The organism is Yoonia sp. 67-2 (assembly GCF_035117555.1).
Taxonomy (GTDB): domain Bacteria; phylum Pseudomonadota; class Alphaproteobacteria; order Rhodobacterales; family Rhodobacteraceae; genus Yoonia.
Genome location: NZ_JAYKPK010000009.1, coordinates 115,344 through 170,455, shown reverse-complemented (window position 1 = coordinate 170,455; position 55,112 = coordinate 115,344). Strand labels below are relative to the sequence as shown.

60 protein-coding genes and 1 tRNA gene (2 of these 61 cut by a window edge) are annotated in these 55,112 nt (G+C 60.9%); 36 read left to right on the top strand and 25 right to left on the bottom strand.

Annotated elements, in window-relative coordinates; genetic code table 11:
* From VOY09_RS14890 to VOY09_RS14870, 5 genes are all read right to left on the bottom strand, one after another.
* Positions 1-266: the start of a tyrosine-type recombinase/integrase gene (locus VOY09_RS14890; RefSeq protein ID WP_322894596.1), read on the bottom strand. 1,084 nt of this gene lie to the left of the window's left edge; 266 of the gene's 1,350 nt are visible here — the first part of the coding sequence; its start codon is at positions 264-266; the stop codon falls past the left edge of the window.
* Positions 267-350: 84 nt separating this feature from the next.
* Positions 351-427, bottom strand: a tRNA-Arg gene (locus VOY09_RS14885).
* 61 nt (positions 428-488) lie between these two features.
* Complete coding sequence (locus tag VOY09_RS14880) at positions 489-1,889, bottom strand: HAMP domain-containing sensor histidine kinase (RefSeq protein ID WP_322894597.1); 1,401 nt, start codon at positions 1,887-1,889, stop codon at positions 489-491.
* Between the two features lie 15 nt (positions 1,890-1,904).
* Positions 1,905-3,323, bottom strand: coding sequence for a dihydrolipoyl dehydrogenase family protein (locus VOY09_RS14875; protein ID WP_322894598.1), 1,419 nt, complete (start codon positions 3,321-3,323; stop codon positions 1,905-1,907).
* Positions 3,324-3,326: 3 nt separating this feature from the next.
* Positions 3,327-4,049, bottom strand: coding sequence for a TVP38/TMEM64 family protein (locus VOY09_RS14870; RefSeq protein WP_322894599.1), 723 nt, complete (start codon positions 4,047-4,049; stop codon positions 3,327-3,329).
* A gap of 231 nt (positions 4,050-4,280) precedes the next feature.
* Between VOY09_RS14870 and rpmH the strand changes: the two genes are divergently transcribed.
* From rpmH to yidD, 3 genes are read left to right on the top strand one after another with little or no spacing between them, the layout of a single operon-like run.
* On the top strand, positions 4,281-4,415 hold the full coding sequence (rpmH, locus tag VOY09_RS14865) for a 50S ribosomal protein L34 (RefSeq protein ID WP_007204042.1): 135 nt from the start codon (positions 4,281-4,283) through the stop codon (positions 4,413-4,415).
* A gap of 23 nt (positions 4,416-4,438) precedes the next feature.
* On the top strand, positions 4,439-4,822 hold the full coding sequence (rnpA, locus tag VOY09_RS14860; protein ID WP_322894600.1) for a ribonuclease P protein component: 384 nt from the start codon (positions 4,439-4,441) through the stop codon (positions 4,820-4,822).
* Complete coding sequence (gene yidD / locus VOY09_RS14855; RefSeq protein ID WP_322894601.1) at positions 4,819-5,040, top strand: membrane protein insertion efficiency factor YidD; 222 nt, start codon at positions 4,819-4,821, stop codon at positions 5,038-5,040. The genes rnpA and yidD overlap by 4 nt, the downstream gene beginning before the upstream one ends.
* Here yidD and VOY09_RS14850 read toward each other — a convergent pair.
* Positions 5,037-5,579, bottom strand: a complete 543-nt coding sequence (locus tag VOY09_RS14850; protein ID WP_416236752.1) for a DUF3833 domain-containing protein — start codon at positions 5,577-5,579, stop codon at positions 5,037-5,039. The genes yidD and VOY09_RS14850 overlap by 4 nt on opposite strands.
* Before the next feature lie 84 nt (positions 5,580-5,663).
* Between VOY09_RS14850 and ttcA the strand changes: the two genes are divergently transcribed.
* The 4 genes from ttcA (at position 5,664) to VOY09_RS14830 (ending at position 9,371) form a co-directional block, all read left to right on the top strand.
* Positions 5,664-6,527: a tRNA 2-thiocytidine(32) synthetase TtcA gene (gene ttcA / locus VOY09_RS14845; protein ID WP_322894716.1), complete on the top strand. Its 864-nt coding sequence runs from the start codon at positions 5,664-5,666 to the stop codon at positions 6,525-6,527.
* Between the two features lie 125 nt (positions 6,528-6,652).
* A complete protein-coding gene (locus VOY09_RS14840) occupies positions 6,653-7,561 on the top strand; it encodes an ROK family protein (RefSeq protein WP_322894602.1) in 909 nt (302 codons plus the stop codon).
* Positions 7,554-8,690: an N-acetylglucosamine-6-phosphate deacetylase gene (locus VOY09_RS14835; RefSeq protein ID WP_322894603.1), complete on the top strand. Its 1,137-nt coding sequence runs from the start codon at positions 7,554-7,556 to the stop codon at positions 8,688-8,690. Before VOY09_RS14840 ends, VOY09_RS14835 begins: the two co-directional genes overlap by 8 nt.
* A 72-nt stretch (positions 8,691-8,762) precedes the next feature.
* Positions 8,763-9,371, top strand: coding sequence for an outer membrane lipoprotein carrier protein LolA (locus tag VOY09_RS14830; RefSeq protein ID WP_322894604.1), 609 nt, complete (start codon positions 8,763-8,765; stop codon positions 9,369-9,371).
* 73 nt (positions 9,372-9,444) lie between these two features.
* On the opposite strand, the gene VOY09_RS14825 is transcribed toward VOY09_RS14830, so the two are convergent.
* On the bottom strand, positions 9,445-10,062 hold the full coding sequence (locus tag VOY09_RS14825; RefSeq protein WP_323811289.1) for a hypothetical protein: 618 nt from the start codon (positions 10,060-10,062) through the stop codon (positions 9,445-9,447).
* Between the two features lie 18 nt (positions 10,063-10,080).
* Positions 10,081-10,668: a transglycosylase SLT domain-containing protein gene (locus VOY09_RS14820; RefSeq protein WP_322894606.1), complete on the bottom strand. Its 588-nt coding sequence runs from the start codon at positions 10,666-10,668 to the stop codon at positions 10,081-10,083.
* 204 nt (positions 10,669-10,872) lie between these two features.
* Here VOY09_RS14820 and hspQ point away from each other — a divergent pair, with 204 nt between their 5' ends.
* Both hspQ and yaaA read left to right on the top strand, forming a co-directional pair.
* On the top strand, positions 10,873-11,199 hold the full coding sequence (gene hspQ, locus VOY09_RS14815; RefSeq protein WP_322894607.1) for a heat shock protein HspQ: 327 nt from the start codon (positions 10,873-10,875) through the stop codon (positions 11,197-11,199).
* A 67-nt stretch (positions 11,200-11,266) separates the two neighbouring features.
* The gene (gene yaaA / locus VOY09_RS14810; RefSeq protein ID WP_322894608.1) at positions 11,267-12,037 is read left to right on the top strand and encodes a peroxide stress protein YaaA; all 771 of its coding nucleotides are present in this window, start codon (positions 11,267-11,269) and stop codon (positions 12,035-12,037) included.
* A 128-nt stretch (positions 12,038-12,165) separates the two neighbouring features.
* Here the strand turns inward: yaaA and VOY09_RS14805 are convergent, their stop codons facing one another.
* Positions 12,166-13,341 (bottom strand): acetyl-CoA C-acyltransferase family protein, encoded by a 1,176-nt coding sequence (locus VOY09_RS14805; RefSeq protein WP_322894609.1) that lies wholly within the window; start codon positions 13,339-13,341, stop codon positions 12,166-12,168.
* Positions 13,342-13,470: 129 nt separating this feature from the next.
* Here VOY09_RS14805 and VOY09_RS14800 point away from each other — a divergent pair, with 129 nt between their 5' ends.
* The 5 genes from VOY09_RS14800 to selD are packed head-to-tail and all read left to right on the top strand — an operon-like array spanning position 13,471 to position 20,194.
* Positions 13,471-14,130, top strand: a complete 660-nt coding sequence (locus VOY09_RS14800; protein ID WP_322894610.1) for an ABC transporter ATP-binding protein — start codon at positions 13,471-13,473, stop codon at positions 14,128-14,130.
* Positions 14,127-16,508 (top strand): FtsX-like permease family protein, encoded by a 2,382-nt coding sequence (locus tag VOY09_RS14795; protein WP_322894611.1) that lies wholly within the window; start codon positions 14,127-14,129, stop codon positions 16,506-16,508. Before VOY09_RS14800 ends, VOY09_RS14795 begins: the two co-directional genes overlap by 4 nt.
* A complete protein-coding gene (locus VOY09_RS14790) occupies positions 16,498-17,523 on the top strand; it encodes a lipocalin-like domain-containing protein (RefSeq protein WP_322894612.1) in 1,026 nt (341 codons plus the stop codon). The genes VOY09_RS14795 and VOY09_RS14790 overlap by 11 nt, the downstream gene beginning before the upstream one ends.
* A complete protein-coding gene (locus tag VOY09_RS14785) occupies positions 17,516-18,073 on the top strand; it encodes a pyridoxamine 5'-phosphate oxidase family protein (RefSeq protein ID WP_322894613.1) in 558 nt (185 codons plus the stop codon). The genes VOY09_RS14790 and VOY09_RS14785 overlap by 8 nt, the downstream gene beginning before the upstream one ends.
* A gap of 24 nt (positions 18,074-18,097) precedes the next feature.
* A complete protein-coding gene (gene selD / locus VOY09_RS14780) occupies positions 18,098-20,194 on the top strand; it encodes a selenide, water dikinase SelD (protein ID WP_322894614.1) in 2,097 nt (698 codons plus the stop codon).
* Here the strand turns inward: selD and mnmH are convergent.
* From mnmH to VOY09_RS14765, 3 genes are all read right to left on the bottom strand, one after another.
* On the bottom strand, positions 20,181-21,221 hold the full coding sequence (gene mnmH / locus VOY09_RS14775) for a tRNA 2-selenouridine(34) synthase MnmH (protein ID WP_322894615.1): 1,041 nt from the start codon (positions 21,219-21,221) through the stop codon (positions 20,181-20,183). The genes selD and mnmH overlap by 14 nt on opposite strands.
* 70 nt (positions 21,222-21,291) lie before the next feature.
* Complete coding sequence (gene serA, locus VOY09_RS14770) at positions 21,292-22,884, bottom strand: phosphoglycerate dehydrogenase (protein ID WP_322894616.1); 1,593 nt, start codon at positions 22,882-22,884, stop codon at positions 21,292-21,294.
* A gap of 51 nt (positions 22,885-22,935) precedes the next feature.
* Entirely contained in the window at positions 22,936-24,075 is a 1,140-nt protein-coding gene (locus VOY09_RS14765; protein ID WP_322894617.1) for a phosphoserine transaminase, read from the bottom strand.
* 175 nt (positions 24,076-24,250) lie between these two features.
* On the opposite strand from VOY09_RS14765, the gene serB reads away from it, so the two are divergent.
* Both serB and VOY09_RS14755 read left to right on the top strand, forming a co-directional pair.
* Complete coding sequence (gene serB, locus VOY09_RS14760) at positions 24,251-25,126, top strand: phosphoserine phosphatase SerB (RefSeq protein ID WP_322894717.1); 876 nt, start codon at positions 24,251-24,253, stop codon at positions 25,124-25,126.
* 39 nt (positions 25,127-25,165) lie between these two features.
* The gene (locus tag VOY09_RS14755) at positions 25,166-26,287 is read left to right on the top strand and encodes a trans-sulfuration enzyme family protein (RefSeq protein WP_322894618.1); all 1,122 of its coding nucleotides are present in this window, start codon (positions 25,166-25,168) and stop codon (positions 26,285-26,287) included.
* Here the strand turns inward: VOY09_RS14755 and VOY09_RS14750 are convergent.
* Together VOY09_RS14750 and VOY09_RS14745 are read right to left on the bottom strand one after the other, a co-directional pair.
* Entirely contained in the window at positions 26,284-26,658 is a 375-nt protein-coding gene (locus VOY09_RS14750; protein ID WP_322894619.1) for a rhodanese-like domain-containing protein, read from the bottom strand. The two genes, VOY09_RS14755 and VOY09_RS14750, sit on opposite strands and share 4 nt — an antisense overlap.
* A 105-nt stretch (positions 26,659-26,763) precedes the next feature.
* Positions 26,764-27,450 (bottom strand): response regulator transcription factor, encoded by a 687-nt coding sequence (locus tag VOY09_RS14745; protein WP_322894620.1) that lies wholly within the window; start codon positions 27,448-27,450, stop codon positions 26,764-26,766.
* Positions 27,451-27,603: 153 nt separating this feature from the next.
* Here VOY09_RS14745 and ribA point away from each other — a divergent pair, with 153 nt between their 5' ends.
* The 4 genes from ribA to VOY09_RS14725 are packed head-to-tail and all read left to right on the top strand — an operon-like array spanning position 27,604 to position 30,826.
* Positions 27,604-28,683, top strand: coding sequence for a GTP cyclohydrolase II (gene ribA / locus VOY09_RS14740; RefSeq protein ID WP_322894621.1), 1,080 nt, complete (start codon positions 27,604-27,606; stop codon positions 28,681-28,683).
* A 47-nt stretch (positions 28,684-28,730) separates the two neighbouring features.
* Entirely contained in the window at positions 28,731-29,777 is a 1,047-nt protein-coding gene (locus VOY09_RS14735; protein ID WP_322894622.1) for a glycosyltransferase family 2 protein, read from the top strand.
* Positions 29,774-30,268, top strand: coding sequence for a L,D-transpeptidase family protein (locus tag VOY09_RS14730; protein WP_322894623.1), 495 nt, complete (start codon positions 29,774-29,776; stop codon positions 30,266-30,268). The genes VOY09_RS14735 and VOY09_RS14730 overlap by 4 nt, the downstream gene beginning before the upstream one ends.
* Positions 30,269-30,319: 51 nt before the next feature.
* A complete protein-coding gene (locus tag VOY09_RS14725) occupies positions 30,320-30,826 on the top strand; it encodes an RNA pyrophosphohydrolase (protein ID WP_322894624.1) in 507 nt (168 codons plus the stop codon).
* Between the two features lie 78 nt (positions 30,827-30,904).
* On the opposite strand, the gene rnr is transcribed toward VOY09_RS14725, so the two are convergent.
* From rnr to VOY09_RS14705, 4 genes are all read right to left on the bottom strand, one after another.
* Positions 30,905-33,160: a ribonuclease R gene (gene rnr, locus VOY09_RS14720; protein WP_322894625.1), complete on the bottom strand. Its 2,256-nt coding sequence runs from the start codon at positions 33,158-33,160 to the stop codon at positions 30,905-30,907.
* Positions 33,161-33,228: 68 nt separating this feature from the next.
* Positions 33,229-34,368 (bottom strand): succinyl-diaminopimelate desuccinylase, encoded by a 1,140-nt coding sequence (dapE, locus tag VOY09_RS14715; RefSeq protein ID WP_322894626.1) that lies wholly within the window; start codon positions 34,366-34,368, stop codon positions 33,229-33,231.
* Positions 34,361-34,654 (bottom strand): DUF1244 domain-containing protein, encoded by a 294-nt coding sequence (locus VOY09_RS14710; protein ID WP_322894627.1) that lies wholly within the window; start codon positions 34,652-34,654, stop codon positions 34,361-34,363. Before VOY09_RS14710 ends, dapE begins: the two co-directional genes overlap by 8 nt.
* 13 nt (positions 34,655-34,667) lie before the next feature.
* Positions 34,668-35,405, bottom strand: a complete 738-nt coding sequence (locus VOY09_RS14705) for an N-formylglutamate amidohydrolase (RefSeq protein WP_322894718.1) — start codon at positions 35,403-35,405, stop codon at positions 34,668-34,670.
* A 104-nt stretch (positions 35,406-35,509) separates the two neighbouring features.
* On the opposite strand from VOY09_RS14705, the gene pyk reads away from it, so the two are divergent.
* The 8 genes from pyk (at position 35,510) to VOY09_RS14665 (ending at position 40,861) form a co-directional block, all read left to right on the top strand.
* On the top strand, positions 35,510-36,955 hold the full coding sequence (gene pyk / locus VOY09_RS14700; RefSeq protein ID WP_322894628.1) for a pyruvate kinase: 1,446 nt from the start codon (positions 35,510-35,512) through the stop codon (positions 36,953-36,955).
* Between the two features lie 18 nt (positions 36,956-36,973).
* A complete protein-coding gene (locus VOY09_RS14695; RefSeq protein ID WP_322894629.1) occupies positions 36,974-37,198 on the top strand; it encodes a hypothetical protein in 225 nt (74 codons plus the stop codon).
* A gap of 109 nt (positions 37,199-37,307) precedes the next feature.
* A complete protein-coding gene (gene rpmI, locus VOY09_RS14690) occupies positions 37,308-37,508 on the top strand; it encodes a 50S ribosomal protein L35 (protein ID WP_322894630.1) in 201 nt (66 codons plus the stop codon).
* A 15-nt stretch (positions 37,509-37,523) separates the two neighbouring features.
* Positions 37,524-37,886: a 50S ribosomal protein L20 gene (gene rplT, locus VOY09_RS14685; RefSeq protein WP_322891993.1), complete on the top strand. Its 363-nt coding sequence runs from the start codon at positions 37,524-37,526 to the stop codon at positions 37,884-37,886.
* A 51-nt stretch (positions 37,887-37,937) separates the two neighbouring features.
* Positions 37,938-38,282, top strand: coding sequence for a hypothetical protein (locus VOY09_RS14680; RefSeq protein WP_322894631.1), 345 nt, complete (start codon positions 37,938-37,940; stop codon positions 38,280-38,282).
* 96 nt (positions 38,283-38,378) lie between these two features.
* A complete protein-coding gene (pheS, locus tag VOY09_RS14675) occupies positions 38,379-39,452 on the top strand; it encodes a phenylalanine--tRNA ligase subunit alpha (protein WP_322894632.1) in 1,074 nt (357 codons plus the stop codon).
* Between the two features lie 2 nt (positions 39,453-39,454).
* The gene (locus VOY09_RS14670; protein WP_322894633.1) at positions 39,455-39,907 is read left to right on the top strand and encodes a hypothetical protein; all 453 of its coding nucleotides are present in this window, start codon (positions 39,455-39,457) and stop codon (positions 39,905-39,907) included.
* A 525-nt stretch (positions 39,908-40,432) separates the two neighbouring features.
* On the top strand, positions 40,433-40,861 hold the full coding sequence (locus VOY09_RS14665) for an ASCH domain-containing protein (protein WP_322894634.1): 429 nt from the start codon (positions 40,433-40,435) through the stop codon (positions 40,859-40,861).
* 58 nt (positions 40,862-40,919) lie between these two features.
* Here VOY09_RS14665 and VOY09_RS14660 read toward each other — a convergent pair whose 3' ends face one another.
* Positions 40,920-42,884 carry a bifunctional 2',3'-cyclic-nucleotide 2'-phosphodiesterase/3'-nucleotidase gene (locus VOY09_RS14660; protein WP_322894635.1) on the bottom strand — a complete coding sequence of 655 codons (1,965 nt, stop codon included), beginning with the start codon at positions 42,882-42,884 and terminating at the stop codon, positions 40,920-40,922.
* A 168-nt stretch (positions 42,885-43,052) separates the two neighbouring features.
* Between VOY09_RS14660 and pheT the strand changes: the two genes are divergently transcribed.
* From pheT to VOY09_RS14635, 5 genes are all read left to right on the top strand, one after another.
* Positions 43,053-45,449 (top strand): phenylalanine--tRNA ligase subunit beta, encoded by a 2,397-nt coding sequence (gene pheT, locus VOY09_RS14655; protein ID WP_322894636.1) that lies wholly within the window; start codon positions 43,053-43,055, stop codon positions 45,447-45,449.
* A gap of 56 nt (positions 45,450-45,505) precedes the next feature.
* The gene (locus tag VOY09_RS14650; RefSeq protein WP_322894637.1) at positions 45,506-46,138 is read left to right on the top strand and encodes a class I SAM-dependent methyltransferase; all 633 of its coding nucleotides are present in this window, start codon (positions 45,506-45,508) and stop codon (positions 46,136-46,138) included.
* A gap of 34 nt (positions 46,139-46,172) precedes the next feature.
* Positions 46,173-46,622 (top strand): YtoQ family protein, encoded by a 450-nt coding sequence (locus VOY09_RS14645; RefSeq protein ID WP_322894638.1) that lies wholly within the window; start codon positions 46,173-46,175, stop codon positions 46,620-46,622.
* A gap of 193 nt (positions 46,623-46,815) precedes the next feature.
* Complete coding sequence (gene mscL / locus VOY09_RS14640) at positions 46,816-47,244, top strand: large-conductance mechanosensitive channel protein MscL (protein ID WP_322894639.1); 429 nt, start codon at positions 46,816-46,818, stop codon at positions 47,242-47,244.
* A 37-nt stretch (positions 47,245-47,281) separates the two neighbouring features.
* Positions 47,282-47,818, top strand: coding sequence for a cyclic nucleotide-binding/CBS domain-containing protein (locus VOY09_RS14635; protein ID WP_322894640.1), 537 nt, complete (start codon positions 47,282-47,284; stop codon positions 47,816-47,818).
* Here VOY09_RS14635 and VOY09_RS14630 read toward each other — a convergent pair.
* Entirely contained in the window at positions 47,783-49,015 is a 1,233-nt protein-coding gene (locus VOY09_RS14630; RefSeq protein ID WP_322894641.1) for a Coenzyme F420 hydrogenase/dehydrogenase, beta subunit C-terminal domain, read from the bottom strand. The genes VOY09_RS14635 and VOY09_RS14630 overlap by 36 nt on opposite strands.
* Positions 49,016-49,144: 129 nt before the next feature.
* On the opposite strand from VOY09_RS14630, the gene VOY09_RS14625 reads away from it, so the two are divergent.
* Positions 49,145-50,167: an aspartate-semialdehyde dehydrogenase gene (locus tag VOY09_RS14625; RefSeq protein WP_322894642.1), complete on the top strand. Its 1,023-nt coding sequence runs from the start codon at positions 49,145-49,147 to the stop codon at positions 50,165-50,167.
* A gap of 34 nt (positions 50,168-50,201) precedes the next feature.
* Here the strand turns inward: VOY09_RS14625 and VOY09_RS14620 are convergent, their stop codons facing one another.
* Both VOY09_RS14620 and VOY09_RS14615 read right to left on the bottom strand, forming a co-directional pair.
* Entirely contained in the window at positions 50,202-50,588 is a 387-nt protein-coding gene (locus VOY09_RS14620) for a type II toxin-antitoxin system death-on-curing family toxin (RefSeq protein ID WP_322894643.1), read from the bottom strand.
* Positions 50,585-50,809 (bottom strand): transcriptional regulator/antitoxin MazE, encoded by a 225-nt coding sequence (locus VOY09_RS14615; RefSeq protein ID WP_322894644.1) that lies wholly within the window; start codon positions 50,807-50,809, stop codon positions 50,585-50,587. The genes VOY09_RS14620 and VOY09_RS14615 overlap by 4 nt, the downstream gene beginning before the upstream one ends.
* Positions 50,810-50,961: 152 nt before the next feature.
* Between VOY09_RS14615 and VOY09_RS14610 the strand changes: the two genes are divergently transcribed.
* Positions 50,962-52,617 (top strand): DUF4139 domain-containing protein, encoded by a 1,656-nt coding sequence (locus tag VOY09_RS14610; protein ID WP_322894645.1) that lies wholly within the window; start codon positions 50,962-50,964, stop codon positions 52,615-52,617.
* Here the strand turns inward: VOY09_RS14610 and VOY09_RS14605 are convergent.
* Both VOY09_RS14605 and VOY09_RS14600 read right to left on the bottom strand, forming a co-directional pair.
* Positions 52,614-53,156 (bottom strand): GFA family protein, encoded by a 543-nt coding sequence (locus VOY09_RS14605; protein WP_322894646.1) that lies wholly within the window; start codon positions 53,154-53,156, stop codon positions 52,614-52,616. The genes VOY09_RS14610 and VOY09_RS14605 overlap by 4 nt on opposite strands.
* A 61-nt stretch (positions 53,157-53,217) precedes the next feature.
* On the bottom strand, positions 53,218-53,670 hold the full coding sequence (locus tag VOY09_RS14600; RefSeq protein WP_322894647.1) for an Lrp/AsnC family transcriptional regulator: 453 nt from the start codon (positions 53,668-53,670) through the stop codon (positions 53,218-53,220).
* Positions 53,671-53,786: 116 nt separating this feature from the next.
* On the opposite strand from VOY09_RS14600, the gene VOY09_RS14595 reads away from it, so the two are divergent.
* The gene (locus tag VOY09_RS14595; protein ID WP_322894648.1) at positions 53,787-54,773 is read left to right on the top strand and encodes a nucleoside recognition domain-containing protein; all 987 of its coding nucleotides are present in this window, start codon (positions 53,787-53,789) and stop codon (positions 54,771-54,773) included.
* A gap of 28 nt (positions 54,774-54,801) precedes the next feature.
* Here the strand turns inward: VOY09_RS14595 and VOY09_RS14590 are convergent, their stop codons facing one another.
* Positions 54,802-55,112, bottom strand: partial view of a homocysteine S-methyltransferase family protein gene (locus VOY09_RS14590; protein ID WP_322894649.1) — the 3' end only. The gene runs 562 nt beyond the window's last position; only the last 311 of its 873 coding nucleotides appear in the window; its start codon lies beyond the right edge, outside the window — the gene reads right to left on this strand; the stop codon is at positions 54,802-54,804.

Here is a 55,112-nt window from a genome sequence, read left to right as displayed (position 1 = left end):
TCTGCATCATAGCCGGAGCCGTCCCTATGGGCTCTCCAGAGGGCATCAAGCCTCCTTGTCTGGCCATCAGCCAACTTGGCGGCTGTGTTCTTGTCTGACGTTTTCAGGCTGAAATAGAGCTGACCTTGAGGCTTCTTGGTCGCCGGGTGACGATGAAGATGCTGCACGTCATCCGGTACTCTACGGCGATAGTACCATCGGTTCTTCTTGAGTTCGATGTACTTGCACATCACACGGAAGGCCCCTGCTTCAATCAATATTACCACGGATGTGTAACCTCTTGTGTTACCTACGGCAACGCCAAGACACTACCTAACCCATTGATAATTAACGATAAGATGGGGTTTTAGTGGCGGACTGGGGAGGATTCGAACCCCCGACCCCTTGATTCGTAGTCAAGTACTCTATCCAACTGAGCTACCAATCCGCGTGTCGGTGCGTTTAGACTCAGTGGCCGGGTGATGCAAGGGGCAAAACGGATTTCTTGGCTATTGCGCCGCTTCCGCCAGTGCCAGATCGGCTTTCGGCAGTTGGATCACAAAGGTGGTGCCTTTGTCGCTGGTCTCCAGCAGTTCCAGCCGCCCGCCGTGGCCGCGGATCAGGTCGGCGGCGATCACCAGGCCCAGACCGGCGCCGCCCTTGCGCACACCGCCCTGGAACGGCTGGAACAGATGTTCCTGCGCCTTATGCGGCATGCCCGGGCCGGTATCGCTGACGGTCAGGCGCCAGACCAGTTCGTCTTCATCAGCGCGCAGCCCGATTTCGCCAGGCTCACCTGTCGCCATGATCGCCTGACGCGCGTTGCGCACAAGGTTGAAGATCACGCGGTATAATTGTTCGCCATCAGCGCGCAGAGTCAGCGTGGCGGGAATATCTTCGGCGAAAGACAAAGGGTAATCGCCGGCGGCCAGTCTTTCGCTGTCGATCACATCCTCGACGATGCGCGCAAGGTTCACGCGCGCCAAGGCCGGGGCAGGTTCATCGACCCGGCCAAAGGCCAGCGTGGTTTCGCATAGATTGACCGCACGGGTGATGGAATTGACCAGTTTCGGCGCCATGCGTTGCACCAAAGGATCATCCGAGCCGCCGATCCGGTCGGTGAATAATTGCGCCGAGGTGAGGATATTGCGCAAATCATGGCTGACCTTGGCGACAGCCCCGCCCAGCTGCGCCAACCGCTCTTTCTGCCGCAAAGCGCCGGTCAGCTGGGTCTGCATCATCTGCAGCGCCACTTCGGCGTCACGCAATTCGCGGACCTTGGCGACCGGTGTGATGATCTGGCGCGCATCTTCCGGCGCTTTGGCGTAATTTTGCATATGCCCGACGACGCCTTTGATCGGGCGCACCAGCAGAATCTGAACCGCGAAAAACAGCAGGCTGGCGGTCATGATCGAAATGAAGGCAGACAAGATCAGGATGTTGCGGCCAAATTCGCGCATGGCACTCTGCAACGGGCGTTCGTCCATCGTGACTTCGATCAGCAGCCCGCCGTCGCGCACCGGATTGCCGATGATGCGGATGATCCGGTCCTCGGTTTGCAAAAGCGCGCGCAGCGCATCCGCGATCAGGACTAGGCCGGACGGGTCGCGCATATCATAGGTTGCGCTGATTGTCTTGGTCACGGGCGAGGACAGGGCAAGCTGCCTGACCTCATCACGGCGCAGGACGACGTTATAGACTTCGGCGTTGCGCAGCAATTCAGCCTCTAATTCGGGGCTGATCATCCCATCGGTTTCGGTCGCGAGCGAAGCGATCTGCGCGCGTTCAAGCCGGGCGAGCAGATAATCTTCGCGAAATCGCGCGACGGAGGGCACAAAAATGAAAATCTCGGCGATCATCACGAAGACGATCGTGAGGATCAGAAATCGCCCTGAAAGAGAATTGATCATTCCGCCTCGCAAAGGTCATGGCAGATACCGCTGCACCAGACCGACAACCCGCTTTACAATGGGGTTTTCAAAAAGTCTTGGGCTAAAATAAGCACCTGCAGCCCGTTTGTTAACCTCTCCTACGGTCGGATAGGGCAAAACTGTCGTGGCAATGGCAGACATTTTCATGCCATTGGCGATGGCCATGGCCCAGATCCCGATCAGCTCGCCGGCCATCGGGCCAGCGATGGACGCGCCGACAGGGCGGCCTTTGACCACCATGACCTTGATCAGCCCCTTGGTTTTGCGTTCGGCGATCAGCCGGTCATTGTGGTGGAAATCGGCGCGGACGACCTCGAGCTTTGGCCCGTATTTCTTTTTCGCCTGTGCCTCGGTCAGGCCGACCTGCGCCAGTTCAGGGTCGGTATAGGTGGCCCAAGGGATATGGTCAGTGCGTTGTTTTGACGGCAGGCCAAGGACCAGCGACCGGATCAGCACGCTGGCGTGATAGCCCGCCAGATGGGTGAATTGCAGCCCACCAGCGACATCACCGGCGGCATAGACCCGCCGGTTGGTGATAGACCGCAGATTGGGGCCGACCTTCAGCCCTTTGCTGTTGTAAGCGATGCCGCCGTCCTCAAGGCCCAGCTTGTCGACATTCACCTTGCGCCCGACCGCGATCAGCAGGTGTGATCCGGTCACGGCACCTTTCGGCGTCTGGACCGTGATCTGGTCGCCCTCGGCACTGACATTCTCGGCCTGTGCATCCTCGATGATCGTCACACCTTCATCGCGCAGTGTATGCAGCACGATACCGGCAGTTTCGGGATCATCTTTGCCAAGCGCCTTGGCACCTTCAATGACTGTTACCGTGCAGCCGAGCCGCCGATGCGCCTGCGCCATTTCCATCCCAATCGGGCCGCCGCCGATGATGATCAGATGATCCGGCTTTTCACGCAGGTCGAACAAAGTTTCATTGGTGTAATAAGTGACATCCGCCAGACCGGGGATCGGCGGCACCAAGGGGCCGGACCCTGTCGCGACGACAAAGCGGCGCGCGGTGATGACATTGTCACCGGCCTGCACCTCGGTTTTGGAAATGAACCGGGCGAAGTCCTGAATGACCTGCACACCCAGCCCTTCAAACCGCTCGACACTATCGACCGGCGCAATGGTGGCGATGACATCGGCGATATGGTCCTTGGTGGCGGCGTAATCGACCTGCGGCTGGGCCGCGGCGATCCCCAAAGGCGCGCCATGCCCCATCGCATAGGCCTGTTTGGCCGAGGCGATCAGCGCCTTGGACGGCACACAGCCATAATTCAGGCAATCGCCGCCCATCTTATGGCCTTCGATCAGCACCACCTTGGCGCCCATCTGCACCGCCCCTGCCGCGACCGACAGCCCGGCAGAGCCTGCACCGATGATACAGATATCCGTCTTGATCCGGTTCATGATCTAAAGACCTTTCTTGCCCCGCAGGGCTTTGATGAGGATCGGCAGTGCGGCCAAGGCGCACAGACCCAAGATAGGCAGCAGGATGGCCGGTTCAAAGATGATGCCAAGATTGGGCGTCTCGCCACGGGCAAAAACCTCGCCCAAGCCAGCACCGACCGAAGTATAGACCACACCGCCCGGAATGATCCCCAGAAAGGTGGTGATCGCAAATCGGACCAGCGGCACCCCGACCAAGGCAGGCACCAGATTGGCGACAAAGAACGGCACGGCGGGGACCAGCCTGATCAGGAACAGCATTTCCCATTGATTGGCGTCGATCCCGTCCTTGATCCGTTTGACCATCCCGTCAGAGGCTTCCATTTTCGCGGCCAGCTTTTCCCCCAGCCCCCAGCGGGCCGCCTGAAAGATGATGACCGCGCCCAAAGTCGCACCAATCACGTTGAACAGCGCACCGGGGAAGGTCGCGAATAAAAAACCCCCGGTCAGCGTGGCAATCGTGGCACCGGGCAGGGAAAAGGCGACGATCACGATGTAGGCGGCGATAAAGCCCAGCACGCTCAGCAGATAATTTTCATCGCGAAAGGCCAGCAAAGCCTCGCGGTTGTCGGCCAGCGCCTGAAAGGTCAGATAGTCGCGCAGGTAAAATGCGCCAGCCAGCGCGACGATCAGAATCACGATCAGCGGCAGCTTGCGCAGCAGGGGGTTTTCGGCTTGATCAGACATGAAAAACTTTCGGTCATCGGCAGTTGCGGTCTTGATGCCTGCATTGTGCCATACGCGATAGCCGTATCACGCCGCATTGATGTGCCGTGTCGGGATGTTTCAGCCGCCCGGCTTAGAAATCTTGGGCCAACCGCGTTGACAGGGCGTCATGCCCCCTCTAAGGAGCAGGTCTGAAATGTAGTACGGCCTCGAATCCTGTTCAGGGTTTGGCCTTCAACCGGAGGACACGCGATGAAGCGTACGTTCCAACCATCCAACCGGGTTCGCAAGAACCGCCACGGCTTTCGCGCACGCATGGCCACCAAAGCTGGTCGCAAGATCCTGAATGCACGCCGCGCCAAAGGCCGTGCAAAGCTGAGCGCGTAAGCGCCGCTTTCGACTTGAGCGTTTTGAAACCGCCGGTTGCGCCTAAGACAGGGCTTCCGGCGGTTTCCGTTTGTCTGCAGGTCCTGACCAAACGCGCCGATTTTGTCCGCGCCTCCAACGCTTTGCGGCAAGGCACGCCGGGCATTCACCTGCAAGCGCGCAAACGCGCGGAAGGTGAGGCCGATGGCCTGCGCGTCGGTTTCACCTGTTCCAAGAAAGTCGGCAATGCGGTGGCCCGCAACCGCGCCAAACGCCGCCTGCGCGAGGTCGCGCGGCTGGTCCTGCCGGAACACGGGCGCGACGGCTGGGATTACGTGCTGGTCGGACGGCATGGGATCACCGCAACTTTACCCTTTGACACGCTGGTCGCCGATCTGCGCCGCGCCTTGCGCAAGGTGCATACATGACACCGCTGGCCTATGTTCTGGCCTTGCCAGTCCGCGCCTACCGGCTGATCTTTTCACCTTGGGTCGGGTTCAATTGCCGCTATCACCCGACCTGTTCGGCCTATGCGCTGGAATCGCTGGAAAAACATGGCGCGATCAAGGGCGGTTATCTGACGATCCGTCGCATCCTGCGCTGCCATCCCTGGGGCGGCAGCGGCATTGATAACGTGCCGGATTAATTCAGCTTTTCGAATGAAATCGTCACCGTGCCGATATCGAACCCGAAACGTTTGACATAGGCGAGGTTGAGCAAACGATCCTCTGTCAGCAGCCACATCCAGTCGTCAAACGTGACGCGCAAAGTCTCTGCCGTGCCATCGGCTGACGGGATCGGCAGATCAATCTCATATTGCCAGTTGAACCGATTGTCCTGTTCGCGCCCGGTCGCTGTGCCGATCACGCCCGGCGCTGTGCCTTCCCAAGTATCCGGGCCGGTCTTGACCAAGGTCCAGATCCGCTGTTCGGTGGACCCGTCCTCATACACGAAATCCTCCACCAGCCGCAGACGTTCGCCATCCCAATCACCGGCGATGTTTACCACAAAACTGCGCCGCACGGTGCCAAGGATATCCTGAAACTGGCCATAGGCGACGAAATCACCGTCAAAGAATTCCTCTAGATTCAGCTGCCTGTCGCTCAGCGCCGGATCATCGAAGGATGGTTTGCCGGTGCAGGCAGCAAGAAACAGCAGGGCGACAAAGGCAATCAGGCGCATCATATTCTCCGGGTTTTCATTGATACGCTTTGCGCGGCTGTTCGGATGCCTCTAGGCAGACAGGCGATCCTCTGGCATATCCCGCGCATGTTAGATGAATCCGAAATCCACAAGCTGTTCGAAGGCGCGCCCAGCACGACGGAGTTCAAAAAGCTCCGCAAACGGATCGTGCGCCAGACGCGCGAGGCGATAGACCAATACGCCATGATCGACCGGCGCAGCGACGGCACCACGCCCAAATGGCTGGTCTGCTTGTCGGGTGGCAAGGACAGCTATACCCTTCTCGCCGTGCTCCATGAATTGAAATGGCGCGGCCTGCTGCCGGTCGATCTGCTGGCCTGCAATCTCGATCAGGGACAGCCGGGCTTTCCCGCGACAGTCCTGCCGGAATTTCTCGAACGCATGGGCGTGCCGCACCGGATCGAATATCAGGACACCTATTCCATCGTCATGGACAAGGTGCCGGCAGGGCGCACCTTCTGCGCTTTGTGTTCGCGGCTACGGCGCGGCAATCTTTACCGTGTCGCGCGCGAAGAAGGCTGTTCCGCCGTCGTGCTGGGCCATCACCGCGATGATATCCTTGAGACGTTCTTTATGAACCTGTTTCATGGTGGCCGCCTTGCGACCATGCCGCCGAAACTGGTGAACGAAGAAGGCGATCTGTTCCTCTACCGTCCGCTGGCCTATGTGGCCGAGGTGGATTGTGAAAAATTCGCACAAGCGATGCAATATCCGATCATCCCCTGCGATCTGTGCGGGTCGCAGGACGGTTTGCAGCGTCAGCAGGTCAAGCAGATCCTTGATGGCTGGGAGAAAAACAGCCCCGGTCGCAGGCAAGTGATGTTCCGCGCGCTGATGAATGCGCGGCCCTCACATCTGCTCGACCCCAAGCTGTTTGATTTTGCGGCCCTTGCGACGGGCCTGCCGAGCACCGATCCACCGCAGATCTGACGGTCCTGCCGCAAGAAACTGAACCGCAACCTGCCCGCAAGCTCTGCTTGATGCCGACCCGCCTTTGCGGCATCACTCTTCGCTATGAGACGCCTCTGTCATCCCTCCTGTTTCCGCACTGCGCAATGATCGCGCTGGGCATTGATCTGGGCGGCACCAAAATCGAAGCGCAGGTCTTTGATGCGGATTGGGCGCTGGTCGAACGGCGGCGCGTCGGCACGCCGGACAGCTATCCGGCGCTCTGCGCGGCATTGCAGGACCTTGCCCTTTGGGCCGATCAGATCGCGGGCCAGCCCCTGCCAATCGGCATCGGTGCCGCAGGTGCGGTCAATCCGCGTGACGGGCTTGTCCTGGCGGCCAATCTTGCCGCGACTGGTCAGCCTTTGCCATCGGATCTGAGCGTCGCGCTGGACCGCCCTGTCACCTATCTCAATGACAGCCGCGCGCTGGCCTTGTCCGAGGCGGTCTTTGGCGCAGGCCGCAGTTATGACAGCGTCTTCGCGCTGGTGCTGGGCACCGGTGTCGGCGGCGGTTTCGTGCAGTCTGGTATGTTGCAGGGCGGGGTGAGCGGCACCGGCGGTGAAGTCGGCCATATCGCCGCTCCCGCGCATCTGGTGCAGCGGCACGGGCTGCCGGTGCTGGATTGCCCCTGCGGCAGGCAGGGATGTATCGAGACGCTGATCAGCGGGGCAGGGCTGGCACGGATTGCCACGATGATGACCGGCAGGGCTCTGACCGCCCCTCAGATCATCGCGGCGCGCGGCACAGACCGCCGGATGCAGGCCGTCTGGCGGGTCTGGTGCGCGCTGACTGCTGACCTGATCCAGACATTGACGCTGACGCTCGATCCCGCCTGCATCGTTCTGGGCGGCGGGATGTCGGATATTCCCGACCTTGCCAGTGATCTGACGATTGCCGTCGCGCAGGCACAGTTTCAGGGTTTCGCCAGCCCGGTGATCCTGCGCGCGGCAGGCGGCGCGGAAAGTGGCGCACGTGGTGCCGCCTATGCGGCCTGGCAGGTGGCGCATGGATGATGGCTGGATCATCCCTGCGCAGGTCTTTGACGCCGGGCGCCTGCATCAGGACAAGGCGCTTTGCGTCATGGCTGGGCAGGTCACGGCGATCTGTGATCTGGCCGATGTGCCGCAGGATCAGCCGCGCCGGAACGTGCCGGGGGTCCTGAGCCCCGGCTTTGTTGATCTGCAGGTCAATGGCGGCGGCGGGGTGCTGTTCAACCATGCGCCCGATCTGGCGGGGATCAAGGCGATCATCGCAGCGCATCGCCGGTTCGGCACGGTGGCACTGATGCCGACCGTGATCACCGACACGCCTGCGGTGCTGGGCCGCGCTGCACAGGCCGTCCTCGCTTCGCGTGATCTGCCCGGTTTCGCGGGGCTGCATATCGAAGGCCCGCATATCGCGCTATCACGCCGGGGGACCCATGCAGAGGCCTATATCCGCCCGCTGGATGACGCCACGATGCAGATCATCCGCGACCTGCGCCGCGCCGATGTCGCCATCATGATCACCCTCGCGCCAGAAATCGTCAGCCCCGGTCAGATCACTGCCCTGACCGCAATGGGTGTGATCGTCTCCTTGGGGCATTCCGATGCAACGGCGGATCAGGCACGGACTGGCTTTGCCGCAGGCGCGCGGTCGGTGACCCATCTGTTCAACGCCATGTCGCAGATGCAGGGCCGCGCGCCGGGGCTGGTGGGGGCTGCGATCAGCAGTGACGCCTATGTCGGGATCATCTGCGATGGCGTGCATGTGGCGGATGCGATGGTGGCGCTGGCCTGTCGGGCGCGCCCTGTCGCCGGGCGGATGATGCTGGTCTCCGATGCGATGCCCACGGTCGGCGGGCCGGATCACTTCGACCTTTACGGCCAGACGATCCGTCTGCAAAACGGGCGGCTGATCAATGCCGAGGGCAATCTGGCAGGCGCGCATTGCACCATGCTGTCCGGCCTGCAGCGGCTGGCAGGCCCGGTCGGGCTGCCCTTGGAACAGGCGCTGCAGATGGTCATCACCGCCCCGGCAGACCTGCTCGGGGCTGCCCATCTGGGCTCTGTCACCGGGCGCGCGCTGTCCGATCTGATCTGGCTGGACGCAGACCTGATGTTGCAGCCGTTATCGGGAAACATCCGGCATGATATCGCTTAGCGCAGGACCACCTGCTGTTGTGGCCGAGATCAACAGGGTGCAAAAGCCCTTCAAGCTACAGAGGTATTGCCTATGAAAACGCGCATCATCACCCTTCTTATGACCTTCGCCCTGTCGGTCTTTGCTGTCGGCGCCTCGGCGCAGCAGCTGACCCTGCCGCAGATTTCCGATTATCTGAACCAATTGCAGACGGCACAGGGGGGATTTACCCAGATCAACGGCGACGGCACCTTGTCGACCGGTCAAATCTACATCAAACGCCCCGGCCGGATCCGGTTTGAATATAACCCGCCCGAGGAATCGCTGGTCATGGCCAGCGGCGGGCAGGTCGCGATCTTTGATCCCCGCTCCAACGCCGGGCCGGACCGCTATCCGCTGAATCAGACACCGCTGAACATCATTCTGCAACGCAATGTGGACCTGAGCGCGGCACGCATGGTCACCGGCACAACATCTGACGGTACGACCACGACGGTCACCGCACAGGACCCCGATAATCCGCAATATGGCAATATTCAGCTGGTCTTTACCGCCAACCCGGTCGAGTTGCGGCAATGGATCATCACCGATGACATGGGCAGTCAGACCACGCTGGTTCTGAACGATCTGCAGGCCGGCGGCGATATCGGCGACATCATGTTCAACATCAATGCCGAGATGCGCCGGCGTGGATTCGAATAAACCGGCCAGTCACACGAAAAAGGGCGCCCTGCGGGGGCGCCCTTTTTCTGTCAGGGTTGCGTAGGCCGCCCGATCAATCATCTTCCCCGCACAGATAGACCGCGCCGCCGATCACCACGACACTCGCTGCCGCACCTGCCAGCATGACAGGCGCACCGACAGCTGCGCCAGCCGATGACAGCAACCCGGTGATCGTGCTCGACGTGCCCGACAGCACCATCGCGCCCGAGCTATGGGTCACAGCAGACACGGTCGATGACAAGCGGCTGGTCACGGTGGCATCTTCCACCTCATTGCCCAGCCCGACCAGATTCATCGCCTGATCGCGCGTGGTGTTCACCACCCGACACGTGCGCGACGGTTCCACGCATCGACCGTAAGCATCGCGCCGCCCTTGGGCAGGCATGGAATGGCTGCGGGTCGCCGAATCGTAGTTGGAACAGAACACCTGCCGTTCTTCCTGCGTCAGCTCTGGCGTCAGATAGGCCACCACAACGGCACCGGGGCAGGTGCCACGGCTGAAGATCCGTTCCCGGAAGGACGAATAATAGGGCTCAGAATCGTCATAGAATATCTCGTAGGGCTCGCCCTCGATATTGGTCGTGCAACTGACCGTTTCTGCCATCGCCGGTGCGGCCAATGTCAGTCCGAAAAGACCAGCTGCAATCAGCTTACCATAGACCATCGTCATGTTTCCTATACGATCAGATTACCGTCTGCGGCAGGCCCGCAGCTGCGCATCATACATGACCGCGCGCGACGCGACCGCATCCGCGACACGGATCAGCCAGGCCTTGGACCGCCATGTGCCGCGCAGATAACCCTGCCGTCCATCGTGGTAGGCCAGATATTGATTGCGCGTATCATTCAGCGGCACGCCGGTTTCTGCCACGGTCTTGGTCATGTACCAGCCCATGAAATCGGTGGCGTGATTGATGTTATCGCGCCGCGAACGACTGCCGCCGCCCTGTTGCTGATATTCCCGCCAGGTGCCGTCCAGCGCCTGCGAATAGCCCAGCGCCGATGACTGGCGGCCAATCGGGATCACCCCCAGCGCATAGGTATGCGGTGGCCGGATATCCCCGATGAATTTGCTTTCCTGATACATCATCGCCATCATCGTCGGCACCGGAACGCCGTATTTACGCTCTGCCGCCTGAAAGGCGCGATAATAATGCGGTCTTTCGCTCGCAATGCTGCAAGCGTCGTTTAGATTGCGCGGCGCCGAGAAGTTCCCACTGCCGCCGCAGCTGCCAAGGAACACCAAGAGTGCCAGTGCGCGGAGATATCTGCTCATGCCCGTCGCCATATATTGTTTTTTTACACCATAGCGTGAAAACACCCGGCTGAAAATGCCTAAGGCTGGATGATCTGATCACAAACAGCGGGGTTATGCCGAAAAGCGCGGTGACAGACCGCGCTGGCCGCGCGAGATGATCACGCGTCAGGCGTGGACTTCCCCCCGGAAAACTCCATATAATGCTTTGAAAGGTGTCGGAATATGCTCAAAAAGCACGCGAAATACCATTTGGGACAGGTTGTCCGCCATCGCAAACACCCGTTTCGCGGGGTGGTCTTCGACGTGGATGCCATTTTTGACAATACTGACGAATGGTACAATGCCATCCCAGAGGATAGCCGCCCGATCAAGGATCAGCCCTATTACCACCTGCTGGCCGAGAATGAGCAAAGCTTTTATGTGGCCTATGTCTCTGAACAGAATCTGGTGCCCGATTATTCCGGCGAACCCGTGGACCACCCCGATCTGGACGAATTGTTCGGCCCGTTCGAGGATGGTCTTTACCCGCTTCAGGTGCAGTTGAACTGACGCCTGCGGGCTGGTCATCGGTGCCTTGCATGTTACATCCCGCAGTAATGACCAAAGGATGTGACTGATGCTTGTTGTGATCTCCCCCGCCAAATCGCTGGATATGGACCCTGTCTCCCTGCAGCCGACGCAGCCTGCCTATCAGGAGGATGCCGTCCGGCTGGCCAAGACCGCGCGCAATCTGACGCTGACGCAGCTGAAAGACTTGATGTCGATCTCCGACGATCTGGCGCGCCTGAACCGTGACCGGTTCAAAGCCTTTGCCGCAGACCCTGCCGCTGATGCCGTCAAACCAGCAGCCCTCGCCTTCAACGGCGACACTTATCAGGGGCTGGAGGCCAAGACATTATCCGAGGATGATCTGGCCTGGGCGCAGTACCATCTGGGGATTCTGTCTGGCCTTTACGGGCTCTTGCGCCCGCTGGACGCGATCCAGCCTTACCGGCTTGAGATGGGCAGCAAGCTGAAAACCCGCCGGGGAGCCTCGCTCTATGATTATTGGGGCGACACCATCGCCAAGGCGCTGAACGCACAAGCGGCGGATGTCGACACCGACATTCTGATCAACTGTGCCAGTCAGGAATATTTCGGTGCCGTGGACCGCAAGGCGCTGCGGCTGCGTGTCATCACCCCCAGTTTCATGGAAGTGAAAGACGACAGGCCCCGCATCGTCAGCTTTTTCGCCAAACGCGCGAGGGGTGCGATGGCGCGGTTCATCGTGGAAAACCGCCTGACGGATGCAGAGGGGATCAAGGATTTCGCGAGCGGCGGCTATGCCTATGATGCCGATCTGTCCGAGGGGGATACATGGGTGTTTACCCGCGACTATCCCACGTGAAATCTTGGTCTGACCGGGCAGGGCTGCACCGGCAGGGAAAAATTGCCAATTGGCAATTGTCTGTTATTTGGATATTTATCAACAGGTTACGCCATATTTTGTTTTCCTGGATAACGCACCGCGCCGCCCTAAATCCGCTCAATCGCCAGCGCGATGCCCTGCCCACCACCGATACACATCGTGATCAATCCGCGCTTGCCCCCGGTGCGTTCCAGCTCATACATCGCCTTCACCGTGATGATCGCCCCCGTCGCGCCCACTGGATGACCCAGCGCAATCGCGCCGCCATTGGGGTTCACCTTCGCCGGGTCCAGCCCCAACTCCTTGCTGACTGCCAGCGCCTGCGCGGCAAAAGCCTCGTTCGATTCGATGACGTCGAAATCAGCGGCCTTCAGCCCGGTCTTTTCCAGCAGCGCCCGCACGGCAGGGACGGGGCCGATCCCCATCACCTCTGGCCGCACACCGGCATGGGCATAGCCAAGGATACGGAAACGCGGGGTCAGCCCGGCAGCCTCTGCGGCATCGGCGCGCGCCAGCACGATGGCGGCAGCCCCGTCATTCAAGCCCGAGGCATTGCCCGCCGTGACCGATCCGTCTTTCTGGAACACCGGGCGCAGGGCGGCCAAAGCCTCGGCCGTGGTAGCCTTGGGATGTTCGTCGCGGATGAAATCGACCATGTCGCGTTTGACGCGGACATGCACCGGGGTGATCTGGCTGTCGAAATAACCTGCCGCTATCGCCGTCGCCGCACGCTCTTGGCTCTGCAAGGCGAAGGCATCCTGTTCGGCGCGCGTCACGCTATGCTCACCCGCCACATTCTCTGCCGTGATCCCCATATGGCCGGTGCCAAAGGGGCAATTCAGCGCGCCCAGCATCATATCCTGCGTGCGGATATCGCCCATCTTGGCACCCCAACGTTGATCGGTGACGATATAGGGCGACCGGCTCATATTCTCTGACCCGCCCGCAAGGCCGAAATTCGCATCCCCCAGCATCAGCGATTGCGCGACCGAGATGATCGCCTGCACCCCCGACCCGCAGAGCCGGTTCACGTTCATCGCAGGCACAGAATCGGGAATACCCGCCTGCATCGCGGCGACACGGCTGACATACATATCCTTGGGTTCGGTGTTGATCACATGGCCAAAGGCGACATGCCCGATCTGTGCGCCCGCAACGCCCGACCGTTCCAGCGCGGCCTTGGCCACCACGGTCCCGAGTTCAATCGGCGTGGTCCCGGCCAGCGCGCCGCCAAAAGTGCCAATCGCGGTGCGTGCGCCGCCCAGAATAACGATGTCGGTCATGGTGATCCTCCCTCAGATTTGCACTGACCATAGCGGATCGAACCCGTGGCAAAAGCCACAACGTCGCGGCACGGGGGAAATCGCAAGGCCGGACGTTTCTTTTGCCCCTTTGCGTGTTAGGTCCGGGGCATGACATTGCTGACCGTCGATACCCTGTCCAAGACCTATGCCACCGCCGATGGCCCCTTCGCGGTCTTGCGCGGGGTCAGCCTGACGCTGGACGCGGGTGAAAGCCTTGCCCTGACCGGCGAATCGGGCAGTGGGAAAAGTACGCTCTTGCATCTGATCGGCGGGCTGGACAGCGCCGATGCGGGCCGGATCGTGCTGCAAGATCAGGACATCACCCAGATGGACGATGCTGGCCGCGCGGCTTTGCGGCGCGGCACGGTCGGCGTGGTGTTCCAGCAATTCAATCTGATCCCCAGCTTGAAAATCGCCGATAACATTGCCTTTCAGGCGCGTCTTGCCGGGCGGCATGATCCGGATTGGTGTGCTGTCTTGGCGGATCGGATGGGTCTGACGGATCACCTGCGCAAATACCCCGAACAATTGTCCGGTGGCCAGCAACAGCGCGTGGCGATTGCCCGCACTTTGGCGCCGCGTCCCGCCTTGGTTTTGGCAGATGAACCCACTGGCAATCTGGACGAAGGCACTGCCGCCATTGTCATGGACATGATGCTGGAACTGGTGAGTGAGACTGGCGCGGGCCTGTTGATGGTCACCCATTCCCAAGCTCTCGCAGGCCGGTTGCAACGCCGCCTCCATCTGCGCGCGGGGCAGGTGGCATGACGCGTGCGGCTTTTGGTGCGCTGCTCTCGCATTGGTGGCGCAACCCGCTGCAATTGTTCACGCTTCTGGCCGGTCTGGCTTTGGCCACGGGCCTCTGGTCCGGGGTGCAGGCGATCAATGCCGAGGCGCGGGCGAGTTACGATGCCGCCGCAACCACGCTGGATGAAGGCCGCTATGACCGCCTTGTCGCCCGCGACGGCGGGCCTTTTGCGCAAGATATCTATGTCGCTTTGCGCCGTGCGGGATGGCAGGTCAGCCCGATGGTGACGGGCGATCTGGACGGTGTGACCCTGATCGGCCTTGACGCGCTGACCGCGCCGAGCGGGATGGGGCCGGTCAGTCTGGGCGGTGATATGGATATCGGTGCTTTCCTGATGGGCGGCGCACAAGTGTTCGCGAATGCCGCGACTGCACCAAGGCTGGACGGTGTCGAGGTGCTCATTGCTGACGATCTGGCGGATGGCACGGCGGTCACCGATATCGGCACGGCGCAGGATCTGCTGGGGCAGGCGGGCCTGATCGACAGCCTGCTGGTGCTGCCGGATCAATCCGGCAACCTGCCCGCACTGGCCCAGATCGCCCCCGACCTGACGTTGCAAGCCGCGCAAGGCGGCAGCGATATCGCCGGGCTGACCGATAGTTTCCACCTCAACCTGACCGCCTTTGGTCTGCTGTCCTTTGCCGTGGGAATTTTTATCGTCCACGGTGCCATCGGGCTGGCGTTTGAACAACGGCGCGGCATGGTGCGCACATTGCGCGCGCTGGGTCTGCCTTTGCGCCGTTTGATCGGGCTGATGCTGGCGGAACTGTTGGTTTTCGCGCTGATCGCGGGTGTGATCGGCGTCGCCTTGGGCTATGTCATTGCCGCCTTGCTGTTGCCCGATGTCGCCGCCACCTTGCGCGGGCTTTACGGCGCGGATGTCTCGGGCAACCTGCAATTACGCCCGATCTGGTGGCTGTCGGGGCTGGGGATCGCCCTTGCCGGGACCTTGATCGCGGGCGGATCGGCCTTGTGGTCCATCGCAAAAATGCCGCTGCTGGCTGCCGCCCAACCCCGCGCCTTGGCGATGGCGGCAGGGCGCAGGGCGCGGTGGCAATTGATAGTCGCGTTGGTGTTGCTGGCCATCGCTGCCGTGCTGGTCTTCACCGCTGACGGTCTGGTCGCAGGTTTCGTCATGCTGGGGGCCTTGCTGGTCGGTGCCGCCTTCGCGCTCCCGCCTGTGTTGAACGCCGTGCTCGCCGCCGCATCAGCCCGCGCCAAGAGCGTGACCGCGCAATGGTTCTGGGCCGACAGCCGCCAGCAATTGCCGGGTCTGTCGCTGGCGCTGATGGCGCTGATGCTGGCGATTGCCGCCAATGTCGGTGTGTCGACCATGGTGTCGAGTTTCCGTCTGACCTTCACCGGCTTTCTGGATCAGCGCCTCGCGTCCGAACTTTATGTCACCACGGAAAACGCCGCACAGACCGAAGCCCTGATCGCCTATGCAGCCACCCGCGATGTCGCGGTCCTGCCGATCCAATCCGCCGATATTCAGGTTGCAGGTCAACCGACCGAGGTCTTCGGGACCCGCGACCACGCCACCTATCGCGACAATTGGCAATTCCTGCAAAGCCTGCCTGATGCATGGGATGCGACCTTTGCCGGGCAGGCGGTGGTGATCAACGAACAACTGGCGCGTCGCGGTGGGCTGGCGTTGGGTGACATGGTGCAGGTGGGTGCGCAGACCCTGCCGGTGGCTGGTGTGTATGGCGATTACGGCAACCCCATCGGGCAAGTGGTGCTGGCCGAGGCGGCCTTTGCCGCTGAATTCCCCGAGGTCGCCCCGCGCCAGTTCGGCCTGCGGGTGTCAGGCGATGTCAGCGATTTCGTGACCGATCTGACAGAGGCCACCGGCATCGGCCCCGGCCAGACGATTGACCAAGCCGGGATCAAGGCCGTGTCTCTCGCGATCTTCGAGAGGACCTTCACCGTCACCACCGCGCTGAATATCCTGACCCTCGCCGTTGCCGGTTTCGCCATCCTGATGAGCCTGCTGACCTTGGCCGCGATGCGCCTGCCGCAACTGGCCCCGGCTTGGGCGATGGGGATGACGCGCGCGAAACTCGGGCGGCTGGAATTGCTCCGCGCAGTGATGCTGGCGGTCCTGACCGCCGTGCTGGCCTTGCCTTTGGGTCTCGCCCTCGCTTGGGTGCTCCTCGCCGTGGTCAATGTGGCGGCCTTCGGTTGGCGATTGCCGATGTATCTGTTCCCGCTGGATTACGCGCGCCTTGGCGGCTTTGCCCTGCTTGCTGCCGTGCTCGCCGCTGGCTGGCCCGCTTGGCGGCTGGCCCGTACCCCGCCCGCCGATCTGTTGAAGGTATTTGCCAATGAACGCTAGAGCATTGCTCCTCTGCCTGCTGCCTGTCACCGCGAGCGCCCAAGGCTTCGCGGGCCTCGGCACCGACATCGACGGTTTCGCTACCCCCGCCCCGGACCCAGTGTTCGATTTCCCGGCAGATCACGGCCCGCATAACGATTACCGCATCGAATGGTGGTATCTGACCGCCAATCTGGAGGATGCGGAGGGCAATCCCTACGGCTTGCAATGGACGCTGTTCCGCTCTGCCCTTGCACCCTATGACGTGGCAGGTTGGGACAGCCCGCAGCTCTGGATGGGTCACGCGGCGGTGACGACCGAGACGGATCATTTTGTCGCCGAACGCCTAGCGCGCGGCGGGATCGGGCAAGCGGGTGTGGTGGCTGAACCATTCAGCGCATGGATCGACGATTGGGCGTTCGAGGGCGATTGGCAGAATATGCAGATGCGCGCCACCGGCACGGATTTCAGTTATGATATGGAGCTGACCGCCACAGGCCCCTTGGTTTTCCATGGTGAGGATGGCTATTCGGTGAAATCCGCCGCAGGGCAGGCATCTTATTACTATTCGCAACCGTTCTTCGATATCGCAGGCACGCTGCAATTGCCTGATGGCGATGTGGCTGTCACGGGCAGCGCGTGGCTGGACCGGGAATGGTCGTCGCAGCCTTTGGCGGACAATCAGACGGGGTGGGACTGGTTCTCGCTGTCCTTCGACGATGGCGCGAAACTGATGGGATTCCGGCTGCAACAGACCGATGGGATGAATTACACCTCTGCCACTTGGATCACGGCAGAGGGGGAGACGACACCCTATGCTGACGATGCCTTGCAGGTGAACCCCTTGGGCCTGAACGAATCCGATGTGCCGGTGCGGTGGCACCTGACCCTGCCGGATCGCGGGGTTGATGTGACGGTAGAGGCGATCAATGATGATGCTTGGATGACGACCAGCGTTCCCTATTGGGAGGGGCCGGTGATTTTTACCGGCAGCCACCAAGGACGCGGTTATCTGGAGATGACAGGCTATGAGTGAGTGGTTTGAGACGTTGGACGGGTTGCGCGCCCGCGCTTGGGGGATGCTGGCGCGCGGTGTCGCCGATGCAAAGCATCCTTGCCGTCTGCCGACCGTCTGCACAACGTCGCCGGGCGGCTGGCCAGAGGCGCGCACGATGGTACTGCGCTCTGCCGATCCGGGCACGGGGGTGGTGACGCTGCATACCGATCTTCATTCGTCCAAACTCGCCAGTCTGACCGCCAATCCGCGCGTGGCATTGCATGTCTGGATCCGGCCACAGGCGCTACAAATTCGACTGCAGGCCCAGATCACGGTGCAAACTGGCGAAGAAACCCGCGCTTTGTGGGATAAAATCCCAGATCACGCGCGGCAAAGCTATGGCGTCACCCCGCCGCCCGGCACGCCCATCGCCGCAGCGCTGGATTACGTCAAAGACCCTGACCCCGCGACCTTTACCGTGCTGGAATGTCGTGTGATGCAGATCGACCTTGTGCATCTGGGTGAAAACCACCGGCGTGCTGCCTATTCACGAAGCGATGACTGGGCCGGGCAATGGCTATCGCCGTGACCGGGCAGGGGCTAGACCTGCGGCATGGATAAATTCCCCTTCACCCGCGACCTTGTGCTGATTGGCGGCGGCCATACCCATGCGCTGGTGCTGCGCAAATGGGGGATGCGGCCTTTGGCGGGTGTCAGGGTGACGCTAATCAACCCCGGCCCGACAGCGGCCTATTCCGGCATGTTGCCGGGCTTTGTCGCCGGGCATTACAGCCGCGATGATCTGGACATTGATCTGGTGAAACTCGCGCGTTTCGCAGATGCGCGGTTCATCAACGGGGCGGTCACGGCGATTGACCGGGGCGCAAAGACCGTCACCGTGCCGGGCCGTCCGCCGATTGGCTATGATGCGCTGGCGATTGATGTCGGCATCACATCGGAAATGCCCGATCTGCCGGGATTTGCTGCACATGGCGTGCCTGCAAAACCTCTGGGCGCTTTTGCGCGCGCCTGGGACCTTTATCGCGCCACAGCCAAAGCCCCGCAGATCGCGGTGATCGGCGGCGGTGTGGCGGGGGCTGAACTCGCGCTCGCCATGGCCCATGCGCTGCGGGACAAAGCGCCGAAGGTCCATGTGATCGACCGGGGTCGCGCCCTGTCCGCCTTGGGCTATAAAGCGCGGCAAAAGATGCTGGCCGCGCTGACTGGCTATGGGATCGAGGTGATCGAACCGGCCGACGTGACGCAGGTCTTTGCCGAAGGTGTGGTGCTGAAAGACGGGCGTCTGATCCAGAGCGATTTCACGACAGGCGCTGCCGGGGCGAAACCGCATGATTGGGTTGCCGGGACCGGGCTTGATCTGCGCGATGGTTTCATCACCGTGAATGCGCAAATGCAAAGCAGTGATCCCGCAATCTTTGCCGTGGGCGACTGCGCACATATGGCCCAAAGCCCCCGACCAAAGGCTGGCGTCTATGCTGTCCGGCAGGCCCCGGTGCTTTACGATAATCTGCGCGGGGTGCTATCGGGTGGTGCGCTGCGCGATTACATACCGCAACGCGATTACCTCAAGCTGATCTCACTGGGCGGCAAATCCGCCTTGGCGGAAAAATTCGGCACGGCTTGGCAGGGCAGTCTGCTGTGGCGTCTGAAGGATGGGATTGACCGCAAATTCATGACTCAATTCGCAACGCTGCCGGCGATGCCAATGCCGGTCATACCCAAGGTCGCTGCCCTTGGTCTGGCCGACGCGCTGGGCGATAAGCCGATGTGTGGCGGGTGTGGTGCCAAGGTCGGGCGCGGCGCCTTGCAGCAGGTGCTGGGCGACGGCTTTGGCGATGACGCGGGCGAAGTGCAGCCGGGGCAGGTGATCAGCACCGACCATCTGCGCGCGCTGACCGCTGACCCAGTGCTGATGACACGGATCGCGGCCATTCATGCGCTTGGAGATATCTGGGCGATGGGGTCCAAACCGCAGGCCGCGACCGCCAGTATCATCCTGCCACGGATGAGCGCGGCTTTGCAGCAACGCACCATGGCCGAGATTATGGCAACTGCGACCGAAGTGATGAAAGAGGCCGGCGCGCGGATCGCCGGCGGGCATAGCTCGCTTGGCGATGAGTTGACCATCGGTTTCACGCTGACCGGATTGACTGACCGGCCGATCACCTTGGCCGGGGCGCAGGCAGGCGATGCGCTGATCCTGACCAAACCCATCGGCAGCGGTGTGATCATGGCGGCAGAGATGGCAGGGCAGGCGCGCGGCGCGGATGTAATCGCTTGTCTGGACCTGATGACCCAGCCGCAGGGCGAGGCCGCAGCAATCCTCCAGAATGCCCATGCGATGACCGATGTGACCGGCTTTGGCCTGCTCGGTCATTTGCGGGGGATCTGTGATGCCTCCGGCACGGGGGCTGCGCTGGAATGGGGAAAGGTGCCGGTGATGCAGGGGGCCGCCGACCTCGCCGCGCAGGGCATAAGGTCGAGCCTGTTCCCCGATAACCAAGCCGGGGCCGGGGCGATCAATGGTCCTGTGCCTGATCTGGCCTATGATCCGCAAACGGCGGGCGGCTTGCTGGCCTGCGTTGCAGCAGATAGCGCCGATGATCTGCTGGCCCAGTTGAAGGCTGCGGGTTACCCCGCCGCGATCATCGGGCAGGTCACGGCCACATCAGGGATCACCTGTCGCTGATCAGTGGCATTATCGCCGCAACAAGCCTGTCCTGTCCGGCGTCATCCAGCGTATCGGCCTGCACCTCATCCGCGGCCAGCCGCCGCGATTTCGTATAGGCGGGGTCGTAATGCTGATCCATCAGCGCGGTCGCAAACCCGGTCAGATCGCCCGCGCGCAGCAGATCGAGCCAGCCATCCACCACGCCATGCCCGCGGATATAGCGCAGGGGGGCCAGCCTTTGTGCCATCTCATCGGGGTCAGCGGCGATATCGGCATAGGCCTGCGCCAGATAGGCGGCCCGCGCGGCAAGCGGTGCGCGCACAGCGATCCGTTCGGCGGCACACATGGCCGACCACAGCATCGGCGGGATGATCAGGCGGCCGATCTTGCTGCTTTCCGCCTCGATCAGCACCGGGCGGGCGGTGTCCAAGCGATGCAGCGCCAAGGCGATCTGCGTCTCAAAGCCGCGCTGCGAGGGCTGATCCTGATCGCGCCCGCCAAGCAGCGATCCGCGATGATTGGCCAGGCCTTCCAGATCAATCACCTGCACGCCTTTTGCGGCCAGCCGCGCCAGCACATCCGTCTTGGCCGTGCCGGTATTGCCATCGAGCAGGATGACCCGGTGCGGCAATGGCGTGTCATAAACCGCCTTATTAACCAACCGCCGAAACGTCTGATACCCGCCCTGCACGGTCTCTGCGCGCCAGCCGATCTGGCTCAGGATCGATGCAAAAGACCCCGACCTTTGCCCGCCGCGCCAGCAATAGACCAAAGGCCGCCATGCGCCGTCCTTCTCCGCCATCGCATGTGCAATATGATCCGCGACATTGCGTGCGACCAAGGATGCGCCCAGCTTGCGCGCCTCAAACGGACTGATTTGTTTGTAGATCGTCCCAACGCGGGCGCGTTCGGCGTTGGACAGGGCCGGTAGGTTGATCGCGCCGGGGATATGGTCCAGCGCGAATTCGGCAGGCGAACGCACGTCAATCACGGTGTCGAAACCGTGGTTTAGGATATCGTCGAGGGATTGGAAATTGCGCGCCATGCGGTCTTCTACGCTGACCTTCTGGCATGCGAAAGGTCCCCCGCGCCGTGGCAGGCGCGGGGGGATCGCATCAGATATCAAACCGCAGCGGTTTGACCTGCTTGAACTTGCCGGTTGCTTTCAGCTCGGCAATTGCGGCCTCTGGCAGCGGCTCGTCGAGGTAGAGCAGGGCGATGGCTTCGGCCTTGGCCTCGGACCGGCCCAGCGTGAAGTTCGCGATATTGACGTCGTTATTGCCAAGGATCGTGCCCAAAAGGCCGATGATGCCGGGCGTGTCATTGTTGGTCGTATAGGCCATATGCGCGCCAATCTCGGCATCGATATTGATGCCTTTGATCTGGATGAACCTTGGCTTGCCGTCGCTGAACACAGTGCCTGCGATAGAGCGTTCGCGCGTTTCGGTCACAACAGTCACTTTGACGTAGCCGTCGAATGTGCCGGACTGATCCTGCTTGGTGGTCGAAATCTTGACGCCGCGTTCTTTTGCCATGACAGGCGCAGAGACCATGTTCACATCCGGGTTGGTCGCTTTCATGATCCCGGCAACCGCCGCAGCCGTCAGCGCCTTGAGGTTCATTTCCGACACCGTGCCGTCAAACAGGATGTTGATCGCCTTGATCGGTTCATCCGTCATCTGGCCGATGAAATTGCCCAGATGGCCGGACAGCGCGATCCATGGCCCCATGATCTTGGCTTCTTCCGCCGTCACGGATGGCATGTTCAGCGCGTTGGTCACTGCACCCGACAACAGGTAATCTGACATCTGTTCGGCGACCTGCAAGGCCACGTTTTCCTGCGCCTCGGTGGTGGCGGCACCCAGATGCGGGGTCACGACAACATTGGGCAGGTTGAACAGTGGGCTGTCGGTGGCAGGTTCTACGGCAAAGACGTCAAACGCAGCACCGGCGACATGACCGGCTTTCAGCGCCTCGGCCAAAGCCTCTTCATCGACCAGACCGCCACGGGCACAATTGACGATCCGCACACCTTTTTTCAGCTTGGCGATGTTGTCGCGCGACAGGATGTTCTTGGTCTGCTCGGTCAGCGGCACATGCAGGGTGATGAAATCAGCACGCGCCAGCAGATCGTCGAGTTCGACCTTTTCAACGCCCAATTCGGTCGCGCGGTCTTCGGACAGGAAGGGGTCATAGGCGACGACCTTCATCCGCAGCCCCAGCGCCCGGTCGATCACGATGGACCCGATATTGCCCGCGCCGATGACGCCCAGCGTCTTGGCCGTCAGTTCCACGCCCATGAAGCGGGATTTTTCCCATTTGCCGGCATGGGTGGAGGCGTTGGCTTCGGGGATTTGACGCGCGACGGCCATCATCAAGGAAATCGCATGTTCAGCGGTCGTGATCGAATTGCCGAAAGGCGTGTTCATTACGATGATGCCTTTCTTGGACGCGGCAGGGATATCGACGTTATCGACACCGATGCCCGCACGGCCAATCACCTTGAGGTTGGTGGCGGCGGCGATGATTTTCTCGGTTGCCTTGGTGGCGGAGCGGATCGCCAGACCATCGTAATTGCCGATGATTTCCAGCAGCTTGTCCTTGTCTTTGCCAAGTTTGGGCTGGAAATCCACGTCAATGCCGCGGTCTTTGAAGATCTGCACGGCAGCTTCGGAAAGTTCGTCAGAAATAAGCACTTTGGGGGCCATGATGGCGCTCCTCTATCAGAATGGGGAAGGGAAGCCGGGGTGAACCCCGGCCTACGCGTTGATTTCGGTCTCGAAGGCCCATGTCAGCCATGGCAGCATGGCTTCGATATCGGAGGTTTCCACCGTCGCACCGCACCAGATCCGCAGACCGGCAGGCGCATCGCGGTAAGCCCCGATATCAAGCGCGATATTCTCGGCCTCCAGCCGTTTCGCGACAGCCTTGGCAAAGGCCGCACCATCGGTGATCCGTTCATCGGTGAATTTCAGACAGACCGAGGTATTGGACCGCGTCGCCGGATTAACCGCCAGATTGTCAATCCAGTCATTATCCGCGCAAAAGTTGAAGATCGCGCGGGCATTGGCATTGGCGCGGTGGATCAGCGCATCCAGACCACCGATGGACCGGCCCCATTTCAGTGCGACCAGATAATCCTCGACCGCCAGCATGGATGGGGTGTTGATTGTCTCACCCTTGAAGATACCCTCGATCAGCTTGCCTTTTGATGTCAGGCGGAAAATCTTTGGCAAAGGCCAGGCGGGGGTGTAGCTTTCCAGCCGTTCCACAGCACGCGGGCTCAGGATCAGCATGCCGTGGGCCGCTTCCCCACCCATGACTTTCTGCCAGCTGAAGGTGGTGACATCCAGCTTGTCCCACGGCAAGTCCTGCGCAAAAGCGGCAGAGGTCGCATCGCAGAGCGTCAGACCGGCACGATCCGCCGGGATCATATCGCCATTGGGCATCCGCACGCCGGAGGTCGTGCCGTTCCATGTAAAGCAGACGTCATTGTCATAATTCAGTGCCGCCATATCGACGATCTCGCCATAAGGCGCTTCATGCACTTTGGCGTCGATTTTCAACTGCTTGACCACATCCGTGACCCAGCCCGCGCCAAAGCTTTCCCAAGCGACCATTTCGGCCGGGCGTTCGCCCAAAAGCGACCACATCGCCATCTCATAAGCGCCGGTGTCGGAGGCAGGCACGATCCCGATCCGGTAATCATCCGGCACGCCAAGGATTTCGCGGGTCAGATCAATCGCCTCGGCCAGCTTGGATTTGCCAATGCTGGCACGGTGCGACCGGCCCAAGGGGGCGTCGCGCAGATCATCCAATTTCCATGTGGGGGGTTTGGCACAGGGGCCCGAAGAAAAACGCGGGTTTACAGGCCGCGCGGTCGGTTTGTTCGTCACCATTGCTGGTATCCTCTCAGATATATGCCCTTCGTTGGGGAAGGGTGTCCCACTGCCGCAGATAGCGCCTGCCGCGCACTTCCACAATCGCCAAAATGACGCTAGACCGCCGCTCAAGCTGCTTTTTACGACATACGTGCAGCGGATCGGAAACTGCGCCCCGCAAAGGACCATCATGATGTTCACTGCCACCTTGCTGACCAATCCCGTCACCCGCGGTCTTGACCCGGCTTTGGTTGAAAGCCTGCGCAACGCCTGGGGTGGGGGTGACGCAGTCTGGCTGGCACCGGATGAGGCGGCGGAATTTACGCTGCCTGTCCTGCCGGACAACGCCTGGGATGTCTGGCACGACCTGCAAGGTCACGGCGTTGATCTGGTCATCCAGCCATCTGCCAACCGCCGCAAAAAGATGCTGCTCGCCGATATGGACAGCACGATGATCCAGCAGGAATGTATCGACGAACTCGCGGATGAGGCCGGTGTCGGCGCGCATGTCGCCGACATCACCGCCCGCGCGATGAATGGTGAGCTGGATTTCGAGACCGCGCTGATCGAACGTGTCGGCCTGCTGCGCGATCTGCCGGAAACGGTGATCGGGCACGTGCTGGCGACCCGGATTACCTATATGCCGGGCGGCGCGACATTGGTGAAAACGATGAAAGCGCATGGTGCCTATGCCGCGCTGGTGTCGGGCGGGTTCACCGCCTTTACCACGCAGGTCGCGCAAGTGCTGGGTTTTGACGAAAACCGCGCCAACACCTTGCTGGTCGCGGATGGCAAATTGACCGGCGATGTCGCCCGCCCGATCCTTGGTAAAGCTGCCAAGGTCACGGCGTTGGAAGACATCACCGCCCGGCTGAACATCGGTGAAGCTGACGTGTTGGCGGTCGGTGACGGGGCCAATGACCTTGGCATGCTGGGCCGTGCGGGCGCGGGTGTCGCGCTGCACGCCAAACCATCGGTGCAGACGCAATGCGATATCCGCATCAACCACGGTGATCTGACGGCACTGCTCTATATCCAAAGCTATGCCCGCGCAGATTTCATCAACTAGGGGCTTGCGTTAGCCATATTCCCTGCGCCAGATGGCGCGATGAAAAAGCCATTGCACCCAGCCACGATTGCCGCGCATGCCGCCGGCGCCCTTGATCCGCAATCGGGCGGCGTCGTGCCGGCCTTGCAGCCCTCTACCACCTATCTGCGCGATGAAGATTACGCGCTGATCCGGCCCGATAATATCTATTCGCGCGACAATTCCGACAATCTGCGGCAGGCAGAGGCGGTGATCCGCGCGCTCGAAAATGCGCAGGACACGCTGCTGTTCCCCTCCGGCATGGCCGCGATTGCCGCCGTATTCCGGGCTTTGCCGAACCGGGCAACCGCCATCGTGCAATCAGGCATCTATTGGGGGACAACCGCCTGGGTCCGCGATTTCTGTGCAAGGCGAGAGATTGCCCTGATCGAAGTGCCGGCTGCCGATCTGGTCGCCACCTGTGCGGCAAACCATGCCGATCTGGTGCTGATCGAAACACCCTCCAACCCATGGTTGCTGACCGTTGACATCGCCGCCGTCAAACATGCCACCGATGGCGTGCTGCTGGTCGATGGCACCGCCGCGACACCGATTCTGACCCGCGCATTGGATCATGGCGCGGATATCGTGATGCATTCGGCGACCAAGGCGATCAACGGCCATTCCGATGTGCTGGCAGGCGTGCTGTCCACGATCCAGTCCGAGGCCCCGATCTGGCAAGCGATCAAAGCTGACCGCAAGATGGCCGGTGCGATCCTCGGCCCGTTCGAAGCATGGCTTTTGACCCGCGCGATGCGGACCCTGCCCTTGCGGGTGGAGCGGATGTCAGAAAATGCCTTGATGCTGGCGCAGCACCTGATGGCCCATCCGGCAGTCGAGGATGTCTATTACCCCGGTCTGCCGCATCATTCGGGCCATGACGTCGCCTTGCGCCAGATGCACGGCGGCTTCGGCAGTCTGCTGTCGGTGCTGGTGCAGGGCGGACGCGAAGAGGCGCTACGCGTGACCGGGAGGCTGAATCTGTTCCTGCGGGCGACGTCGCTTGGCGGTGTCGAAAGTCTGGTGGAACACCGGCATACGATTGAACCGCATACCGGTATTCCGGAAAACCTGATCCGCGTCAGCACAGGCATCGAACATATCAATGACCTGATCGCTGACTGGGATCAGGCGCTGGCTTAATCCGCGACGGGGCCGCCCGCGTCTTTCCAGGCGCTGAAACCACCGATATTGGTGACCTTGGTGTAACCCATGTCTTTAAGCGTCTTGCCGGCCAAGGCCGCCTGACCACCGGCGCCGCAGATCAGATAGAGGTCTGCATCTTTCTGAAACGCGGCATGGTGGTAATCGGTTGCAGGATCAGCCGCGAATTCGATGAAACCACGCGGCACGTTATGCGCACCTTTGATCGTGCCGGATTTGGCGATATCGCCGCTGTCGCGCACATCGATAAAGACGGCATTGCCTTCGGCATGTTTTGCAACCGCTTCTTCGGCGCTGATGCGCGGCACGGCGGCGTTGGCTTCATCAAGATAGGTCTGTGCGTTTTTCATGTCGTTTCCCTTCGTTGCTATACTGGCCTGAAAAAAACGCCCGGGCCGCAGCCCGGGCAGTCCAACAGGGAGGTTGGTGATATAACCCGATCACCGGCGGGACACTTATGAAACGAGCCGGTAGCCGCCTTGTTCCGTCACCAGCAGACGCGCATTCGACGGATCAGGTTCGATCTTTTGCCGCAGCCGGTAGATATGGGTCTCCAATGTATGCGTCGTGACCCCCGCGTTATAGCCCCAGACCTCATGCAGCAGCACATCGCGGGCCACGACACCATCGGTCGCCCGATACAGATATTTGAGGATATTGGTTTCCTTCTCCGTCAGGCGCACCTTTTTGTCATCCTCGGTGATCAGCATCTTCTGCGCGGGCTTGAATGTATATGGCCCAAGCTGAAAGATCGCATCCTCGGATTGTTCATGCGTGCGCAGCTGGCTGCGGATCCGCGCTAGCAGCACCGGGAATTTGAACGGTTTGCTGACGTAATCATTGGCCCCCGCATCAAGCCCAAGGATCGTATCGGCATCGCTGTCCTGCGCGGTCAGCATGATGATCGGGCATTTGGTGCCCTGCTTGCGCAGCCGGCGGCACAATTCGCGGCCATCGGTGTCCGGCAGGCCGACATCGAGGATCATCAGATCATAGGCGCTTTCCTTGGCCTTGGTGATCGCGCTGGCCCCGTCATCTGCCTCGAAGACATCGAAATCCTCGGTCATCAGTAATTGTTCGCCCAGCGCCTCGCGCAGGTCGTCATCATCATCGACGAGTAAAATCTTTTTCAACTGACGCATGGCATTATCCTTCGCTATGTCACTGACCTGTGATGGAGTAACGCGCCGGACAAGATTTCGGGTTCATCTTTCACACGGACGTGTGATTAGAGCCGGTTTTGTTTCACTTTCCGGTGAAAAGGGCTATCAGGTGAAACAATTGACAGGTGCTTTATGACAGGTTTCTCTCCCGATATCACCGAAAGGCTGGCGCGTGCGCGGGCCGATCTGCGCATGGGCGTGCCTGTGGTGCTGGATGGCGGCGCGCTGGTGCTGGCGGCGGAAACGCTGGATGCAGGCAGGCTGGCGCAATTGCGCATGCTGGGCGGCACGCCGGTGCTGGCGATCACATCATGGCGTGCTGAAACGCTCAAAGCCCGCGCCTATGACGGCGATCTGGCGCGGATCATCCTGCCTGCGGATGTGGGCCTCTCATGGGTGCGATCCGTCGCTGACCCCGCCGATGACCTGCGCGCGCCGATGAAAGGCCCGCTGCGCAGCGCGCGCGACGGCGGTGCAGACCTGCACCGCGCCGCGATTGCGCTGACCAAGGCTGCGCGGCTTTTGCCCGCCGCTTTGGTCCTGCTGCTGAAGGATGCACCGGCTTTTGCCCGCGCGCATGACCTGACCTTGGTGCCTGCCGCCGCCGCGCTTGACACCGCCCTGAGCCCTTTGCGCCCGGTGATCAGCGCGCGCTTGCCGCTGGATGTGTCAGAGGCCGGACGGTTGCACATCTTCCGCCCCGATGACGGGGCCGAGGAGCATTATGCCGTCGAAATCGGCCAGCCTGACCGCTCCAATCCGGTGCTGTCGCGCCTGCATTCCGCCTGTTTTACTGGTGATCTGCTGGGGTCGCTGAAATGCGACTGCGGCCCGCAATTGCGCGGTGCCTTGGCGCAGATGGGGGCCGAAGGGGCAGGGGTCCTGCTCTACCTCAATCAGGAAGGACGCGGCATCGGGCTGGCCAACAAGATGCGCGCCTATTCCCTGCAGGATCAGGGGTTCGACACGGTCGAAGCAAACCACCGTCTGGGGTTCGAGGATGACGAACGCGACTTCCGCATCGGTGCCGAAATCCTCAAATCTATGGGCTTCGGCACGGTCCGGCTCCTGACCAATAACCCCGCGAAAGTGGCAAAGATGGAAAGCTGCGGCATCAAAGTCGTCGAACGCGTCCCGCTGAAAGTCGGCGAAAACCGGCACAACCATGCCTATCTGGCGACGAAGGCCGCGAAATCGGGGCATTTGTTGTGACGGAATTGATGTTTCCCGTGCGCGCTGATCTGGATTAAACCACCGCCATGCGGACCATCGTCACCACAATGCGCAACGAAGCGCCCTTTATCCTTGAATGGCTCGCCTATCACCGCGCCATCGGCTTTACCGATTTTGTCATCTTTTCCAATGATTGCGATGATGGCACCGATCTGATGCTGGACCGGCTGCAACAGATGGGAATGGTCCACCACCTGCCGAACACGCGCCGTGGCAAAAAGCCGGTGCAATGGACTGCCCTGAACCGTGCCGCCAACCACCCTGCGGTGAAAAAGGCTGACTGGATCTTTGTTGCCGATGTCGATGAATTCCTAAACATCCATGCCGGTGATGGCCATCTGGATGATCTCTTAGCCGCGCGGCCAGATGCGGACGGGTTCTTGCTGTCCTGGCGGATGTTCGGGGCGAATGGCCAGATCCGCTTTGACGATGCGCCGGTCATGCGCCAATTCACCGCCGCAGCACCCGACCGTCTGATCTGGCCATGGCGGGCGGTGCAGTTCAAGACACTTTACCGCAACAATGATCCGGCCCGCAAACTGGGTGTCCATGCGCCGGACCGCCGGGCCGAAACCGACATCTGGGTTGATGACAACGGACAGACCTTGGGCCGTGTCAGAGGCACCGTCATGCTGCACAAAGAATCGCGTTACGGCTTGGCGCAGGTCAACCATTACGCGCTTGGTTCCGCTGAAAGCTTTCTGGTGAAATGCGACCGGGGCAAGCCCAACCATGCCGATCAGGCGATTGATCTGGCCTATTGGCTGGACCGCAATTTCAACGAGGTGGAAGATACCACCATCCTGCGCCACGCCGATGCGACGGTGGCAGGCGTGGCTTCGCTGATGGCTGATCCTGTCATCGCCCAATTGCATGCCGCCAGCGTCACATGGCGCAAAGACAGGATTGCCGCGCTGATGCTGCAATCGGATTATTTCTATCTGATGGCACGGATCATCCAATCCGGCCCGACCAAGGCCTTGTCGCTGGCGAACCAGCAGATCCTGCTCGACAGATTATATGCGATGCGCCATGCGCAGAGGCAGGCCAAAACGGCAGAAAGCCCGACATGAAACCCACCGATCTGGTCCTGACCCCGACCCATCTGCGATTCGCGGGCCGCCGCTTTGCCTGCAGTATTGGGCGCGGCGGGCTGACCACACGCAAGAAAGAAGGCGACGGCGCAACCCCGCGTGGCACCCACCGTCTGATCGGCATGCTCTACCGGCCTGACCGGATCGCGCGGCCTGCCGATTGGGCGTTACCGATCAAGCCCGGTGATCTGTGGTCCGACGATATCCGCGATCCTGATTATAACATGATGGTGCGCGCGCCGCATCCTTACAGCCATGAACGCCTGCGCCGGGCGGATCCGATGTATGATCTGATCATCCTGACCGACTGGAACTGGCCCTATGTGGTCAAGGAGCGCGGCTCTGCGATCTTCATCCATCAATGGCGCGGGCCGGGGCGGCCGACGGCGGGGTGCATCGGGCTCGCGCGCGACGATCTGCGCTGGATCGCGGCTCGAATCCGGCACGAAACACGGCTTGTTATCGCATAACCGCTGGACCTTGTGCCTATTTCTGAATCAAAGCATCAGGAGCAGCAGCAGATGACACACCAAGGCACCTTCATGACCACCGAAGAAATCACCAATCTTCCTTATCGGCCGTGCGTCGGCGTGATGCTGATCAATCCGCGTGGCCATGTCTTTGTCGGCCAAAGGATCGACCGCGACACCGACGCCTGGCAAATGCCGCAAGGTGGCGTTGATCCGGGCGAAAAGACCCGCGACGCCGCCCTGCGCGAATTGCTGGAAGAAACCGGCATCACGCCCAATCTGGTCAGTATCGAGGCGGAAACCGCAGGCCTGATCCCCTACGATCTGCCGGTCGAACTGGTGCCGCATATCTGGAAAGGCCGCTACCGGGGTCAGGAACAGAAATGGTTCCTGATGCGGTTTCACGGGCAGGATAACCAGATCAACCTGCAAACCGAACATCCCGAATTTTCTGCCTGGAAATGGGTGCCGCCTGCCGATCTGGTCGCCGGCATCGTGCCGTTCAAACGCGCCGTCTATGAACAGGTGCTGGCCGAATTCGCCGACAAACTCAAATAGGGCAGGACCCCGCGCCCTTCCCATCTTCCGAGCCCAAATATCCCCGCCGGAGGCATAAAAGTCCTTCGGCGCGACACCTCACACCCGACTACGCTTCACCTTGCGCGCCACCCGTGCCGATTTGGTCTTGGACTTCACCAGCTTGCGCCGCACAGGTTTCCCGCGCCCCGCACTGACCCCGCGCGGCATGTCGCGACTGTCCAACGTCAGCAATTCGACAATCAACCCGCCCGTCACCGGCGCCGCTTCGATCAGTTTCACCGTCACCCGCTGCCCCAGCCGGATCAACGTGCCACTATCCGACCCCATCAGCGTCTGGCTGTCGGGATCGTAATGGAAATATTCGCGCCCCAAGGTGCGGATCGGGATCATCCCATCCGCCCCCGTCTCATCCAGCTTCACAAAGACGCCAAACTTGGCAATCCCGCTGATCCGGCCACCCATCTCGACCCCGATCCGGTCCGAGAGAAACGCCGCCAGATAGCGGTCGGTCGTGTCCCGTTCCGCCGCCATCGACCGGCGTTCGGTATCGGAAATTTTCTGCCCGGTATCGGCAAGGTTTTCGATATCCCAGACCGACAAGCCATCCTTGCCCCAGACATGCGCCGTCACCAGCGCGCGATGCACGATCAGGTCGGAATAGCGGCGGATGGGCGAGGTGAAATGCGCATAAGACCGCAAAGCCAGACCGAAATGGCCGAAATTCTCCGGGCTGTAATAGGCCTGCGTCATCGACCGCAGTGTCGCCATATTGATCAGTTCCGATTGCTCCGTCTCGCGCGCCGCAATCAACAGCCGGTTCAGATGCGCCGTTTTCAGCACCTGCCCCTTGGCCAGCACGAGGCCCGATGCCTGCGCCACCTCACGCAAAGCATCCAGCTTATCGGCATTGGGTTCCTCATGGACCCGGAACAACAGCGGTGATTTCTTCGCAATCAGCGTCTCGGCGGCGGCGACATTGGCCAGCACCATGAATTCCTCGACCAGCCTATGCGCATCCAGCCGTTCCTTGAACTGCACGGACGTCACCTTGCCATCGTCATCCAGAATGATCTGCCGTTCGGGTAAATCCAGCTCCAGCGGTTGCCGCAAAGCACGCGCTTTGACCAAGGCATGATAGGCGGCATAGATCGGCCGGATCACCTCAGCCATCAAGGGGGCAACCTTTTCATTGGGTTGCCCGTCGATCCCGTCCTGCACCTCTTCATAATTCAGCGAGGCGATGGATTTCATCAGCCCGCGATGGAATTCATGCCCGATCTTCTGCCCCTGTGCATCGATCCGCATGGCAACGGCGATACAGGCGCGGTCCACGCCTTCGTGCAGTGAACACAGATCACCCGACAGCCGGTCCGGCAACATCGGCACCACGCGGTCCGGGAAATAGGTGGAATTGCCGCGATTGCGCGCCTCATGATCCAGCGCGGAGTTCGGTTTGACGTAGCAAGCCACATCCGCAATCGCGACCCAGATGATGAAACCACCCGCATTGGCGGGGTCTTCATCCGCCTCCACAAAACACGCGTCATCATGATCGCGCGCATCCCATGGATCGATGGTGATCAATGGCAGATCGCGCAGATCCTTGCGGCCTTTCAGCCCCACAGGCTTGGCCGCATCCGCCTCTGCCACCGCATCATCGGGGAAATGATCAGGGATGCCGTGCTGGTGAATAGCGATCAGCGACACCGCACGCGGCGCTGTCGGATCACCCAAGCGCGCCACGATCCGCGCCTTGGGCAGGCCAAGCCGCCCCTTGGGGCCAGCCTGCTCCGCCTCGACCAATTCGCCATCTTTCGCGCCACCCGTGGCACCGGCAGCGACGACCCATTGCTTATCCGCGCCCTTGTCAATCGGCAGCACACGCCCGCCTTCGGACCCGGCACGGAACACGCCCAATATCCGCATCGGATTGGTGCCAATGCGGCGGATCATCCGGGCAGTATGGGTGTGTTCTTCGGTCTTATCCACCGTCAGACGGCCCAGAATACGATCACCCGCTCCCAAAGCCGGATCACTGGACCGCAGCATCATCAAGACACGCGGCTCCGGCCCTTGCCCGGTCCATTCCAATGGCCGCGCAAAGATATCGCCACCCGCATCGGGTGCCATGATCTCCAGCACCGCGACAGGCGGCAATTCCTCCACATCGCGATAGGATGACCGGCGTTTGGTCAGCTTGCCCGCTTCCTCCAATTCCTTGAGGATGCGTTTGAGGTCGATCCTTGCCGCCCCTTTGATCCCGAACGCCTTGGCGATATCGCGCTTGGCGGTCTTGGTCGGGTTGTCAGAGATAAAGGCGAGGATTTCGGATTTGGAAGGGATCTGTGTCATCCCGCAGCCCTAGCATGACGCGCAGGCAGCGTCATCACAATTGCCGGTAAGGGGTATGTAAATCCACCTTACGCGAAATATTCCGCCAATATCCGCCCGTAGATCGCCTTCAGCTGCACGATCTGATCCACCGCCACGCGTTCATCGACCTGATGCATGGTCTTGCCCACCAGCCCGAATTCCACGACCGGGCAATGATGCTGCACAAACCGCGCATCCGATGTGCCACCCGAGGTCGACAGCACCGGATCGCGCCCGGTTTCGGCCTTCACTGCCTTACCGACCAGATCGGACAGTGGACCGGGTGGTGTGATGAAACTCTCGCCCGAGATTTTCACATCCATTGCAATCCGCACATCGAAACTTTCTGCAACCTGATCCGCGATGCCCTGCATCCATTCCGTCAGACCCGCACCAGAATGCATGTCGTTGAACCGGATATTCACCCCCGCCTTCGTCTGCGCGGGGATCACGTTGGTCGCGGTATTGCCGGTATCAATCGTCACCACCGCCAGCGTGGACGGGTCAAAATGATCGGTGCCGCGATCCAACTCACGGCTCGCCAGAATATCCACCAGCCGCGCCACCGCCGGCAGCGGGTTCTTGGCGCGATGCGGATAGGCCGAATGGCCCTGAACCCCGGTCACGGTAAAGGTCGCATTCAGCGACCCGCGCCGCCCGATCTTCATCGCCTCGCCCATCACGTCAGGGCAGGTGGGTTCACCCACCAGACAGACTGACATCGCCTCTTTGTTCTCTGCCATCCAGTCGAGCAGCGCGGTGGTCCCATCCAGCGCATCGCCTTCCTCATCCCCGGTAATCGCCAGAATGATCGCGCCGTCAGGCGGTGTATCCGCCACAAAATCAATCGCCGCCGCCGCAAAGGCCGCGACACCCGATTTCATATCTGTCGCCCCGCGCCCATAAAGATAGCCATCCTTGATCACCGCGCCAAAGGGCGGCACGGTCCAAGCGGCTTCATCGCCCAAAGGCACCACATCGGTATGGCCATTGAACCCGAACGTCCGGTTCGCCCCCTGCCGCCCCCAACGCGCGAACAGATTCGACACGCCGCCCCGATCCACACGGGTGCAGGTGAAGCCGCCCTTGGTCAGCAATGCCTCCAGCAACACCAGCGCGCCGCCTTCTTCCGGCGTCACGGATGGGCAACGCACCAGATCGGCCGTCAGTGCAACAGGATCAATCATGGCTTTTCTTGAACGCCTCTTGTGCCGCAGGGCTGGCTTCCGTCTGATGCTGGGCGCGCCAGTCGTCATAGGGCATGCCATAGAATGCTTCGCGCCCCTCGTCCTTGGTCATGTCAATACCACGCTCATTGGCTGCTTCCTGATACCAGCGCGACAGGCAATTCCGGCAGAACCCCGCCAGATTCATCATATCGATATTCTGCACATCAGGCCGGTCCTGCATCAGATGCTGGCGCAACCGGCGAAAAGCAGCGGCCTCAAGCGCGATCTGTGTTTGGTCATCCATGTCTTATCTCCCTTTACAATCCCGTCTCTGCCAGCACGCGCGCCAATATCGGGGCCAGCTTTTCCGCCCAGTCCCTCTGCCCAGCTTCATCCGCAATCAGATCATGGCGCAACTCGATCAAGACATTCGCCCGCCCCTGTTGCAAGGCATGGCGATCAATCGCATCGCCGGGCAGATGCCCGGTATAGGGTTCATTCGCCCCCACACACCAGCCTTCCGCGCGGCAGGCGTCGATCAGCGGCAAGGCCAGACGTTCGTCACGGCCATAAAGCACCCCGACTTGCCAAGGGCGCGGCGGTCTGCCGCGCAATTGCGGCGTGAAGCTATGCACAGCACAGATCACGGGTGCGTCCATCCCCGCCGCCAACCCGGCATAGGCGTCGTGATAGGGGCGATAAAGCCGCGCCAACCGTTCCTCCAACTCCGCCACCCCGGCATAGCGATTGCCGGGAATGATCGTGCCATCATAAAGCCGCATCAGCAGCGTCGGGTCATCCTCACCCCTGTTGGGGTCAATCACCAGCCGGGAAAACCCCGACAGGATCGCCGGACTGTCCAGCAAAGCCGCCAGATGCCGCGTCACCCCCGCCGCCCCGATATCATAGGCGATGTGGCGCGCCATATCGGCGGCTGGCAAGCCCAGATCGCCGCCCGCCACCCAATCTGGCACATGGTTGGTCGCGTGATCGCAGGTCACAAGCCAGCGACCGGGCCTATGCGCCCCCTCAACCTGATACGCTTCATCTGTCATTCTCATGTCACCGCATTTAGGCTAGTTTACGTGGGAATGGAATTGCGCAATAAGAGCGTAAAGCCGACCGTTACCGCTAACGGCACTGACCAAAGGGAATGAAGATGAAACGCCACCGCAATGTCAAGATCGTCGCCACGCTTGGGCCTGCATCCAACGATTACAAAATGATCCGCGCCCTGCACGAGGCCGGTGCCGATGTGTTCCGGCTGAATATGTCACACGGCGATCATGAAGAAATCCGCGCGCGGCATGCGATCATCCGGCAGGTGGAAAAAGACCTCGACAGCCCGATTGCCATTCTGGCCGACCTTCAGGGGCCAAAACTGCGCGTCGGCGTCTTTGCCAATGGCGAAGAGGAATTGATCCCCGGCGCCTCCTTCCGGCTCGATCTGGACAAGGCCGAAGGCGATGTGAACCGCGTCTGCCTGCCGCATACGGAAATCTTCGACGCGCTGGAACCCGGCGCGCATCTGCTGGTCAATGACGGCAAGATCAAACTGCGGGTCAAGGATTGCGGTGCTGATTTCGCCAATTGCGAAGTCATCGTCGGCGGCACGATCTCCAACCGCAAAGGCGTGAACGTCCCTGACGTGGTGCTGCCGCTGGCCGCCCTGTCCGACAAGGATCGCAAGGATCTGGAATTCGTCTGCGAATTGGGTGTCGACTGGCTTGCCCTGTCCTTCGTCCAGCGCCCGGCGGACGTGGAAGAGGCCCGCGAGCTGTGCAAAGGCCGCGCCGCGATCCTGTCCAAGATCGAAAAACCCGCTGCGGTGAAGAATTTCGACGATATCCTTGCCGTCAGCGATGGCATCATGGTCGCCCGTGGTGACCTGGGCGTTGAACTTCCCGTCCAGAACGTCCCACCAATCCAGAAACGTCTGGTGCGCAAATGCCGTGCTGCCGCGAAACCGGTGATCGTGGCAACACAGATGCTCGAATCGATGATCGACAGCCCGATGCCGACCCGTGCCGAAGTCTCTGACGTCGCCACCGCGATCTATGAAGGCGCCGATGCGATCATGCTGTCCGCTGAATCCGCTGCCGGGTCTTACCCAATCGAAGCCGTCCAGACGATGAGCAATGTCGCCAACGAGGTCGAAACCGACCCGACCTATACCGAGATCATCGAATCCTCGCGCCGCGCCGTGCGCAATTCCGTCGCGGACGGGATCGTCTCCGCCGCGCGCGAAATCGCCGAAACCACCGATATCAAGGCGATCTGCTGCTTCTCGCAATCCGGCACCACGGCCCTGCTGGTTGCCCGCGAACGGCCCCGCGTGCCGATCATCGCGCTGACCAGCTATATCCGCACCGCGCGCAGGCTCTGCCTGTCATGGGGCACCAATTGCGTTGTTGTGGGCGAGGTCAATCGCTTCAAAGACGCCGTCGTCGCCGCTGTCCGCGCCGCCCTAGCGCAGGAGATGGCCACCAAGGAAGACATGATCGTCGTCACCGCAGGCGTGCCGTTCAACACGCCGGGGTCCACCAATATCCTGCGGGTCGCCCCTTGCGAAGAAAAGCTGATCTTCGCATCTGAAACCGAATAGACCAAAGGCCCGCACAGCGTGGAGTCTGATGTCATCATCGTCGCGGGCATGGTCGCCGTGATCATCGGGATCGCGGCCCTTGTCAGCGCCTTTACAGACCGGCGCTGGCCTTGGGTGGCCCTCGCTCTGTTCATCATCGGGGGCGGGGCGATCACCTATGCGGTGCGGGAAAACCCCGGTCTCTATGCGATTGACCGGCTGGATCAGCCGGTCTTCAACGTCATCGCCCGGATTATCAACTGAATCGGCTTGCACTACGGGGTTTTGCATCCTATAGCGCAGCTTCACCCGCGCGTCCGGCCAGTATGGCATGCCGAGTCGCGCGTCCGACCGACCTTCAGAGGAGACGGAAATGCCGAAAATGAAAACGAAATCGAGCTGCAAAAAGCGGTTCAAAGTGACGGCCACTGGCCGCATTCTGGCAGGCCAAGCCGGAAAGCGTCACGGCATGATCAAGCGCAGCAACAAATTCCTCCGTAACGCTCGTGGCACCGCCACATTGAGCAAGCAAGACGAAGGTATCATCAAGCCGATGATGCCTTACGCACGATAACAGGGGATTTGAGATATGCGCGTTAAAGGCGGAACAGTTACACATCGTCGGCACAAGAAAGTTCTCGACGCTGCCAAGGGTTATTATGATCGCCGGTCCAAGACCTTCAAGGTCGCCAAACAGGCCGTCGACAAAGCCAACCAATATGCCACCCGCGACCGGCACAACCGCAAGCGCAACTTCCGCGCCTTGTGGATCCAGCGGATCAACGCCGGTGTGCGTTCGGTGGACGAGACCCTGAACTACTCCAAGTTCATCAATGGTCTGGCCCTCGCCGGCATCGAAGTCGACCGCAAGGTTCTGGCCGATCTGGCCGTGAACGAACCAGAGGCGTTCGCGACGATCGTTGGTCAGGCGAAAGCGGCGATGCCTGCGTAAGGTTTGCTGTTGAGTGATACGGGAAAGGCCGCTCTGTGATGGGGCGGTCTTTTGCGTTGGGGGGTGCAGAATTTAGATGCGGTCGCAGAGATTGCCCAAGACGATATGCCGGCTAACGCTGTGGCCGGTATGCCGTACAAACTGACCAAATATCTTGCAATTATGAGTTGTATCACCAAACTCGGTGACTGCATCTGTCACACACTGGAGATCAATGAAATGAAGCCCGTCCTTGCCCGCATGGCCTTGTTAGTCGTGATTATCTTGTTGGTAAGAACCTATTCGCCATTCGGCGAAGGCAGTTTTGCATTAGAGTTCCTGAATATCGGTGTCTACGTACTTGCGTTTGCGATCGGTGACCGGCTCATCACAGCGACCTTGCGCAAGCGATTTTGACGGTTAATTCCGCCTCACACCTCAGGATCCCACCCACACCTTGCACCCACCCCGCCCTTTCGCTAACCCCTGCACAACCAGATCAAGAGGCGCGCCATGGACGACCTGAAAGCCAAATACCTTTCCCTGATCGCCGCAGCCGGTGACGAAGCACAGATCGAAGACCTGCGCATCGCCGCCCTCGGCAAAAAGGGCGAAATCAGCGCGGCCATGCGCGAACTCGGCAAAATGACGCCCGAGGAACGGCAAACCGCCGGCCCCGCCCTGAACGCGCTGAAGGACGAGATCAACAGCGCCCTTGCCGCGAAAAAAGCCGCCCTCGGCGATGCCGCCCTTGATGCGCGCCTGCGCGGCGAATGGCTCGACGTGACCCTGCCGTCGCGGCCCCGCCGTCAGGGCACGATCCACCCGATCAGCCAGGTCACCGAAGAGGTCACCGCGATCTTCGCCGATATGGGCTTTGCCGTCGCCGAAGGGCCGCAGATCGACACCGATTGGTATAATTTCGACGCGCTGAACATCCCCGGCCACCACCCCGCGCGGGCCGAGATGGACACATTCTACATGCACCGCGCGCAGGGCGATAACCGCCCGCCGCATGTGCTGCGCACCCACACCAGCCCGGTGCAGATCCGCCATATGGAAAAGTTCGGCGCGCCCTGCCGCATCATTGCCCCGGGCCGCGTTTACCGCGCCGATTACGACCAGACCCATACCCCGATGTTCAATCAGGTCGAAGGACTGGCCATCGACAAGGACATTTCCATGGCCAATCTCAAATGGGTGCTCGAAGAATTCTTCGCCGCCTTTTTCGAGGTGGACGGGATCAAGACTCGTTTCCGCGCCTCGCATTTCCCCTTCACCGAACCCTCGGCCGAGGTGGATATCCAATGTTCCTGGGTCGATGGTCAGCTTAAGATCGGCGAAGGCGATGGCTGGCTGGAAGTGCTGGGCTCCGGCATGGTGCATCCGCATGTGCTGCAATCCGCAGGCGTCGACCCGACCCAATGGCAAGGCTTCGCCTTCGGCATGGGCATCGACCGGATCGCGATGCTGAAATACGGGATACCGGATTTGCGCGCGTTCTTTGATTCTGACCTGCGCTGGCTGCGGCATTACGGCTTTGCGTCACTGGATGTGCCGACGCTGCATGGTGGGTTGAGCAGGTGAGCATGGATTTGGTGCTGGGACTTACACAGTCGCTCGCTCCTTTCGCTGCGTTGTGTGGTGCCATTTACCTTTATTTTATTAAACGCAATGATGACCTAAGAAATAACGAAGCGGTGCGCAGGACGGAGCTTTACAGCCGTTTTGTTTCGCACGTGCTAGCTTGTCGGATGAATGTAGCGAAGGGGCTACCTATCGGACATGACTCGAGTGAAGTGTTAAGCTCAATTGAATTTGATATCCGTGTAAGTTGCCCGAATAATATCGCTGCTTACGCGCGTGAATTGGCAAACACCGTTCGGACCATATGGCTGCTAACACCTGAGGAGGCTAGCGCATCGATGCTAAATGTTAAGTTTTTTGAGCAAGTTGACAAGTTTGTTGCGCTGGCCCGAGAAGACCTTTCAACTTTAAGACCTGGAAAATTTAAAGAAGCATTTCGGAATGCTAATTCTTGAAGCTGACTATCGTCGGATAATATCGGATATGGCTTAATCCGATGCTTGCACGGCTTGGGCCTTGCTGGTCATTGAATATTAACTGGCGATACGCTATCTATCCAATGTATCCCGTTATCTATCCAATGTATCCCGTTCATCGGGCTTAAGACCTAGATTACTGGGCAGGCTGCTCGCCGGATGATGACAAATCCAGAGTAGTCTAAATAATGTCAACGTCCCGTAGCCCCGCCTTGTGCGGGGTTATGTGTTTGTAGACCACCGCCACCTGTCTCAGACCTCCCACCCTCAACCCTCAGTTCGCACCCTTAACCCTTTATCAACCCCTCTGCGCTATCCTGACCTCAGATCCACATCCGCGTGAGTCTCCGCCCTGCCGCGCTTCACCCCGCCAGCGTCACGCAAAACCTTCCCCGCGGGGAAGATATCACAAAGCCCGGTCTTTCACCTTCCCCGCGGGGAAGATACCATGCGACCTTCCCCGCGGGGAAGATTTGCCGCCCCAGCCCGTGAAAGGCCAAGACCATGAGTGATGACACCGAAGACCTGCAAGACACCTACCCCGGCGCGGGCACCTTTCGTTTCGGTGACACGCCGGAGCTGTGCCAATACCTGATCGGCCTCGTCCGCCAGCGCAAGAAAACCGCGACCTGTGCGGCGGCCTCGGATTTCGAAGACGACCCCGATGCCATGCCCGTCGTGGGCCGCTGCGATATCGCCGCCAATTGGGACGGCACCCCTGCGCTGGTCATCCGCACCACCAAGGTGGAACAGATTCGCTATTGTGACGTGACCGAGGAAATGGCTTTGGCCGAGGGTGAGAACGACAGCCTTTTAGGCTGGCGCAAGGATCACAAAGCCTATTTCAAACGCAATGGCGGCTTTGACCCCGAAATGATGCTGGTGTTCGAACATTTCGTGCTGGTCGAAGACCTGGCCGGGCGCGAGCTTTAAGCGCGCGCCCAGTGCTGATCCGTAGGGCGGGGTTCACCCCGCCATCCCGGCACAAAGGCTACAGCGTAATCCGGAACCGCGCAAAGCCATCCGCGCCGTCGCCCGCAGCCTCAATCACCAGACCGCGCGCCTGCACTTCGGGCAGATAGGTCGCGGCTTTCGGCCCGGTGTCGAAGGTCACACTCGCCCCCGCAACCGGCGCAAAGGTCCAGTTCGCATCCGCCGCCGGGCTGATCGTGCCCTGATCGACGATATAGCGCACGATCACATCGCGGTTGGTGTCGGGCGCCTGCAGGATCGTCGTGCTGCCATCGGCACCGGGAAAGCTGCCGCCGCCACCGGCACGGTAATTATTGGTCGCCACGATGAATTCCGCCGCCGGATCGACCGGCGCGCCATCATACATCAGATCAACGATGCGATTGGCGGCGGCATCGACCAGCGCGCCTTCACTGTCGTACTTCGACGGCTGGGTCAGGTCGATCTGATAGGTTACCCCATCGATCACGTCGAAATTATAGCTGGGGAAGGCGGTGTTGATCAGCGGCTGATCGGCCTCACCCGGGGTGATCTGGTTGAACATCCCGGCGCTGCGCTCCAGCCAGTCTTTCAATTGCGCGCCGGTGATCCGCACCGCCTGCAAAGTATTGGGATACAGGTAAAGATCAGCGACATTCTTGATCGCGACCGGGCCGGTGGCGACATCGGTGTAATATTCCGGGCCGCCACGGCCACCGGCCTTGAACGGTGCCGCCGCCGACAGGATCGGCAGGCCGGCATGGTCGGTGCCTTGCAGCAGCTGTTCCACATACCACATCTGCGCGAGGCTGACGATCTGCACTGACGGATCATCGGCAACGAGCGCGAAATAGCTGTGCAGCGGTGCGGCGGTCTGGCCGACCTCTGCGCGGATATAGGCCAGCGTATCGTCATGGGTCTGCGCGGTGGCGGCGATCACCGGGGCGAAATCGGTGACCAGCGGGGTGATGGTGTTATCTTCCTGCCGCTCGGAAATCGGGCGTAGGGTGGATTCGTGGGACGTCACCGACCATGTGCCGCCGTCATGGGTCAACAGCAGGTCGATCAGCCCCATATAGCTGCCCCAGAAACCGGGCATCACAGCGGGCTTGCCGCGCAAAGTGCCTGCTGCATTGTCGATACCGTCGCCTTCAAAATCGGGGCCGGGGAACTGGCGGTGATGGTGGCCGGTAACCAGCGCGTCGATGCCGTCCACCCCCGCCAGATGCAGGGCGGCGTTTTCCATGCCTTCGGCATAGGGGCCGGTATCGATGCCGGAATGGCACAGCGCGATGACGATATCGGCCCCGTCTTCGCGCATCTGCGGCACCCAGGCCTCGGCTGCGGCGACGATGTCACGCACGGCGACCTTGCCGTCCAGATGGCTGCGGTCCCATTGCAGGATCTGCGGCGGGACAAAGCCGATCAGCCCGATGCGGATCGGCAAGGCGGCTCCGCTGCCATCGGTCAATTCGCGCTCAAGGATCGTATAGGCGGGGGCGTAAAGATCGTCCTCGCGCGGGGTCGCCCCAAGGGTCTTGGCAACATTGGCGCAGAGCACGGGAAAATCCGCGCGCGCATTGACCAGATCGAGGAACGGCAGGCCATAGTTGAATTCATGGTTGCCCAAAGTCCCCGCATCAAAGCCCAGCGCATTCATGCCCGCGATGACCGGATGCAGATCGCCCTCTTTCATGCCTTTGGAATAGGCGATGAAATCGGCCATCGGATTGCCCTGCATGTAATCGCCGTTATCGACGGTGATGCTGTTGCCCGCTTCGGCCCGGACGGCGGCGATCAGGCTGGCGGTGCGCGCCAGACCCATCGTGTCATTGGGCCGGTCTGCGTAGTAATCATAGGGCTGGACATGGCAATGCAGGTCGGTGGTCGCCAGAATCCGCAGATGCGCCTGACCTGCCTGCGCGCGCGCGGCAAAAGGGTGCAGCACGACAAAGCTGCCGGCAGTGGAGGTCAGCAGGAACTGACGGCGGGACATGGCGATCATGGGAGAACCTCATTTTTGGATGTCGCTGTGGTCTATCGCCCCGATGTAACAGATTTGTCCGCAGGTTGCGCCTCTGGCGGGCAGGCGGGGTGAACCCCGCCCAACGGTCTTTCGCATCGCTGCGATATCGGTTAGATCGCTTGCAAATGACTTGTGCTGGATAAACAGATGAAATTCACGCTCTCCTGGCTGAAACACCACCTCGACACTGACGCCTCGGTCGATCTGATCACCGAGACGCTGACCGACCTTGGGTTGGAAGTCGAAGGTGTGGAAAACCCCGCCGCAAAGCTGGCGGATTTCACCATCGGCTATGTCGAAAGCGCGGAGAAACACCCCGATGCGGATAAACTCCGCGTCTGTCAGGTGCAGACCAAGGACGGTCTGACCCAGATCATCTGCGGCGCGCCCAATGCCCGCGCGGGCATCACCGTGGTGATCGCCAGCCCCGGCACTTATGTGCCGGGCATCGACACGACGATCGGCGTGGGCAAGATCAGGGGCATCGAAAGCTACGGCATGATGTGTTCCGAGCGTGAGATGGAACTGTCAGAAGAACATGACGGCATCATCGAACTGCCCTCTGGCGAGGTCGGGCAAAGCTTCACCGACTGGCTGGCGCAGAACCAGCCCGACAAGGTCGATCCGGTGATCGAAATCGCCATCACTCCAAACCGCCCCGACGCGCTCGGCGTGCGCGGCATTGCCCGCGATCTGGCGGCGCGCGGCCTTGGCACGTTGAAACCAGTCACGGTCGATCCGGTGCCTGCCAATTTCACCGCCGATCTGAATGTGTCTATTGCTGACGATACGCGCGACGGCTGCCCGGTTTTCTGTGGTCGTTTGATCCGGGGCGTCAAAAACGGACCAAGCCCGGACTGGCTGCAAACCCAATTGCGCGCCATCGGTCTGCGCCCGATCAGCTTTCTGGTCGATGTGACCAATTGGTTCACCTATGACCTGAACCGGCCCTTGCATGTGTTCGACGCTGACAAGGTGCAGGGCGATATCCGCGTTCACCGTGCCAAGGGCGGCGAGAGCATCGTCGCACTGGATGACAAGACCTATACCTTGCAACCCGGCCAGATCGCGATTTCCGACGATCAGGGCGTCGAAAGCATTGCGGGCATCATGGGCGGTGCTGCGACAGGCTGCACCGAGGATACCGTGAACGTCTTTGTCGAAAGCGCCTATTGGGACCCGGTCCAGATTGCCTATACCGGCCGCGCGTTGAAGATCAATTCCGACGCCCGCTATCGCTTTGAACGCGGCATTGATCCGGCCTTCACGCCCGAAGGTCTGGAACATGCCGTGCGGATGATCGTGGATCACGCGGGCGGTGAGGCGTCAGAACTGATCATCGCAGGCGAGGTGCCTGATACATCCCGTGCTTACCGCCTTGATGCGCAGCGCGTCATCAGCCTTGTCGGTATGGATATCCCCGAAAGCACCCAGCGCCAGACTTTGACCGCGCTCGGCTTCCATCTGGAAGGCGACATGGCGCATGTCCCATCCTGGCGCCCCGACGTGCAGGGCGAGGCTGATCTGGTCGAAGAGGTCGCGCGCATCGCCTCGCTGACCAAGCTGCAAGGCAAGCCGATGCCACGGATGCAGGCCGGTGTCCCGAAACCGATCCTGACCCAAGGCCAGCAGCGGCAGCAATCCGCGCGCCGGACGATGGCGGCGCTGGGCTATAATGAATGCGTCACCTACAGCTTTGTCGATCAGCAGGCAGCATCCCTGTTCGGCGGCGGCGATGATGCGACGAAGCTGGAAAACCCGATTTCCAGCGAATTGTCGCATATGCGGCCCAACCTGCTGCCCGCCCTTCTGCGTGCCGCCGCGCGCAATCAGGCGCGTGGTTTCATGGATATGGCCTTGTTCGAGGTCGGTGCCGGTTTCCACGGTGGTGAGCCGGGCGAACAGCACAACCTGATCACCGGCATCCTGATCGGCAAGACGGCCAGTAAAGAAGTCCACGGCACCTCCCGCGCCGTCGATCTCTATGATGCCAAGGCCGATGCTGAATCCGTCCTTGCCGCCATCGGCGCGCCCGCCAAGGTGCAGATCCTGCGCGGCGCGGCGGAATGGTGGCACCCCGGACGGCACGGCATGATTTGCCTTGGTCCGAAAAAGGTGCTCGCCGTGTTCGGCGAATTGCACCCCAAGGTGCTGCGCGAGATGGATATCAAAGGACCCGCCGTCGGCTTCACCATCTGGCCGGATGAAGTGCCGGTGCCGAAGTCGAAAACCACCACACGGCCCGCGTTGGTCGCGACCGACCTGCAAGCGGTCGAGCGTGACTTTGCCTTTGTCGTGGATGCGGACGTCGAAGCGCTGACGCTGGTCAATGCCGCGATAGGGGCTGACAAGGCCTTGATCAGCGATGTCCGGGTGTTCGACCAGTTCATCGGTGGCAATCTGGGTGAGGGCAAGAAATCCCTCGCCGTCTCGGTGCGCCTGCAACCCACGACGGCAACACTGAAAGATGCCGATATCGAGGCTGTCAGCGCGAAGATCGTCGACAAGGTGACCAAGGCGACGGGCGGCATTCTGCGCGGGTAAAATTGTCATCTTCCAGACGGGCAACCCGCGTATATTGCCCGTCAAAGGAGATCACGATGACAGATTCAGCCCGATTCTGGGACAAGACGGCAGAGAAATACGCAGCCTCTGCCATCGGCAACCCTGCCGCTTATGAATACACATTGGGCCGGACCCGCAGCTATCTGCGCAGGGCGGATCATGTGCTGGAAATCGCCTGCGGCACCGGGTCGACCGCTGTGCTACTGGCCCCGGATGTGGCCAGCTATCTGGCAACTGATGTATCGCCCGAGATGATCCGCATTGCGCGCGGCAAGCTGCCTGTGGCGGGGGCTGATCTGCGGTTCGATGTGGCGGGCGATCTGCCGGAAACCGGGCCGTTCGATGTGATTCTCGCGCATTCTTTCTTTCACCTTGTGCCGGATATGGAACGGCGCATGGCGCGGATTTATGATCTGTTGCCGCCGGGGGGATATTTCATCTCCAAAACCGCGGCGCTGAAAGGGCGGGGCCTGAAATGGACCCTGATCGGCGCGGTGATCCCGCTCGCGCAGATGCTGGGCAAGGCCCCCTATCTGCGCAAATTCAGCGCGACGGAGTTGGAAGCGGCCGTGCGGAACGCCGGGTTCGAGATTGTCGAAAGCGGCGATTTCGCGGTGCCCGCCCGCTATATCGTGGCGCGCAAACCGGGGGTGGCCAGCGGGGCATAAGGCGTTAGGTTGCGGCAAACACAGGAGACAGCACATGACTTTGCAGATTTACCTTTCCGGCGAAATTCACACTGACTGGCGCGACCAGATCACCAAAGGGGCCGCTGATCTGGATGTGGCCTTTTCCGGGCCGGTGACGGATCACGCGGCATCCGATGATTGCGGCGTGGCGATCATGGGGGCGGAGCCGGATAAATTCTGGCACGACCACAAGGGCGCGAAACTGAATGCGATCCGCACAAGGCATGGGATCGAGACGGCGGATATCGTGGTGGTCCGCTTTGGTGATCAATACAAGCAGTGGAATGCCGCCTTTGACGCGGGCTATGCAGCGGCGCTGGGCAAGGCGCTGATCGTGATGCATGGGCCGGATCATCAGCATGCGTTGAAAGAGGTGGATGCAGCGGCCCTCGCCGTAGTGGAAACGCCGCAGCAGGTGGTGGATGTGTTGGCCTATGTGTTGAACGGGAGCTTGCCGGGGTGAGTGGGTGTCGGGGTGAACCCCGACCTACGTTGGGATGCCTGTAGGCCGGGGTCTACCCCGGTTGACGCGGCGGGTCGGGGCGAACCGCGACGTCCGTAGGCCGGGGTTTACCCCGGCGCCCCCGCATAAAATCAATAGCTTTCTGCATTTCTCTTGCTAACATCTGACCCAGTCACGCGCAGAGGAAGACATCATGCTCAACGAATTCAGAGATTTCATCGCCAAAGGCAATGTCATGGATCTTGCCGTCGGGATCATCATCGGCGCGGCCTTTACGGCCATCGTCAACAGCCTTGTCGGTGATCTGATCCAGCCGTTGATCGGGCTGATCGTGGGGGGGCTGGATTTCAGCGCGCTCAGTTTCGGGGTCGGTGATGCGCAATTCATGTATGGCAGTTTCATCACTGCGGTGATCAATTTCGTGATCATCGCCTTTGTCGTCTTTATTCTGGTGAAGATGGTCAACCGGGTGAAATCCATCGCCGAAAAGCCGCAGGATGTCGCGCCCGAGGTCAAGACGGGTCCGTCCGAGCTGGATATCCTGATCGAGATCCGCGATGCGCTGGCGCGGTCAAAAGTTGATCCGCCACACTTTGACGCAGCGTCAGATCGTCCTAGCTGAATTCCATTGACCGCGATCAACAGGAAGGATGTTTCCCATGGCCGATACAACCCGCCCCGGCAGCCGCTTGATGGACCGCAGCGAATATCCGGGCAAACCCAAACCCCTGACCTCTGGCCCCGATGCCACAGTGGCCGAGGCTGTCGCCAAGATGTCGGACAAGAATTACGGCTGCGTCGTGATCACCGATGCGGCGGAAAAGGTGATTGGGATCGTGACCGAACGCGATATCATGAACAAGCTGGTGGCCAAGGGGATGGACCCGAACACGACCAAATTGTCCGATATCATGACCGCCGATCCGCGTCTGGCGAAAGAAACCGATGATATGCTGGACTGGCTGCGCATCATGTCGAATGAACGGTTCCGCCGTCTGCCGGTGGTCGATGATCAGGGCCGGATCAAGGCGGTCTTCACCCAAGGTGATTTCGTCAGCTATACATGGCCTGACATGATCAACCAGATGCGGGCCATGGCCAAGGCGCAGTTTTCCGGCAATTTCCACTATCTGCTGATCGGTGGTGGCATCGCGCTTTATTCACTGCTGATGGTCATCGTGCTTGGGTTTCGCTGAGATTTCATCCGCTGTGGGCGTCAGGCCGTAGGGGGCGGCGAGGTTCCAGACATGGGCGGGGACCATGTTTTTCATCTTCGCCGGTTCTTCGCGGCGCAGGTGGAGGATGGTTTCCGCCGCTTTCATTTCCAGCCTTGCGCGGGCGAATTCCAGCCCGCGCGGCCCGATCTTTGGCATCAACCAGCCCATGATCCCGCGCATAAAATCAGGCATCCGGCGCAAAGGCAGGCCACCGGCGGCGAGGCGTGTGTTTTCGACAAAGCCTTTGACGGCGCTGGCGCGTTTGCTGCGCGTGCCGGGTTTGGCAAGCGTCACCTCTGACCTGAGGTTGTCCAGCATTGCCTGCCCCCGCGCATTTCGCACGATCAGCCATTGGTCGCCCTCGCCCGCCATATAGCCCACGGTGATATCGGCGAGCCGGTTGGTGTAATCCACGCAGGTCCGGCAGGTGGTGGGGAAGAAATCAGGCGGCAGGTCGGAGATCGGCAGTTTCAGGAACGGGATCAGCCGGTTTGTGCCATCGGTGAAGCGGAGTTCCACGTGATAATCGGCGCGGAATTCCAGATAGGTGACGGTGTCGGGCGCGTCGGTCAGGCGGGACAGGAAGCCGTGGAAATTTGCGGTCGTGGTGTTGTCGGAACAGGGTGTGCCGATGACGTAGATCGCATCAAAACCCAGCTTTGCCTCTAATGCCCGCAGGGCGTAGATCTGGCAGGGGATGCCGATGACGGCGATTTTCCGGTGTCCTGCGGCGCGGGCAGGTTCCAGCAAGGCCAGCAAGGGCGCATAGCCCATCCGCATGCCGCGCGCCTCGGCCATATCGGCGGGGTCGGTGATGATCGCGGGTTTCGGTTTCCAGCGGTCGTCGGGGTCGGCGATCATGGTTAACACGGCATCCACGGTGCCAGTTTCCAGCAGACGTTCGGCCAGCCGTGTGGTCAGGCCGGTCCATTGTGCGCCTTCGCGCGCGGGTTTGAGGGCGGCGCGATACATCGTGCCGGTGACGCCGAAGAAGGCTTCATCCCCGTCGATGCCTGCCGCGCGCCCATGGACCTTTGTTTCCATCCCCGGATAATCTGGTTTGATGAACTGGCAGGCGGACCCGCAGGCGCTGGAATCGGCCATCCGCGACACCCCGCAATCGGTGCAGAGGCTGCGCGGGGCGGGGGCGGCGAAATGGGGTGTGGCGACTGTCATGGGGGCGACCTTACCCGGCACAATAAAAGTGTCCAGTTTGATTTACACTTTCGCTGCTTTCGCGCTGCCCCTTTCCCTGAGATGCATGACACGGTAAGAGGCCCCACTCGCAATCAAGGAGCCAATCAAATGGGCTATCGAATCGCCGTTGTCGGCGCCACGGGCAACGTGGGCCGCGAAATGCTGAATATCCTCCACGAACGGACCTTTCCGGTGGATGAAATCGTCGCACTTGCCAGCCGTAAATCGCTGGGGACCGAGATCAGCTTTGGTGACAAGACCCTCAAGACCAAGGACCTTGATACGTTTGATTTTACCGGCTGGGACATGGCTTTGTTTGCCGTAGGCTCCGAAGCCACGAAAATCTATGCGCCCAAGGCTGCGAAAGCGGGCTGTGTGGTGATCGATAATTCATCGCTTTACCGCTATGACGCCGATGTGCCGCTGATCGTGCCAGAGGTGAATGCCGATGCGATCCATGGCTATTCCAAGAAAAACATCATCGCGAACCCGAATTGTTCGACGGCGCAGATGGTTGTGGCGCTGAAGCCCCTGCATGACCGCGCGCGGATCAAGCGGGTGGTGGTCAGCACCTATCAATCCGTCTCCGGTGCCGGGAAAGAGGGCATTGATGAGCTGTGGGACCAGACCAAGAGCATCTATAACCCCACCGACAGCAAGCCGCCGCGCAAGTTTACCAAGCAGATTGCCTTTAACGTGATCCCGCATATCGATGTGTTTCTGGATGACGGATCGACCAAGGAAGAATGGAAAATGGTCGCCGAGACCAAGAAGATCCTTGATTCCAGCATCAAGATCACCGCGACCTGTGTGCGGGTGCCGGTGTTCGTCGGCCATTCGGAATCGATCAATATCGAGTTCGAGGATTTTCTGGACGAACATGAAGCCCGCGACATCCTGCGCGAATCGCCCGGTATCATGGTGATCGATAAGCGCGAGGATGGTGGCTATGTCACGCCGATCGAATGCGTCGGTGATTATGCGACCTTTATCAGCCGCATCCGGCAGGACAGCACGATTGATAACGGGCTGAACATCTGGTGCGTGTCTGACAACCTGCGCAAGGGTGCCGCGTTGAACGCGGTGCAGATCGCGGAAGTCTTGGGACGTGAGTGTCTGAAGAAGGGCTGATTTGCCCGATGATCTGATGCGCCTTGGCGGCGTGTCAGATCGCCACTGATCCGTTAGAAAGCCATGTGGCAAAAGTAGCCTCGGTCACGTCGCCGGTGGCGAGGTCTTCCATCATCCGCACACCTGTGACGGGATCGGGCCGGAAGGCCAGCCCGTTCAGCCGCAGGAATGTGACGGCGGTGACAAAGGCGGTGCGTTTGTTCCCATCGACAAAAGCATGCGCTTTGGCGATGCCAAAGGCATAGGCTGCGGCGATTTCATACAAGCTAGCGTCGGCATAGTCTGCGCGGTTGATGGCGCGCTGACAGCCCATTTCCAGTAGGCCCACATCGCGTAGACCGGGCGCGCCGCCATGCCGTGCGATCTGGCGGTCGTGTATGATCATGATCGCGGCCAGAGGCACCCAGACGGGTTGTGTCACGCAAGCGCCTGCAGCAGGTCGCGGTTTTCATCCATCACGATTTCAGCGGCGGCAAGGGCTGCGGCCAGAGACGGGTCATGCGCCATGACGCGCAAGGACCCATCATCGCCGCGCACGACGAAAAGGCTGTCGCCTTCTTTCGCATCAAGAATCGTCAGCATTTCGGTGGTCAGGGTCATGACGGCGGAATTGCCGACCTTGCGGATTTTGGTTTCGATCATCATGTGCCTCACTGTATATCCATTCATATATACGAAGGCACCGTTGCCCGGTCAACGCGGCTTTGCGAAAAATCCTGCCGATGCGAATATTCGGGACATGCGACAATCCGTCTCGCCCTGTATACCCCGGGCAAACAAACAGGAGACGCCCCATGTTCCGCCTTTTACTGACCACCAGCCTGATCGCGCTGTCTGCCCCTGCTTTTGCCGAAACGATCACCGGGCAGGCCCGTGTCGATACCGTCACGATCTATCCCGGCCTTGCCACTGTTACCCGGCAGGTGACGCTCGATCTGCCCCAAGGGCAGCATGAGATCGTGATTCCGGGTCTGCCGCAGAACCTTGGCTCTGACGGGGTGCGGATCGTGGCACCGGGGCAGGTGCAGGTCGGCGCGGTGAACCTTGCCTTTGACCGCCTGCCGGTGACGCCGGATCAGGCCAGCACTGTGGTGCAGGCCGCACGCGCCGAAGTGGAGCGGCTGGAAGAGGTCTTGCGCGAACGCGACGTTGCCATCGCCGAAATCCGATTGCGGGTGCAGGCAGCAGAGGATCAGATCGCCTTTCTGCAAAGCCTGAGTCAGGCGAGTGCGGGCGATAATCTGAGCGCCGCTGCGATCAGCGATATTCAGGCGCTGGCGCAGATGGTCGGGGCCGAAACGCTGGAACTGCGATCCGCCGCTTTTGCGGCCGAGCAAGAGGCGCAGGCCGCCACCCGCGCGCGGCAGGATGATGTCGATGCGCTGGAGGAGGCACAGCGCGCGCTGGCGGCTTTGCTGGCACCCGAGGAGGACGGATCGGTGCTGACCTTCACGGTCGTGGCATCGGAGGCGGGTGAGGTCACGTTTGATATCAACACCACTGAAAACCTTGCCACATGGTCGCCCGCCTATGACATGCGCCTGACCACGGGCGATGCGCCGCGTGTCGATCTTGACCGCGCGGTTGTGGTCAGTCAGGCGACAGGGCAGGACTGGACCGATGTGCAATTGATCCTGTCCACCGCGCGCCCGGGTGAGCAGATTGCCCCCGGCGGGGCCTGGGCGGATTTGCGGCGGATCATCTCGGAAGAAGAGCGTGACCGCGAAAGCGCCGCCATGGGCGCGGCGGATGCGATGACGTTGCAGCGCGGCACGGGAATTCTGTCTAACCCGATGCGGGAGACGAGCGAGATCACCGCCAAGGCTGATTTCAGCGGTGCGGCTGTGACCTATACATATCCGGGCCGTGTGACGATCCGCAACGGGGTGGAGGATCTGCGCCTGCCACTGGATCAGCTGAGCTTTGACGCGGATGTCTGGGCCGAGGCGACGCCGATGTCGGATGCCAACGCGTATCGGATGGCGGAATTCATCAACACCAGCGATGAAATCCTGCTGCCCGGCCCGGTGATGGTGCAGGCCGATGGCACGATGGTCGGTTTCAGCTATCTGCCGCTGCTGGCGGCGGGGGCCGAGACAGAGATGGGCTTTGGCCCGCTGGATGGTTTGCGGCTGACGCGGGTCACGCCAAACCGGTCTGAGGGTGATGTGGGTGTGTTTTCATCCGCCAATCAACTGGTCGATCAGACGATCCTGACAGTGGAAAACCTGACCGGGCAGGATTGGGACGTGCTGCTGCGCGATGCGGTGCCTTATTCGGAGCAGGATGATCTGGAGGTCACGCTGACTGCCAGCCCTGAGGTGACGCGCCGCGATCCTGACGGGGAACGCGGCATCGTCGAATGGGACCTTAATGTGCCAGCGGGGGCCGAGCAGGAGGTGACGCTGGAATATACTCTGCGGTGGCCCAGCGGGTTCGTGCTGCGTTAAAGGGGCAGGTCCAGCTTGCCTTGCACATCAATCTTGGGCGTGCGGAATTTCATCGCCGCCCAAGCGCTGATCAGTTTGATAAAGAAGCGTGGCGAATGTGATTTGAGGTTCGGCACGTCGCCCGGCAGGGTGGATGGGTCATCCAGATCGCCGGTCATGGTCCGCATTTGCAAGGGCGGCAAGGTGCCTGCGGGCCAGAGTGTGCCGTAAAGGTCGATCCAATGGCCTTGGGTGAAATCCAGAAACATCGGCGTGTTGCAGCAGGCAGCGACGACGCGGCGGGATTTGGTCGTCGCGGTCAGCCGGAATTCGCGCAGATGTTGCGCACCTTTGGTGCAATGGACGCGGTCTTTGCGGTACATTTCCATCCTTGTGCCACCGCTGGCTTCGCGGATCGGCTGTGCGCCGGGCAGTGTGTCCATGATGCTCGCCGCCGTTCGGCACGAGGTGCAGAGGCATTCGACGCTGAGGATCGGCGGGTTCTGCGCCTGCATGGCGACAGCGCCGCAGCGGCAGGACAGGGTGATTTTTTGGGACATGCGGCGATCCTTTGGCTTTGGTCGGCAGGCTATTGTGTCATCCCCTGTGATGCACGTGATTTCACAACGGGATTGCGGTTTCATCCTTGGCGGTGCGGATCACCATCATCGTGAAAAACCGCGCGACATTGGTCTGGTCGCGGAACAGCCGGTCGCAGAGCGCGTCGAATTCCGCCATATCGCGCAGCGACAGGATCAGCACGACATCTGTCTCACCGGTGACGGCATAGGCCTGGGAAACAGCCGGTTCGGCCGTGGCCTGTTCCAGAAACCGGCGCATATGCTGGTCGCCATGCAGTTTGAGTTCGACCGTGACCAAGGCTTTCAGCACGCGGCCTGCCTTGGCCGGGTTCAGGCGTGCGACGATCCGGTCAATGATGCCCGACTTGCGCAGCCGGTGGACCCGGCGCAGGCAGCTTGACGGCGACAGGCCGACAGCATCGGCGAGGTCAAGATTGGTGCGCGATGCGTCCTGTTGCAGCAGGGTCAGCAATTTGCGGTCGATCCGGTCCATGGGTTCGGTCCTTTCTGGACGAGTTTGCAATAATATTGCACAAAGCCGCAATCAATGACCACAAATGCGACGCGAGGCAGGTTAGCAGGGCGGGGCAATCTGACCGGAGTGACCTGATGCAAGACCTTGATACTGCCCTGCAAAAAACCCGTGATACTTTCGGCATCTATTGGCTGCTGGCGCGGATCATCGTGCCGATCACCATCGCGACCGAAATTCTGGCGCGGCTGGGGGTGATCGATGCGATCGCACCCGCTTTCGCGCCGGTGATGGCGCTGGTGGGGTTGCCGCCGGAACTGGGGCTCGCATGGCTCAGCGGGATGCTGATCGGTATCTGGGGCGCGGTGGCGCTGGTCTTCGTGCTGGTGCCGATGGAGACATTAAGTGTGGCGGATGTCACCGTGTTTTCGGCGCTGTTGCTGTTCGCGCATGGTTTACCGGTGGAACAGAAGATCATTGAAAAGGCCGGGCCGCGGATGATTGTCACGACCCTCCTGCGCGTCGCAGGCGGGGTGATCTATGCGCTGATCCTGCATCAGCTGCTGACGGCGACGGGTTGGCTGGCGCAGCCGGTGAACCCGGCCTGGGTACCTACCGCGCAGACGCTGGCGTGGTCGGCATTCTTTTGGCAATTGGGGGTCATGATGGCCTGGATGCTGGTGATCCTGCTGGTGCTGTCATGGGGGCTGGAATTGCTGAAAGTCACCGGCATTCTGGCGCTGCTGATGCGGGCGCTGGCCCCGCTGCTGCGCCTGGCGGGGATCAAGGGCGAGGCCGGGCATCTGACAGCGGTAGGGCTGTTTTTGGGCATCTCCTACGGCGGTGGGCTGTTGATCCGCGAGGCGCGGTCCGGCTCGGTGTCGCCAAGGCAGGTGTTTTTGTCCTGCGTTTTCATGGGCTTTGCGCATAGTGTCATCGAGGATACTTTGGTCGTGATGGCGATTGGTGCCGATATCAGCGGGGTGCTGATCGGGCGGCTTATCTTCGCCGTGGTGGCGACGGCGGGCATTGCCCTGGTGATCCGCGCGATGTCGGATGCGGCGTTTTTCAGATGGGCCTATCTGGCCAGCAGCCCGGCGAAATCCGAGGCTAAAAGCAGATAGGAATCGCCGCAGCGCGACCCGTCCGCTATCACACCACCTCATGTCCCGCGTCGCGGATCGCCTGCGCAAGCCGCGCGATATGGGCAGGCCCGACCTCGCAGCAGCCGCCGACGATGCTGGCGCCTTGACCGATCCAGCCCAAGGCGAATTGCGCATAGGCATCTGGCCCCAGATCGCGGCGCGCCTGCAGCGCATCGACGGTGGGTTTGTCTTGCAGGAAATCTTTGGTGATCTGGGTAAAACCATTGGCATAGGCCCCGAAGGGCAGGTCGCCTTGGCGGAATACCTCCATCGCGGCTGCCATCGCCTCTGGCGCTGAGCAATTGGCGAGCAGGGCGC

Excerpts from the sequence above, each read along its gene's own strand:
- VOY09_RS14880 (WP_322894597.1), bottom strand. The coding sequence starts at position 1,889 with ATGATCAATTCTCTTTCAGGGCGATTTCTGATCCTCACGATCGTCTTC.
- VOY09_RS14875 (WP_322894598.1), bottom strand. The coding sequence starts at position 3,323 with ATGAACCGGATCAAGACGGATATCTGTATCATCGGTGCAGGCTCTGCC.
- VOY09_RS14870 (WP_322894599.1), bottom strand. The coding sequence starts at position 4,049 with ATGTCTGATCAAGCCGAAAACCCCCTGCTGCGCAAGCTGCCGCTGATC.
- rpmH (WP_007204042.1), top strand. The coding sequence starts at position 4,281 with ATGAAGCGTACGTTCCAACCATCCAACCGGGTTCGCAAGAACCGCCAC.
- yidD (WP_322894601.1), top strand. The coding sequence starts at position 4,819 with ATGACACCGCTGGCCTATGTTCTGGCCTTGCCAGTCCGCGCCTACCGG.
- VOY09_RS14850 (WP_416236752.1), bottom strand. The coding sequence starts at position 5,579 with ATGATGCGCCTGATTGCCTTTGTCGCCCTGCTGTTTCTTGCTGCCTGC.
- ttcA (WP_322894716.1), top strand. The coding sequence starts at position 5,664 with ATGTTAGATGAATCCGAAATCCACAAGCTGTTCGAAGGCGCGCCCAGC.
- VOY09_RS14840 (WP_322894602.1), top strand. The coding sequence starts at position 6,653 with ATGATCGCGCTGGGCATTGATCTGGGCGGCACCAAAATCGAAGCGCAG.
- VOY09_RS14835 (WP_322894603.1), top strand. The coding sequence starts at position 7,554 with ATGGATGATGGCTGGATCATCCCTGCGCAGGTCTTTGACGCCGGGCGC.
- VOY09_RS14830 (WP_322894604.1), top strand. The coding sequence starts at position 8,763 with ATGAAAACGCGCATCATCACCCTTCTTATGACCTTCGCCCTGTCGGTC.
- VOY09_RS14825 (WP_323811289.1), bottom strand. The coding sequence starts at position 10,062 with ATGACGATGGTCTATGGTAAGCTGATTGCAGCTGGTCTTTTCGGACTG.
- VOY09_RS14820 (WP_322894606.1), bottom strand. The coding sequence starts at position 10,668 with ATGAGCAGATATCTCCGCGCACTGGCACTCTTGGTGTTCCTTGGCAGC.
- hspQ (WP_322894607.1), top strand. The coding sequence starts at position 10,873 with ATGCTCAAAAAGCACGCGAAATACCATTTGGGACAGGTTGTCCGCCAT.
- yaaA (WP_322894608.1), top strand. The coding sequence starts at position 11,267 with ATGCTTGTTGTGATCTCCCCCGCCAAATCGCTGGATATGGACCCTGTC.
- VOY09_RS14805 (WP_322894609.1), bottom strand. The coding sequence starts at position 13,341 with ATGACCGACATCGTTATTCTGGGCGGCGCACGCACCGCGATTGGCACT.
- VOY09_RS14800 (WP_322894610.1), top strand. The coding sequence starts at position 13,471 with ATGACATTGCTGACCGTCGATACCCTGTCCAAGACCTATGCCACCGCC.
- VOY09_RS14795 (WP_322894611.1), top strand. The coding sequence starts at position 14,127 with ATGACGCGTGCGGCTTTTGGTGCGCTGCTCTCGCATTGGTGGCGCAAC.
- VOY09_RS14790 (WP_322894612.1), top strand. The coding sequence starts at position 16,498 with ATGAACGCTAGAGCATTGCTCCTCTGCCTGCTGCCTGTCACCGCGAGC.
- VOY09_RS14785 (WP_322894613.1), top strand. The coding sequence starts at position 17,516 with ATGAGTGAGTGGTTTGAGACGTTGGACGGGTTGCGCGCCCGCGCTTGG.
- selD (WP_322894614.1), top strand. The coding sequence starts at position 18,098 with ATGGATAAATTCCCCTTCACCCGCGACCTTGTGCTGATTGGCGGCGGC.
- mnmH (WP_322894615.1), bottom strand. The coding sequence starts at position 21,221 with ATGGCGCGCAATTTCCAATCCCTCGACGATATCCTAAACCACGGTTTC.
- serA (WP_322894616.1), bottom strand. The coding sequence starts at position 22,884 with ATGGCCCCCAAAGTGCTTATTTCTGACGAACTTTCCGAAGCTGCCGTG.
- VOY09_RS14765 (WP_322894617.1), bottom strand. The coding sequence starts at position 24,075 with ATGGTGACGAACAAACCGACCGCGCGGCCTGTAAACCCGCGTTTTTCT.
- serB (WP_322894717.1), top strand. The coding sequence starts at position 24,251 with ATGTTCACTGCCACCTTGCTGACCAATCCCGTCACCCGCGGTCTTGAC.
- VOY09_RS14755 (WP_322894618.1), top strand. The coding sequence starts at position 25,166 with ATGAAAAAGCCATTGCACCCAGCCACGATTGCCGCGCATGCCGCCGGC.
- VOY09_RS14750 (WP_322894619.1), bottom strand. The coding sequence starts at position 26,658 with ATGAAAAACGCACAGACCTATCTTGATGAAGCCAACGCCGCCGTGCCG.
- VOY09_RS14745 (WP_322894620.1), bottom strand. The coding sequence starts at position 27,450 with ATGCGTCAGTTGAAAAAGATTTTACTCGTCGATGATGATGACGACCTG.
- ribA (WP_322894621.1), top strand. The coding sequence starts at position 27,604 with ATGACAGGTTTCTCTCCCGATATCACCGAAAGGCTGGCGCGTGCGCGG.
- VOY09_RS14735 (WP_322894622.1), top strand. The coding sequence starts at position 28,731 with ATGCGGACCATCGTCACCACAATGCGCAACGAAGCGCCCTTTATCCTT.
- VOY09_RS14730 (WP_322894623.1), top strand. The coding sequence starts at position 29,774 with ATGAAACCCACCGATCTGGTCCTGACCCCGACCCATCTGCGATTCGCG.
- VOY09_RS14725 (WP_322894624.1), top strand. The coding sequence starts at position 30,320 with ATGACACACCAAGGCACCTTCATGACCACCGAAGAAATCACCAATCTT.
- rnr (WP_322894625.1), bottom strand. The coding sequence starts at position 33,160 with ATGACACAGATCCCTTCCAAATCCGAAATCCTCGCCTTTATCTCTGAC.
- dapE (WP_322894626.1), bottom strand. The coding sequence starts at position 34,368 with ATGATTGATCCTGTTGCACTGACGGCCGATCTGGTGCGTTGCCCATCC.
- VOY09_RS14710 (WP_322894627.1), bottom strand. The coding sequence starts at position 34,654 with ATGGATGACCAAACACAGATCGCGCTTGAGGCCGCTGCTTTTCGCCGG.
- VOY09_RS14705 (WP_322894718.1), bottom strand. The coding sequence starts at position 35,405 with ATGACAGATGAAGCGTATCAGGTTGAGGGGGCGCATAGGCCCGGTCGC.
- pyk (WP_322894628.1), top strand. The coding sequence starts at position 35,510 with ATGAAACGCCACCGCAATGTCAAGATCGTCGCCACGCTTGGGCCTGCA.
- rpmI (WP_322894630.1), top strand. The coding sequence starts at position 37,308 with ATGCCGAAAATGAAAACGAAATCGAGCTGCAAAAAGCGGTTCAAAGTG.
- rplT (WP_322891993.1), top strand. The coding sequence starts at position 37,524 with ATGCGCGTTAAAGGCGGAACAGTTACACATCGTCGGCACAAGAAAGTT.
- pheS (WP_322894632.1), top strand. The coding sequence starts at position 38,379 with ATGGACGACCTGAAAGCCAAATACCTTTCCCTGATCGCCGCAGCCGGT.
- VOY09_RS14670 (WP_322894633.1), top strand. The coding sequence starts at position 39,455 with ATGGATTTGGTGCTGGGACTTACACAGTCGCTCGCTCCTTTCGCTGCG.
- VOY09_RS14665 (WP_322894634.1), top strand. The coding sequence starts at position 40,433 with ATGAGTGATGACACCGAAGACCTGCAAGACACCTACCCCGGCGCGGGC.
- VOY09_RS14660 (WP_322894635.1), bottom strand. The coding sequence starts at position 42,884 with ATGATCGCCATGTCCCGCCGTCAGTTCCTGCTGACCTCCACTGCCGGC.
- pheT (WP_322894636.1), top strand. The coding sequence starts at position 43,053 with ATGAAATTCACGCTCTCCTGGCTGAAACACCACCTCGACACTGACGCC.
- VOY09_RS14650 (WP_322894637.1), top strand. The coding sequence starts at position 45,506 with ATGACAGATTCAGCCCGATTCTGGGACAAGACGGCAGAGAAATACGCA.
- VOY09_RS14645 (WP_322894638.1), top strand. The coding sequence starts at position 46,173 with ATGACTTTGCAGATTTACCTTTCCGGCGAAATTCACACTGACTGGCGC.
- mscL (WP_322894639.1), top strand. The coding sequence starts at position 46,816 with ATGCTCAACGAATTCAGAGATTTCATCGCCAAAGGCAATGTCATGGAT.
- VOY09_RS14635 (WP_322894640.1), top strand. The coding sequence starts at position 47,282 with ATGGCCGATACAACCCGCCCCGGCAGCCGCTTGATGGACCGCAGCGAA.
- VOY09_RS14630 (WP_322894641.1), bottom strand. The coding sequence starts at position 49,015 with ATGACAGTCGCCACACCCCATTTCGCCGCCCCCGCCCCGCGCAGCCTC.
- VOY09_RS14625 (WP_322894642.1), top strand. The coding sequence starts at position 49,145 with ATGGGCTATCGAATCGCCGTTGTCGGCGCCACGGGCAACGTGGGCCGC.
- VOY09_RS14615 (WP_322894644.1), bottom strand. The coding sequence starts at position 50,809 with ATGATCGAAACCAAAATCCGCAAGGTCGGCAATTCCGCCGTCATGACC.
- VOY09_RS14610 (WP_322894645.1), top strand. The coding sequence starts at position 50,962 with ATGTTCCGCCTTTTACTGACCACCAGCCTGATCGCGCTGTCTGCCCCT.
- VOY09_RS14605 (WP_322894646.1), bottom strand. The coding sequence starts at position 53,156 with ATGTCCCAAAAAATCACCCTGTCCTGCCGCTGCGGCGCTGTCGCCATG.
- VOY09_RS14600 (WP_322894647.1), bottom strand. The coding sequence starts at position 53,670 with ATGGACCGGATCGACCGCAAATTGCTGACCCTGCTGCAACAGGACGCA.
- VOY09_RS14595 (WP_322894648.1), top strand. The coding sequence starts at position 53,787 with ATGCAAGACCTTGATACTGCCCTGCAAAAAACCCGTGATACTTTCGGC.